This is a genomic window from Leptothoe sp. LEGE 181152, assembly GCF_032906605.1.
GTDB lineage: Bacteria > Cyanobacteriota > Cyanobacteriia > Phormidesmidales > Phormidesmidaceae > Leptothoe > Leptothoe turfae.
This window is the reverse complement of record NZ_JASATU010000058.1, coordinates 1-57,671: the sequence shown is the minus strand read 5'-3', so window position 1 is coordinate 57,671 and position 57,671 is coordinate 1. Positions and strand designations below refer to the sequence as shown.

Annotated in this window: 45 protein-coding genes, 3 tRNA genes and 1 pseudogene; 18 read left to right on the top strand and 31 right to left on the bottom strand. The window is 48.7% G+C overall.

The window, feature by feature from the left end; genetic code table 11:
* Positions 1-316: 316 nt before the first annotated feature.
* The 4 genes from QGP82_RS25965 (at position 317) to QGP82_RS25950 (ending at position 4,592) form a co-directional block, all read left to right on the top strand.
* A complete protein-coding gene (locus QGP82_RS25965; protein ID WP_499061471.1) occupies positions 317-829 on the top strand; it encodes a hypothetical protein in 513 nt (170 codons plus the stop codon).
* Between the two features lie 96 nt (positions 830-925).
* Positions 926-1,717 (top strand): NB-ARC domain-containing protein, encoded by a 792-nt coding sequence (locus QGP82_RS25960; protein ID WP_499061470.1) that lies wholly within the window; start codon positions 926-928, stop codon positions 1,715-1,717.
* Positions 1,718-1,843: 126 nt separating this feature from the next.
* Positions 1,844-2,548 (top strand): tetratricopeptide repeat protein, encoded by a 705-nt coding sequence (locus QGP82_RS25955; RefSeq protein WP_499061469.1) that lies wholly within the window; start codon positions 1,844-1,846, stop codon positions 2,546-2,548.
* 190 nt (positions 2,549-2,738) lie between these two features.
* Positions 2,739-4,592, top strand: a complete 1,854-nt coding sequence (locus tag QGP82_RS25950; protein ID WP_499061468.1) for a serine hydrolase — start codon at positions 2,739-2,741, stop codon at positions 4,590-4,592.
* Between the two features lie 62 nt (positions 4,593-4,654).
* Here QGP82_RS25950 and QGP82_RS25945 read toward each other — a convergent pair whose 3' ends face one another.
* The 4 genes from QGP82_RS25945 to QGP82_RS25930 form a co-directional block, all read right to left on the bottom strand.
* Positions 4,655-5,122, bottom strand: a complete 468-nt coding sequence (locus QGP82_RS25945; protein ID WP_499061467.1) for an ExbD/TolR family protein — start codon at positions 5,120-5,122, stop codon at positions 4,655-4,657.
* A 26-nt stretch (positions 5,123-5,148) separates the two neighbouring features.
* Complete coding sequence (alaS, locus tag QGP82_RS25940) at positions 5,149-7,788, bottom strand: alanine--tRNA ligase (protein WP_499061466.1); 2,640 nt, start codon at positions 7,786-7,788, stop codon at positions 5,149-5,151.
* A gap of 268 nt (positions 7,789-8,056) precedes the next feature.
* Entirely contained in the window at positions 8,057-8,749 is a 693-nt protein-coding gene (locus QGP82_RS25935; RefSeq protein WP_163665911.1) for an ATP-dependent Zn protease, read from the bottom strand.
* A 120-nt stretch (positions 8,750-8,869) separates the two neighbouring features.
* Complete coding sequence (locus QGP82_RS25930; protein WP_163665913.1) at positions 8,870-9,451, bottom strand: pentapeptide repeat-containing protein; 582 nt, start codon at positions 9,449-9,451, stop codon at positions 8,870-8,872.
* Positions 9,452-9,891: 440 nt separating this feature from the next.
* On the opposite strand from QGP82_RS25930, the gene QGP82_RS25925 reads away from it, so the two are divergent.
* The 4 genes from QGP82_RS25925 to QGP82_RS25910 all read left to right on the top strand — a co-directional run bounded on the left by QGP82_RS25925 (position 9,892) and on the right by QGP82_RS25910 (position 16,471).
* On the top strand, positions 9,892-10,548 hold the full coding sequence (locus QGP82_RS25925; protein ID WP_163665915.1) for a rhomboid family intramembrane serine protease: 657 nt from the start codon (positions 9,892-9,894) through the stop codon (positions 10,546-10,548).
* A 324-nt stretch (positions 10,549-10,872) separates the two neighbouring features.
* Entirely contained in the window at positions 10,873-11,442 is a 570-nt protein-coding gene (locus QGP82_RS25920; protein WP_250565008.1) for a hypothetical protein, read from the top strand.
* Between the two features lie 395 nt (positions 11,443-11,837).
* Entirely contained in the window at positions 11,838-14,474 is a 2,637-nt protein-coding gene (locus QGP82_RS25915) for a calcium-translocating P-type ATPase, PMCA-type (protein ID WP_499061465.1), read from the top strand.
* Between the two features lie 281 nt (positions 14,475-14,755).
* Positions 14,756-16,471 carry an LIC_10190 family membrane protein gene (locus QGP82_RS25910; protein ID WP_499061464.1) on the top strand — a complete coding sequence of 572 codons (1,716 nt, stop codon included), beginning with the start codon at positions 14,756-14,758 and terminating at the stop codon, positions 16,469-16,471.
* Positions 16,472-16,479: 8 nt separating this feature from the next.
* On the opposite strand, the gene QGP82_RS25905 is transcribed toward QGP82_RS25910, so the two are convergent.
* The 9 genes from QGP82_RS25905 to QGP82_RS25865 all read right to left on the bottom strand — a co-directional run bounded on the left by QGP82_RS25905 (position 16,480) and on the right by QGP82_RS25865 (position 30,972).
* Complete coding sequence (locus tag QGP82_RS25905) at positions 16,480-17,397, bottom strand: glycosyltransferase family 2 protein (RefSeq protein WP_499061463.1); 918 nt, start codon at positions 17,395-17,397, stop codon at positions 16,480-16,482.
* An 87-nt stretch (positions 17,398-17,484) separates the two neighbouring features.
* Complete coding sequence (locus QGP82_RS25900; RefSeq protein ID WP_499061462.1) at positions 17,485-19,005, bottom strand: GMC oxidoreductase; 1,521 nt, start codon at positions 19,003-19,005, stop codon at positions 17,485-17,487.
* Between the two features lie 36 nt (positions 19,006-19,041).
* Positions 19,042-20,544: a lipopolysaccharide biosynthesis protein gene (locus tag QGP82_RS25895; protein WP_499061461.1), complete on the bottom strand. Its 1,503-nt coding sequence runs from the start codon at positions 20,542-20,544 to the stop codon at positions 19,042-19,044.
* Between the two features lie 4 nt (positions 20,545-20,548).
* Positions 20,549-21,475: a glycosyltransferase family 2 protein gene (locus QGP82_RS25890; protein ID WP_163665929.1), complete on the bottom strand. Its 927-nt coding sequence runs from the start codon at positions 21,473-21,475 to the stop codon at positions 20,549-20,551.
* The gene (locus QGP82_RS25885; RefSeq protein ID WP_163665931.1) at positions 21,472-22,692 is read right to left on the bottom strand and encodes a glycosyltransferase family 4 protein; all 1,221 of its coding nucleotides are present in this window, start codon (positions 22,690-22,692) and stop codon (positions 21,472-21,474) included. Before QGP82_RS25885 ends, QGP82_RS25890 begins: the two co-directional genes overlap by 4 nt.
* Positions 22,670-23,797, bottom strand: coding sequence for a glycosyltransferase family 2 protein (locus tag QGP82_RS25880; RefSeq protein ID WP_163671711.1), 1,128 nt, complete (start codon positions 23,795-23,797; stop codon positions 22,670-22,672). Before QGP82_RS25880 ends, QGP82_RS25885 begins: the two co-directional genes overlap by 23 nt.
* Positions 23,798-23,855: 58 nt before the next feature.
* Positions 23,856-25,367 (bottom strand): NAD(P)/FAD-dependent oxidoreductase, encoded by a 1,512-nt coding sequence (locus tag QGP82_RS25875; protein ID WP_163665934.1) that lies wholly within the window; start codon positions 25,365-25,367, stop codon positions 23,856-23,858.
* Positions 25,368-25,456: 89 nt separating this feature from the next.
* The gene (locus tag QGP82_RS25870) at positions 25,457-26,488 is read right to left on the bottom strand and encodes a glycosyltransferase family 2 protein (RefSeq protein WP_163665936.1); all 1,032 of its coding nucleotides are present in this window, start codon (positions 26,486-26,488) and stop codon (positions 25,457-25,459) included.
* Between the two features lie 935 nt (positions 26,489-27,423).
* A complete protein-coding gene (locus tag QGP82_RS25865; RefSeq protein WP_499061460.1) occupies positions 27,424-30,972 on the bottom strand; it encodes a GAF domain-containing sensor histidine kinase in 3,549 nt (1,182 codons plus the stop codon).
* Positions 30,973-31,281: 309 nt separating this feature from the next.
* On the opposite strand from QGP82_RS25865, the gene QGP82_RS25860 reads away from it, so the two are divergent.
* A complete protein-coding gene (locus tag QGP82_RS25860) occupies positions 31,282-32,109 on the top strand; it encodes an alpha/beta fold hydrolase (RefSeq protein ID WP_163665940.1) in 828 nt (275 codons plus the stop codon).
* 46 nt (positions 32,110-32,155) lie between these two features.
* Here the strand turns inward: QGP82_RS25860 and QGP82_RS25855 are convergent, their stop codons facing one another.
* The gene (locus QGP82_RS25855; RefSeq protein ID WP_163665942.1) at positions 32,156-33,967 is read right to left on the bottom strand and encodes an ABC transporter ATP-binding protein; all 1,812 of its coding nucleotides are present in this window, start codon (positions 33,965-33,967) and stop codon (positions 32,156-32,158) included.
* A gap of 277 nt (positions 33,968-34,244) precedes the next feature.
* Here QGP82_RS25855 and QGP82_RS25850 point away from each other — a divergent pair, with 277 nt between their 5' ends.
* The 3 genes from QGP82_RS25850 to QGP82_RS25840 all read left to right on the top strand — a co-directional run bounded on the left by QGP82_RS25850 (position 34,245) and on the right by QGP82_RS25840 (position 38,175).
* Positions 34,245-35,924 (top strand): ABC transporter substrate-binding protein, encoded by a 1,680-nt coding sequence (locus QGP82_RS25850; protein ID WP_499061459.1) that lies wholly within the window; start codon positions 34,245-34,247, stop codon positions 35,922-35,924.
* A 307-nt stretch (positions 35,925-36,231) separates the two neighbouring features.
* On the top strand, positions 36,232-37,242 hold the full coding sequence (locus QGP82_RS25845; RefSeq protein WP_163665946.1) for an ABC transporter permease: 1,011 nt from the start codon (positions 36,232-36,234) through the stop codon (positions 37,240-37,242).
* Between the two features lie 51 nt (positions 37,243-37,293).
* On the top strand, positions 37,294-38,175 hold the full coding sequence (locus tag QGP82_RS25840) for an ABC transporter permease (RefSeq protein WP_163665948.1): 882 nt from the start codon (positions 37,294-37,296) through the stop codon (positions 38,173-38,175).
* A 118-nt stretch (positions 38,176-38,293) separates the two neighbouring features.
* Here the strand turns inward: QGP82_RS25840 and QGP82_RS25835 are convergent, their stop codons facing one another.
* Together QGP82_RS25835 and QGP82_RS25830 are read right to left on the bottom strand one after the other, a co-directional pair.
* On the bottom strand, positions 38,294-39,193 hold the full coding sequence (locus tag QGP82_RS25835) for a GNAT family N-acetyltransferase (RefSeq protein WP_499061458.1): 900 nt from the start codon (positions 39,191-39,193) through the stop codon (positions 38,294-38,296).
* A gap of 64 nt (positions 39,194-39,257) precedes the next feature.
* Entirely contained in the window at positions 39,258-40,124 is an 867-nt protein-coding gene (locus tag QGP82_RS25830; protein ID WP_499061457.1) for a hypothetical protein, read from the bottom strand.
* Between the two features lie 276 nt (positions 40,125-40,400).
* Here QGP82_RS25830 and QGP82_RS25825 point away from each other — a divergent pair, with 276 nt between their 5' ends.
* Positions 40,401-41,480 carry a class I fructose-bisphosphate aldolase gene (locus tag QGP82_RS25825; protein WP_499061456.1) on the top strand — a complete coding sequence of 360 codons (1,080 nt, stop codon included), beginning with the start codon at positions 40,401-40,403 and terminating at the stop codon, positions 41,478-41,480.
* 520 nt (positions 41,481-42,000) lie between these two features.
* Positions 42,001-44,520: a DAHL domain-containing protein gene (locus QGP82_RS25820; RefSeq protein ID WP_499061455.1), complete on the top strand. Its 2,520-nt coding sequence runs from the start codon at positions 42,001-42,003 to the stop codon at positions 44,518-44,520.
* On the opposite strand, the gene QGP82_RS25815 is transcribed toward QGP82_RS25820, so the two are convergent.
* The 5 genes from QGP82_RS25815 to QGP82_RS25795 form a co-directional block, all read right to left on the bottom strand.
* Positions 44,517-45,440: an alkaline phosphatase family protein gene (locus QGP82_RS25815; RefSeq protein ID WP_163665958.1), complete on the bottom strand. Its 924-nt coding sequence runs from the start codon at positions 45,438-45,440 to the stop codon at positions 44,517-44,519. The genes QGP82_RS25820 and QGP82_RS25815 overlap by 4 nt on opposite strands.
* 30 nt (positions 45,441-45,470) lie before the next feature.
* Positions 45,471-46,862: an FADH(2)-oxidizing methylenetetrahydrofolate--tRNA-(uracil(54)-C(5))-methyltransferase TrmFO gene (gene trmFO / locus QGP82_RS25810; protein WP_163699889.1), complete on the bottom strand. Its 1,392-nt coding sequence runs from the start codon at positions 46,860-46,862 to the stop codon at positions 45,471-45,473.
* 199 nt (positions 46,863-47,061) lie between these two features.
* Entirely contained in the window at positions 47,062-47,730 is a 669-nt protein-coding gene (gene queC, locus QGP82_RS25805; RefSeq protein WP_163699891.1) for a 7-cyano-7-deazaguanine synthase QueC, read from the bottom strand.
* Positions 47,731-47,746: 16 nt separating this feature from the next.
* Entirely contained in the window at positions 47,747-48,385 is a 639-nt protein-coding gene (locus QGP82_RS25800) for a 7-carboxy-7-deazaguanine synthase QueE (RefSeq protein WP_499061599.1), read from the bottom strand.
* Entirely contained in the window at positions 48,385-48,777 is a 393-nt protein-coding gene (locus QGP82_RS25795) for a 6-pyruvoyl trahydropterin synthase family protein (protein WP_163699893.1), read from the bottom strand. The genes QGP82_RS25800 and QGP82_RS25795 overlap by 1 nt, the downstream gene beginning before the upstream one ends.
* A 115-nt stretch (positions 48,778-48,892) precedes the next feature.
* Here QGP82_RS25795 and QGP82_RS25790 point away from each other — a divergent pair, with 115 nt between their 5' ends.
* Positions 48,893-49,102, top strand: coding sequence for a hypothetical protein (locus QGP82_RS25790; protein ID WP_163671163.1), 210 nt, complete (start codon positions 48,893-48,895; stop codon positions 49,100-49,102).
* A 179-nt stretch (positions 49,103-49,281) separates the two neighbouring features.
* Positions 49,282-49,545, top strand: coding sequence for a hypothetical protein (locus QGP82_RS25785; RefSeq protein WP_499061454.1), 264 nt, complete (start codon positions 49,282-49,284; stop codon positions 49,543-49,545).
* Between the two features lie 9 nt (positions 49,546-49,554).
* On the opposite strand, the gene QGP82_RS25780 is transcribed toward QGP82_RS25785, so the two are convergent.
* Positions 49,555-49,779, bottom strand: coding sequence for a hypothetical protein (locus tag QGP82_RS25780; protein ID WP_006518826.1), 225 nt, complete (start codon positions 49,777-49,779; stop codon positions 49,555-49,557).
* 608 nt (positions 49,780-50,387) lie between these two features.
* Here QGP82_RS25780 and trpS point away from each other — a divergent pair.
* A complete protein-coding gene (trpS, locus tag QGP82_RS25775; RefSeq protein ID WP_499061453.1) occupies positions 50,388-51,398 on the top strand; it encodes a tryptophan--tRNA ligase in 1,011 nt (336 codons plus the stop codon).
* A 131-nt stretch (positions 51,399-51,529) separates the two neighbouring features.
* Complete coding sequence (locus QGP82_RS25770) at positions 51,530-52,504, top strand: methylenetetrahydrofolate reductase (RefSeq protein ID WP_499061452.1); 975 nt, start codon at positions 51,530-51,532, stop codon at positions 52,502-52,504.
* A 101-nt stretch (positions 52,505-52,605) separates the two neighbouring features.
* Here the strand turns inward: QGP82_RS25770 and QGP82_RS25765 are convergent, their stop codons facing one another.
* From QGP82_RS25765 to QGP82_RS25725, 9 genes and pseudogenes are all read right to left on the bottom strand, one after another.
* Positions 52,606-53,373: a hypothetical protein gene (locus QGP82_RS25765; protein WP_163671167.1), complete on the bottom strand. Its 768-nt coding sequence runs from the start codon at positions 53,371-53,373 to the stop codon at positions 52,606-52,608.
* Between the two features lie 63 nt (positions 53,374-53,436).
* Positions 53,437-54,087: a hypothetical protein gene (locus QGP82_RS25760; protein WP_163699901.1), complete on the bottom strand. Its 651-nt coding sequence runs from the start codon at positions 54,085-54,087 to the stop codon at positions 53,437-53,439.
* 234 nt (positions 54,088-54,321) lie between these two features.
* Positions 54,322-55,047, bottom strand: a complete 726-nt coding sequence (locus QGP82_RS25755; protein ID WP_163699902.1) for a hypothetical protein — start codon at positions 55,045-55,047, stop codon at positions 54,322-54,324.
* Positions 55,048-55,433: 386 nt separating this feature from the next.
* Positions 55,434-55,510: transfer RNA gene (locus tag QGP82_RS25750), tRNA-His, on the bottom strand.
* A 136-nt stretch (positions 55,511-55,646) separates the two neighbouring features.
* Positions 55,647-55,721 (bottom strand) — tRNA-Arg (locus tag QGP82_RS25745).
* Between the two features lie 3 nt (positions 55,722-55,724).
* Positions 55,725-56,174 carry a riboflavin biosynthesis intermediates N-glycosidase gene (gene ybiA / locus QGP82_RS25740; protein ID WP_163699904.1) on the bottom strand — a complete coding sequence of 150 codons (450 nt, stop codon included), beginning with the start codon at positions 56,172-56,174 and terminating at the stop codon, positions 55,725-55,727.
* A 430-nt stretch (positions 56,175-56,604) separates the two neighbouring features.
* A tRNA-Val gene (locus QGP82_RS25735) sits at positions 56,605-56,677 on the bottom strand.
* A 232-nt stretch (positions 56,678-56,909) separates the two neighbouring features.
* Positions 56,910-57,164 (bottom strand): annotated as a pseudogene (locus QGP82_RS25730) (DIP1984 family protein); the annotation flags it as partial.
* A 152-nt stretch (positions 57,165-57,316) separates the two neighbouring features.
* A partial coding sequence (locus tag QGP82_RS25725) for a transposase (RefSeq protein WP_499061451.1) occupies positions 57,317-57,671 on the bottom strand: 355 nt, incomplete at its 5' end.

The following is a 57,671-nucleotide window of genomic DNA, read 5'->3' as shown; positions in this document are numbered from 1 at the left end:
TTAGCGTTTACGGTTGTATAACCCCCTCTAACTCCCCCTTGGTAAGGGGGAGAACCGGAGTTTCCCCCCTTGGTAAGGGGGGTAATGCAGGATTGTGAACTCCCTTTCGAGATGTGTGTACACGGTAGCTTTGATAAGGGGAACCGTCAGGGAGGGGTGATCGATAACGCTAATGATCGAGACCCCTCCGCCTGCGGCACCTCCCCTTGGTAAGGGGAGGATGGTCAATCACCCCAACAATCCCCCTTGCAGGTACCTGACAAATATCAATCAGAATTGCTAAAACGTAGGTGCCATCACTATCTGTAAATGCCCTATGCTCGAAGCGCTTTCCCTAACCGCTTCCACTGCCTTAGCCAAAATCGTCCTCGATAAGTTCTTTGACGGTGCTGGACAAAAGCTTGAAGAAACCGCTACAAAACTCGGTGGTACCGTGGTTGAAAAGGCTAATGAAAAGATCCTACAGCTGGGTAATTTGGTTTGGCAGCGCTGTTTCAAAGGAAAAGGAATCGATCAACGGTTAGAAGCGGCGGCTGAAGGTTCTGAAACAGATATTAAAGTTCTCAAAGACTACATTGATCAAGAAATAGAAGCTAGTGATGACTTCTCAAGGGAAGTTGAACAAATCGCTGGCGATTTGCATCAGGTCGTTTTCAATATGAATGACATGAATGCTGATTCGGTACAGCAAAATTTTGGTGGCAACAACAATCAGGTTAATGTCAATGCGCCCAACACAACTGTAAACAATGCTAGTGATGGGGCTACTGTAAAAAACTATCAGTTCGGTGATGGAGCAAATATTACATTTAATGAGATACCTGATTAGCTACAGACGTCGGGACGGAAACCGCCAAAGATAACCACCCCAGATTTTGGTCTTGAGAATCTTGTTGCCCGCGAGTTTGTCGGGCGACGTATTGAATTGGAACAACTTGCAGAGAAACTAAAACGCTCTGATCAGGTAGCGATCACTGCTGTGTCTGGCATGGGGGGCATTGGCAAGACGGCCCTGGCGCAGCAATATGTGCGGGAGGCAAAAGATCATTACCCCGGTGGGCGCTGGTACTTTAAGGTGCGAGAACAGAATCTGGTGTCGCAGTTGGTGAGTGCGGCAACAATGTTTGGACAGTTGCCGGATAATTTACCGAACGATAGGGCCAGGGTGAAATGGTGTTATGACCAGTGGTGTGATCATTTTCCAGGGGCACGATTGTTGTTGTTGGATGATGTGCAAACCTATGGCGATGTAAAGCATCTGTTGCCCCAGGAGGATCCTAGCTTTCGGGTGTTGATGACGTCGCGACAGCGGTTTGGTAAGCCGGTGGATCGGTTGGATCTGGGGGTGTTGCCCCTGGATGAGGCGATGGCGTTGCTGACGCGGTTGATAGATGATGGGGACCGGGTCAGGCAACAATTAACCGAGGCGGAGGCGCTGTGTAAGTGGGTGGGGCGGTTGCCGCTGGGGGTGGAGTTAATTGCGCGGTATTTGGCACTGCATCCAAATGTGACATTTGCTAAGTTGCAGGAACGGCTGGAGCGTAAGCGGCTGGCTGCCAAGGCGATGCGGGAGCTGCCGGAGGAGATTGCCTATGAGTATTCTATTGAGGCGGCGTTTGAACTAAGCTGGCAGGATTTGACACCGGAGGCAAAAACGCTGATGGGGCTATTGGCGGTGTTTGCAGCAGCACCGATTCCGAAAGGGTTAATTGAATGAGCGCTGCCGGAATGGGATGAGGAAGATCTTGAGGATCGGCTAGATATAGATCTGGTCAGGCGTAATTTATTACAGAGTGATAGGGATGGAAGCTATCAGCTGCATCAGTTGATCCGTGAATTTACGGTGAGCAAGTTAGAAACTGAACTCAGTGATCAAACGTCTGCATTACAAAAAGGCGTGGCCGACTCGCTAGTTAATTTTGCTAAGCGAATAGAGCAGATTGTTACTGTTAGTGCACAGCAAGTAGTTGGTGAAGCGATTCCCCATATGGAACTAGTTGCACGGGAACTGAGTCATGTTATTGAAGACAGTACAGATAGCTTGTGGCCATTTGCCGGATTAGGGCGATTTTATGAAAGTCAAAGCCTATGGTCAGAAACCGAGCATTGGCGGCAAGCTTGCCTGGAAATGACGGAAGAACGGTTTGGCCCTGATCATCCCGATACCGCTCTGAGTCTGAATAATTTAGCAGAGCTGTACCGCACCATGGGGTGCTACGAAGACGCTGAACCCCTCTACCAGCGATCCTTAGCCATCTATGAAGCCCAGCTCGGCCCTGATCATCCCGATACTGCCGGAAGCTATAACAATATGGCAATGTTTCTCTATGGGTTAGAACGTTATGCAGAGTCAGCTAATTTTGGTGTCAAAGCCTTAGAAATTGTTCTTGCCAAACTCGGGCAGGACCATCCCAATACCCAAACTGTTGGCAACAACTTTATTGCTATCTTGCAAAAAGTGATCGAAACAAACCAAACACAACAACTTGACCATCATCCCCTCACCCAAACCATTCTAAAAAATCTGTTGTCCAACAGTTCCGAATAATTCACCTTTCCCACAACTACGCTACAAGACCCAACCCTACAGGGTCCATATCCCCACAACAATCCGACCCCAGGCTCCAAAAAATAACGCGCCTACAACTACGGATCACCTGATTGGATGACCCAATCGCATGATGTGGAAGCGGTCTTGTTATTGCCAAACTAACAATCACACATGCCGCAAGTTCATTATGTTTATCCCTGAAACACCTCAAACTGTTACACCTCCGGTCGCAGTCGGTGCTGACCTACTCCCCTCAACAGCCCATAACAGCATTGACCTCATCCCGCACCCCTCCATCCCGCTTGCTCTCCATAGCCCCATGGTTGCCCATGACATTAACCCTAGTTTGACGGCGGCCAACCCTAAACAGATGCATCGCATTAAGGGCACCGCTAAAAACGACAACCTGGTAGGCACCGCGAATAATGACATCATTCAGGGTAAAGCCGGTAAGGATCACCTGTTGGGTAACGCCGGTCACGATCGACTGCTGGGGGGCCAGGGGGATGATTATCTCCACGGTGGAGCAGACAATGATCGACTGCTGGGAGAAGCGGGCCATGACCAGCTTATCGGCGGCAGCGGCAACGATGTCTTGCTGGGGGGCCAGGGAAATGATCGCCTATTTGGGCAAGCGGGTCGAGATCGCATACGCGGTGGTGTCGGTGACGATCAGCTCGACGGTGGCACCGGGCAAGACCGCCTGTTTGGCGGAGCCGGTCGCGATCGCTTAATTGATCGCGATGGCGGTGATGTACTCGTAGGCGGGGCCGGAGCCGATGAATTTTGGATCGGCATCGGGACCAACGGCATCACCCGCATCCGAGACTTTCAAAGGGGTCGCGATCGCATTAAATTCACCCAATTAGGGCTTACCTACAACAATCTTAGCTTTGACCGCCAGGGCCACCATACAATTATTTCCCACCAGGACCAGCAACTGGTAAAACTCCACAATATTCACCCCCATCAGCTCAAGGCCAACAACTTTGAATTTGGCGATGCCAGTCTGATTGCCACCCTGCAAGCGGCCCTGGAATCCAGCGAAGCCCCCGGTGCAAACCTGCACATCATCACAGGGGACGGCTCGGTTTGGAATGGCGCAGCTGGTCTTGCCAACCTGGAAAATGGCACCCCGATGCCTGCGGATGCCGCCATGGACATCGGCAGCATTACCAAACCGATGGTGGCCGTTATCACCTTGCAACTGATGCAGGAAGGCAAACTAAACCTGGATGATACCCTCGGCCAGTGGCTGCCCAACACCATCGGCAAAATTGAACACAGTGAAACGATTACCCTGCGCCAGTTGCTTAACCACAGCAGCGGTATTCCAGATTTTTTAGATGATGATTTTGCAGCGGCAATATTGTCAGATCCCCACCGCATTTGGCAACCGGAAGATTTTTTGCAGTTGGCCTATGGAGAACCTGGCAACTTTACACCAGGAGAACGCTACAGCTATAGCAACACAAACTATACGCTGTTGGGACTCATTATTGAGGCGGCTACCGGTGATAGCTTAGGGGGACAATTGCGATCGCGTCTCTTTGAGCCCCTGGGCATGGATGCATCCTCGGTGGTCTATGACAATGAAATGACCGATAACGTGCTGCGCGGGTATGTTGACATCCAAGAAATCGACCCATCGGCAGAATCACAACTTGTTCCCGTCTTTTTTCATCCCACTGCCCAGGGCTTTGGCGAAGGGGGTGTCATTTCATCGGTGGCAGACCTGGCCCGCTTTTCTGAAGCCCTGCACAATGGAGAGCTGTTAACCCCTAACGCCTTTAATCTAATGCAGCAGGAGAGTCTCGTGGTTGAGGAAGGCGATCGCGATCGCTATGGGCTCGGTCTGGAACTACGCGATACCCCTGGCGGTCCCCTGCTGGGTCACAATGGTGGTTTTCCAGGCGCTGGCAGCTTTATGTACTTTCTGCCAGAACAACAGCTAACCATCGTCACCATTGAAAACCAAGAGGAAACCTCAGGACAACCGTTTATCAATCTCTTCAAGGCATTGTTAACAGCAGAAGAATAATAATATCCAGATGGTGGGCATGGCCCACCGTCCAAGTCAAAATGAATCCTTCAAAATCAATATCACGGTTGCTGCGTCGCAATCCCCAACCGTACACCTGCCAAATTCCGAATCCGATCCATCACCGCCACCACCTGACCATGGGGCGTCGCCGCATCGGCCCGGATGGTCACCATGGCAGGCTGCCCCGGTGCAATTAGCGCCTGCACATCAGCCGGCAAGGCCTCTAGCGTCACTGGCTCATCCCCCAAAAACAATGTCCCCTCTGCCGTAATCGTTAGGATCAGCGCGGCCTCATCTTGACTGACCGAAGTGGTTGCTGTGGGTAGCGTCACCGGCAAACCCTCCGCCCGTGTCAGGTACAGCGTAGAGAGAATAAAAAACGCCAGAATCGCAAAGACCACATCGATCATCGGCACGATGTTGATAGTCAGGCGAGACTCTTCATCAGGGGGAAGATGCATAAATCGTAGGATGGGCACGGCCCACCGGAGAATAGGTGGCATTAAATGCAGCAGCAGGGCAACCACAAGGGTATGCCCCTACATTTTGCCCCCTACCCCAAAGCCTCTGCCAACTGATTCTTCGCAGCATCCAATGCCTCGGGCAATTTCGATGCATCGCGACCGCCTGCCTGGGCAAAGTTTGGCCGACCACCACCGCCACCGCCGGTAATCTTGGCAATACCGCCGATAAATTTACCAGCCTTCAAACCTTTATCCATGACAGGCTTACTAAAGGTTGCCACCAGACTCACCTTGCCCTCAGCGGGGATAGACCCCAACACCACAGCACCATCGCCTAGCTTCTGTAACAAACGCTCAGCCGAAGTCTTCAGAGAATCTGCATCCACTTCGCCCATGTTGGCCACCAGCACCTGGAAGTCACCCAGGGTTTCTACCTGGTCTAACAGCTGATCAGACTTCAGTAACGCTAACTCAGACTTAAGGCCATCAACGGTTTTCTGTGTGGCCTTAAGCTCACTCTGTAGGTTAGTAATTCGGTCCACCAGGTCCTCAGGCTTGGCCTTAAACCGATCGCTCAGATCCTTCACAATCTGATCGCGCACGTTTAAGTATTCCAGCACCGCCGGACCAGCCACGGCCTCAATGCGTCGCACGCCAGCGGCAATCCCTGATTCGGCAATAATCTTAAACACACCGATCTCAGCTGTATTGCCCACATGGGTGCCGCCGCACAGCTCCATGGATACACCAGGAAAATCGACAACGCGCACCTCATCGCCATATTTTTCGCCAAACATAGCGGTCGCCCCCTTAGCCTTGGCATCGTCAATGGGCATGACGTCCACCTGGGCACCATGGGCCTCAGCAATCCAGGTGTTCACCTGGGCCTCTACCTGCTGCACCTCAGCAGCCGTCAAAGCACGGGGGCAGTTAAAGTCAAACCGCAAGCGGTCAAAGCTCACCAGTGAACCCGCCTGGGAAATGCTATCGTCCACTAGCTTTTTCAGGGCAGCCTGTAGTAGATGGGTGGCGGTATGGTTGGCCTGGGCACGACGACGGCAGGCGCGATCAATCTGAGCACTAACGCTATCGCCCACCTTCAGGGTGCCACGCTCCACTCGACCTAGATGGATATACAGGGTATTGTCCTTTTGCACATCCTCAATGCGTACCACCAGGGTATCGCCAGCCAGAAAACCGCGATCGCCAATTTGACCACCGGACTCGGCGTAGAAGGGAGTCTGATCCAGCACCAGTTGCACTTCAGTCCCCGCTTCTGAGGTTTCCACCGTTTCACCATTGACTAAAATGGCCCTAACCGTACTTTGGCTAGTGGCATCGGTATAGCCAAGGAAGTCAGTAGAATCGATGCCCAACTCGCTGAGGTTGCCCTGGGCCAGCAGGTCAATGGTTTCATGGGCACTCTTAGAGCGCTCCCGCTGGGCTGCCATTTCTATTTCGAACCCTTTTACATCGACGATTAGGCCATTCTCTTCGGCAATTTCTTGGGTCAATTCCAGGGGGAAGCCAAAGGTGTCAAACAGCTTAAAGGCCTCTGCACCAGAAATCTGCTTGGGCTTACGCTCAAGGATTTCAGCCAGTAGCTTTTCACCCCGCTCCAGGGTTTTGAGGAACTGGTCTTCTTCACGCTGTAGCTCAGCTTTGATGATGTCTTCTCGCTCCCGCAGGTCAGGATAGGCGGACTCACAAAGTGCGATCGCACTCTCCGCCACTTCATTGATAAAGGCACCTTCGATACCCAGCAGGCGACCATGGCGCACCACACGACGGATCAAGCGGCGCAGAATATAGCCCCGACCCACGTTGGATGCGGTAATGCCATCGGAAATCATATGCACCACGGACCGCACATGGTCACCAATCACCTTCAGCGAGACCTTGGCAGACTCATCCTGCTTGAAGTAGTCCACCTTAGCGATGTCTGCAGCCGTCTGAATAATCGGAAAAATTAGATCCGTTTCGTAATTATTGGGCTTCTTCTGAAGGATTTGGGCCATGCGCTCTAGCCCCATGCCGGTGTCGATGTTCTGGGCCTGTAGCGGCGTCAGGTTGCCTTCGGCATCCCGGTTGTACTGCATAAATACCAGGTTGTAGAACTCGATAAACCGGGTATCGTCTTCGAGATCAATGTCATCATCCCCTTTTTCAGGGTGGAAGTCATAGTAAATTTCAGAACAGGGGCCACAGGGACCTGTAGGCCCCGACTTCCAAAAATTATCCTCTTCACCCATGCGGATGATACGTTTTTCAGGCACACCGACCTGGTCGCGCCAGATGGCATAGGCCTCGTCATCTTCGCGAAAGACACTGACCACCAAGTTCTGAGGGGCGAGTTTAAAGACTTCAGTGGAAAGTTCCCAAGCCCAAGCCACGGCCTGCTCTTTAAAATAATCGCCAAAGCTAAAGTTGCCCAGCATTTCAAAGAAGGTGTGGTGGCGGGCGGTGCGGCCTACGTTCTCAATGTCGTTGGTGCGAATACATTTCTGAGACGTGGTAGCTCGGTCTACGGGTGCCTGGCGCTGGCCCAGAAAAATGGGTTTAAAGGGCAGCATACCGGCAATGGTCAACAAAACCGTGGGATCTTCGGGCACCAGTGACGCACTGGGCAGGATCTTATGACCTTTCGCTTCGTAAAACTTGAGAAAGGCCTGGCGAATCCCAGCGCCAGTGGTAACTGATTTTTTTAACCCAGGCTTTGACGTAGACATTTTTTTAACAGGCGCGCTTGGCGGACTTAGGTTTGCGTGGATAAGGGGTTAACAACTTAAAGGTGAAAGATATCCTAAGGAAAGTCGTTAGGAGCCAGTTCACCCTGACTTCTAACTCCTAGATTCTGATTTCTCACCTAATCAGGCTTTTCGGCTCAAGTTGATACCAGGCTTTACTATTCTGACCGATGTTGCATCAAGTTTGATGAAACGGCAATGGTTTTGTAGGTATTCATTAACGAATGGATGTGTTCCGTAGAACGAGGGGCTAGACCTCTGCCGATTGCAGATGCTGCTCAATCAGCTCGCAACACTCGTTTACGGGACGACGCTCGGCCATGGCATCGATCAATGCCCCGTAGGCATCAGATTCTTTTTCAATGAGGTTTTTGGCCTGGAGCATGGACCAGCGCTGCTTTAGGGGCACTTCCGCTAAGGGGCGATTTATTTGCCGCCACAATACATTTAGTTTCAGCCGATCGTCCCGACCACCTTGGGCGGTACCATAGGCGATTTCTTCGGCGGCAATGCCGGCCATCCAAACGGTGCAGTAGCGATCGATTTCTTGCTGGCTGATTTTGCCGTTCTCCACCGCTCGGTCGATGCCGTCGGTTTTGAAAATTACGCCGCCACTGCCATCAACTCCGGAACGCAGGGTTTCCCAGGCTGTCAGGGTGTAGGCATCAATAGGAATGCCCAACAGATAGGCGGTTAAAAAGTGGCCTGCTTCGTGGCGGACAATGCGATCGCAATATTCCGGCGACCGCTGTGACAGCCAATCCACCAGCAGACGACCACCGCGCCCTTGCCAACCCAACTGATCAATGGTGATCAAACCCAATAGAGTCGCCGTAACTGTGGCTAGCCCCTCCGGCGAAATCGCCAGTAATGGACCTAGCAAAATTAACATCGTCACCGAAAAAACCGAGACGGCGATGAGATTTAGGGTGATTTCACTCATAGTTTGACCGATACAACTGGGACAATGCGGGGGTGCAACCAGGGCGTCCTCAGACCTCGACCTGCCGGTTTACCGTAGCGGCAATGCTGGGTGAGGACGAGGACAGGATTTAGACCAGAATTAGCAGTTGCGATCGCCCAAGGTGCCATCGGGTAGCACCGTGTCACAGATAATCGCCTCTGCCCAGGTAGCCCCACGCAGATTTGCGCCCTTGAGATTGGCTCCACGCCAATCAGCATCACCAATGACGGCAGCCGTCAGGTCCGCCTTCTGAAGATTCGCCCCCTGAAAATTCGCCCCTTCAATATTGGCCTGGGTCAGCACAGTCCCCGTCAGATCGGCCCCGCGCAGATCAGCGCCCTGTAAACGGGCACCGTTCATGGAGGCACCCGCAAGATTCGCCTCACGCAGATCAGCGCCCTGTAGTGCCGTCAGCATCAAATTAGCTTCTTGCAAATTGGTCTTGCTTAAATTTGCATCGGAAAGCTCTGCAATTTTGAGGTTGACCCGAGCAAAATCTTCCCCTGACAGATCAGCCTCATTAAGGATGCAGACAGGACAGTCCCTCAGCTCTAACAGCATGTCCACATCATCTTGAATGTACGCCCAGCCAGGAGACGCAAAACTCAATAGCCCCAAAAAAATAATTGATAGTGCCCCAAAGACCGCCCCAAAGCCCGTCGCCAACGATTTTAAGTTCATCCTTTTTCCAAGTGTGAATTCAGACTGGTTCCAGACATCGATGTCACCTACTCCATCCTAAGAGCTGACGGACTTCTCAACCAGCAACCCTATAACAATGGCACCATAACAATGGCACCAGACCCATAGCATTTTCCCATCCATTGGCAGCCGATATGCATGGCCGCCATAGGAAATCTCAGCCATACCCAGTATCTGAAAACACCTACAAAAAGCAGCATTCCGTGCATTGCCAATGTGCTAGCCAAGCCTAGACTCCGATGGGTGTTGAATTTTGTTTACGTTCAAAGTTTTTGTGCATTTTTTACAAAAATCTAAGTAAAGTAAAGTACAACCGTCTATCTACGTAGGTGTATCTCATCCCGTTGAGATACGACCATAGGGTGCTTCTACTCGTTCAGATTCACAAAATCTAATATTTATAACAGCAGGTTTGTGTCATGACCGGGGTTAAGCAACAGCTTGTCCTTATCTACATGATTTTGGGCACAGTTATACTCTCGATGTTTGTTCCCATCGACTGGCAAACCCAAGCTAAAGTCCTGCGGGACTGCATTATCATGGCTTGGGTGGTGGGTGTTGTTAATTTTGCCTACCTAGGAGGTGGCTTAAATCGGTTACTGGGCATTCGTCCCCGTGCACCGTTAGGGCTATTGGGTATTATATTTTCCCCTCTCCTCCATCGCAATGCTGGGCATTTGATTGCCAACACACTGCCCTTTGCCATTTTAGGTTGGCTCGTCCTACTGCAAGGTATCGACAATTTTTATGCCATCAGCCTGGCGATTTTGTTGGTAAGTGGCTTAGGCACCTGGATTTTTGGCCGTTCTGCCATTCACCTGGGAGCCAGCGGTTTAATTTTCGGATATCTGGGCTATTTAATCGCGCGAGGATATCTAGAAGTCACCCTTATGACTATTGGATTAGCATTTGTCGTCATGCTGCTCTATGGTGATCAGTTTTGGACCATGCTACCAGATTCAGAAGAGACCACATTGTCGTGGGAGGCTCATATGTTTGGTTTTTTAGGAGGCGTACTTGCGGCCTATAATCCTATTTTTCTAGAGCAACTTAATAGATTTCTAGCAAGCTTATAAAAGCTTTTTATAAGCTCTTTTGCAACTTTCTATAAACCTGTCAAAAAACGGCTATGACAGCACCTCAACTGTCATAGCCGTTTGTTTAGTTGTAGTTTAGATTGGTTTAATCAATCTGTTCCCAGTATTGACTACATGACTTATTTGACGCCTAAAAATCATTTTTTTGAGTAGGCGCTATTAGCCATGGGTTACATAACAGTTAATGTGTCCCCCTTACCCCTTATCAACCCAGGGATTAAGTAGATGGGTTCCATAACTTGCTCATTTTTGTAGTAAATACTGTGTTAGAAAAGGCCAAGTTAACCAATGGGGGTATCCACCATGAAGGCTGTTGCAATTGCGAGTGCGCTCATTTCTCTCGGTGCCATCATTAGTCCGGCTCTGGCTCAAGAGACTACTGTTGAGCAGACTGAACCTGTTATTGTCGCCCAGACCGAGCAAACCCTGAACACTACCGTTAGTAGCGACGAAACACTTTACCTAAATAAAGATGAAGTCCATGAATACAACCTCGTATTAGAAGACCGCACGTCCATTGGCGATCGCTTCTTGCCAGAAGGCAGCATTATTCGAGGGCAGTTTGAGCCAGTGGACGGCGGACTCCGCTATGTGGCAACGTCTGCCGAGGTAGGAGACCGCATCTTTGACATTGATGCCACATCTGAAACTCTCGCCGATCGCAAAGACCCACGCCAAACTGACGTTGGCGACATTATCGAAGATGCAGCCATCGGTGCAGCAGGGGGATTGATTGTGGGTGAAATCCTTGGGGATATTGACTTCCTAGAGATTTTAGGGGGTGCCGCAGCGGGGGTTGTTGTGGGCAACGTCACAGCACCTAGCGTCGTTGTCATTGAGCCTGATCAATCGATCCTGTTGTATCAAGACTAGGCAGGGTTAATGAAGCTTGCAACTTAGCAGAATGTTATCTTTCGCAAGCATAATTAGTGCTCTAGCATATTTAGATACAGACTATAACTGCGGCAAAAATCTTCTTTTGCCGCAGTTTTTTGCCATTATTGATTTAGACAATAAATCTAGCTACAAGATACCCTAACGGTCTGGCTAACGGTCTGGGTTCAACCGATAAAGTCACCCCAAAAATCAACCAGGCCGTTAATGATTTTCACCTTTAGTATTCTCTGTTAAGAGTATAAAACCTTTATCTGTCAGAGAGCTACACTGGAAGTCTGGCGGGCAAAAATCGTTAAATCGATTTTTATATGGTGAGAGATTGTTGTTTATCCCTCACCACTCACCATTCACCACTCACCACATAGGTAACTGTGAGTCACTGGTATCAACTGGAAGCCGATGTCGTGGCACGGCAGATTAACAGCGATCTAGAGGACGGATTAACCACTGCAACAGCTCAACAGCGGTTGTTGCGAGATGGTCCGAATGAGCTCATGGCGGCCAAGGGTAAATCTCCCTGGCAGGTACTGTGGGGTCAGATCAGTGAACCCCTGGTGGTGATGTTGATTGTGGCAGCAGTTATTTCTGGAATAGTGGGGGATTTACGCGATGCGATCGCAATTCTCGCCATCGTCATTTTTAATGCAACCTTAGGATTTCGCCAAGAACGCAAGGCCGAACGCGCCCTGGCTGCCCTCAAAAAGCTAGCCGTACCAACAGTGCGTGTCAAACGGGATGGTCAGATCCAGGAATGCTCCATGGCCTCTGTTGTACGCGGCGACTTAGTGCTTCTAGAAACTGGCAACGTTGTTCCTGCCGATGGACGCTTAGTGGAAACAGTGAACCTCCAGGTGCAAGAAGCGACCCTGACGGGTGAGAGTGCCCCCGTAGACAAACAGGCATCCGCTGTGTTGACGGAGGAACAACCCCTCGGTGACCGCTGCAACATGGTTTACCACAGTACCACCATCACCCGTGGTCGCGGTACTTTTGTGGTGACCGAAACCGGTATGGAGACTGAGATTGGCCACATTGCCCGGATGCTGCAGTCAGTTGATGTGGAGGCCACACCTCTACAAAAACGTTTGGCCCAGCTTGGCAAGGTTCTCGGTGCAGGAGCCATTGCCATTTCCCTGGTGATTGCCACCATGGGCTTTATCCAGGGAGAACCGCTACGGCAAATGCTGATCACCGCCGTTAGCATTGCCGTAGCCGCTGTGCCCGAAGGACTGCCAGCGGTCGTCACCATTGCCCTGGCCCTAGGGGCAGAGCGTATGCTCAAGCGCCAAGCACTGATTCGCCATTTACCAGCGGTCGAAACGTTGGGTTCGGTAACAACAATTTGTTCTGACAAAACCGGTACCCTCACGGCAAACCGCATGACGGTCACCGTATTGGACATGGCTGGCAAACCAGTGGCACTGGAGGATGCCCTGAATAATCCGTCCCTGAGTCTGTTATTGCTGAGCGGTGCCCTATGTAATGACGCCTCTTTAGATAATGACCAAGCCATTGGCGACCCCACTGAAGCTGCCCTAATCACAGCTGCCGCTCAATTGGGATTACCCAAACGCAAGCTCGATCAGCTGTGGCCCCGCATCGACGAGGTCCCCTTTGACTCAGACCGCAAGCGCATGACCACCTACCACCGCTGTGAACAACCGTTGCCAACCTTCCTACAACAGACATGGCAGCAGGTAGCTCCCAGTCATACCAATACCGTTGTTTTTAGTAAAGGGGCACTCCACAGCCTCATACCCACCCTAGATCGGGTGTGGGTTGATGATCAGGTACAACCCCTCACAGACGATCTGCGCCTGCAAATTTGCAGTGCCCATGATCATCTAGCCAATCAGGGGTTGCGGGTGCTGGGTCTGGCCTTCCGTCCCTTGGCCAGTGCTCCAGAAAAACTGGAGCATCAGCTGGTATTTCTCGGCATGATGGGTCTGATGGATCCTGCCCGTCCAGAGGTTAAGGATGCCATTGGCCTCTGCCAAACCGCTGGTATCCAGGTGGTGATGATTACCGGCGATCACCCCTTAACGGCCAAACACATTGCCCAGGACTTAGGCATTGGCAGCAATCCCCTACTCACAGGCCAGGACCTCAGCAAAATGCCCGTCGATGAATTGGAGACCGTCGTCACCAAGATCGGGGTCTATGCACGGGTCACACCAGAAGACAAGCTGAAAATTGTTCAAGCTCTACAGCGACGCGGTCACATTGTTGCCATGACGGGCGATGGTGTCAACGACGCTCCGGCCCTAAAACAGGCCGACATTGGTGTCGCCATGGGTATCACCGGCACCGACGTCGCTAAAGAAGCCGCAGACATTGTGCTACAAGACGACAACTTTGCCTCCATTGTTGCTGCGGTCAGGGAAGGGCGGGTGATCTATGACAATATTCGCAAGTTTATCAAGTACACGCTGGCAGGGAATGTGGGCCAGTTATGGTTGTTGTTTTTAGCACCATTCTTGGGGATGCCGATTCCGTTGGTGCCCATCCAGATTTTATGGATCAACTTAATTGCCGATGGTTTATTAGCCCTGGCGCTGAGTTTTGAACCAGCGGAACAACGCGTCATGGAAAGACCGCCCTACCATCCCAATGAAAGTATTTTTAGCCGAGGCATGGGAACGGATATCCTATGGATTGGTTTATTCTTGGGTCTGATTTTAATTCTCGTTGCCTATGACTACCAAAGTAGCGGCAACCCTGCCTGGCAAACCATGGTATTTACAACCCTGGCATTTTCTCGCATTGCCCTGTCAGAGGGAGTGCGTTCTTCATCAGAGTCTCTGTTTCGAATTGGTCTACTATCCAATACAAAACTTTTAGGGGCAGTGATTGTCACCTTCTGCCTACAGCTGGTGGTAATTTATGTGCCCGTATGCCAGGTCTTTTTCTCAACCGTAGCTTTGAATGGACAGGAATTTGCGATCGCACTTCTCCTAGGCACAGTCATTTTCTGGGCCGTAGAATTTAAAAAGGCATTATTTCGATAGAATTTTCCCTATAGGTCTTCAGTCCCATTGTCATTTCTTAGAAGACATTATGAGATTTTTTTTAGAATCACAATCATAGCCATCTCTTCTTATATTCGTTCTGAGTTCTTAATTATGCACTTTCGTACATGTTAAGATTAAACATATTTACGCGCTAACATGAGTGGCGTTTCCATAAAGAGAACGAGTATTTTGAAAATCATGCCGTCTGTTTAGCATAATTTAGACAACGCACAAGGTTTTCTGTAGGCAAAAGATTAATAGAGAGGCCAAGTAGAACTGTGATCTACTTTATTGCGGCATGGGGCATTTTATCCGTTATCAGTTGGCTTATTGGCATCGCGATCATTATCGGATTACAAGCAGATTGTTTTGATCGCATCGGTGATCGCATGATGGCAGCCTTTTGGTTAGGGCTTGTTTTATTAGCCAATGGCCTACTTTTAATCTCACTAGCGCTACCACTTTCTCCCATCGCAGGTTTAGCCGTTGCAATGGGAGTGGGTCTACCGCTACTCTGTTGGCCCGCCATCAGGGCCGAAATTTATCACCTCTGGCAAGCCAGATCGCCAGCTATGGTTTCAGCTGTCATGGGCTGGACCGTTCTGATAGCCATCTACATGACAACAAAGGTGACCTGGTTTGATACAGGGCTCTATCATTTTGGAGCGGTTCGCTGGTTATCCAAGTTTGGCACCGTCCCTGGCCTGGCCCTAGTGTTAAACAATCTTGGTTTCACGTCCTCATGGTTTGCCCTAGCTGCCCCCTTAACCCTGGAGTCTGTGGCATCTCGCGTCACCGCTGTGGCTAATGGCTGGGTGTTTTTGATCATTACCTGCCATGGGTTTCTTTCTTTGGGGCGTTGGTTCATGGGCAAGGCAAGAATCACCGACAAGTTTATGGTGATTTTTCTGGGGCTAGTCCTACCAGCCATGATCCTGAGTCCATTTTTAGAAACCATTCTCATCTCCTCTTCACCCGACATTCCGGTCATATTTCTCTCTGGCATTATGGCCTGGAGCATTCTAGCAGTGGTGAACCGACCTCAGCCCTCTGGGAAAATAACAGATGCCAATCCTTGGAATGCCTCTCTCATTCCGTTATTCCTTGCCTTGGGTGCAATAGCCATTAAACTATCGGCACTGCCGCTCTTGCCCGTTGCACTGCTGTTTTATTGGCAGCGGCAATTCCCAAATTTTCGGCGTTTATTGATTGGATGTGTGCTCTCGTTGCTACTTTTAACGCCGCTCATAGTAGTCAGCATTGTGACTTCAGGATGTCCTCTTTACCCGTCTTCTATGCTGTGTGTAAATGTACCCTGGCGGGTACCCACAGAAGTCATCGACAAAGCGGTAGAGGTGATTACCTTTTGGGAGCATAACTTTGGAGATATTCCCCCTGGCCCCAGCCGTTTTCTATGGCAGCTATGGGAGTGGCTACAATTCTCCCACTTTAATATTGTCATGCTGATACTCATGGTACTGTCAGCGGTTCTGGCATTACCCACTTTCGTGTTAGCGCGCAAACAGAAGATTTATGGTACCCCATGGCTGTTGTGCTGCAGCGTCATCGGCATGGTATTCGTCATGGTGCGTGCCCCAATGGTGCGCTTTGGTTTGGGTTATTTTGTAACGATTCCAGCCATTGGCACGGCTGTGCTGAGCACCGCCTATATTGCCAAATCTAAGTGGCAGCTAGATTTCTCAGGGTTTAACATCCGCAAATATTTGCCCCAAGCCTTGTTTGTAGGCTTAGGATTGACTGCAGCTCTAATTCTATTTAAGCCAGCGATCCAAGCTCGTTTGCTACTGCCACCAAAGATGCCGAGTACCGGTTTACAGGCAAGGCAATCCTATGACGTTCAATATGTAAAACCAGCGAATGACAACAGCATTAAATGTTGGGATGCGCCCATCCCTTGCACTTACAATGAGCTTAATATTCGCTTACGCAATCCAGCTCGTGGTCTGCGAGGGGGATTTATACCGGCAGAGTAAGGGTTCTTCTAGGAAGAAGAAGTTGCTGTCACTGTAGAGGTGGTAGACCGCTGTTTATATTTCTCCCAGGCAAAGCCAACCACATTGGCTACTTGAGATATGAAGAATAGTCCTGAGAGACTAAAAGAGCGCAATCCTTGATCCCTGGTGAACGGATAGGTTAGCAGTTGAAAATAAAATGTCAGTGGCTCCACCTGCATCGGTTTGGCCTGACGCTGACTGCGAACTCTGTTAAAATGGAACGCCCCGCGACCATAGTTAAAATGTTGCCGCCAAAAGGACGCTAAGGTGAGATTGTGGGCATGCTTTAGCTGCATTTTAGGGGCATAGTGCATAAAAAAGCCGTGGTGCCGCCAGCGATCGCAAAATTCTCGATCTTCTCCAGCCGCTAACGGAAAGCTGGTGTCAAAGCCCTTGAGCTGTTGATAGATATCCCGGGGCATCGCAAAGTTATTAGATGCAAAAAATGTAGCTTCCCCTTTTCCCGGGTTGTAATAATCGTAAATGTAGTCAATCAGCAACTGACTCGCCGTCGCGCACAGGTTATCGGGTAGAGCATTCAGGGTACGTCCACCAATCAGAGCATTGGGCACCTGTTTACAAGCAACTGCAAGAGCCGTAAGCCAGTCAGGGGCGGGCTGACAATCATCATCCGTGAACACCAGATAATGTCCCTGGGCAGCAGCAGCCCCAGTATTACGGGCAGCGGCAGGACCTGCATTTTGCTGCTGAATCAAGCGCAGTGACAGCAATGACGAGAACTTCTCAGTCACTGAAGTTAAGGGCATGCGACTGCCATCGTCAACCACAACAATCTCAAAACAATCCCTTGGATAGTCCAAGCGAACAAGGCTATGCAGACATTGCTCTAAACAGTCAGGGCGATTATAGGTCGGGATAATAATAGAGAATTCAGGGGAACTCATAACAACAACGATGACGACAACGACGATTACTGTTCTAGAGAGCTATCACTCAAAACTAAACACTCAAAACTCAAACTTGCCCCTAGCTTAATGAGTGCTGCCAACACCGACAGCCGTAGTTTGTAGCAAATGCTGCCCCAAACGGCGAGCCAGGGCCAAGATGGTAAATGTGGGTGAATAGGAGGGGCCAGTGGGAAATACCGCCGAGCTAGCAACATAGAGATTCTCCATCCCGAAGACTCGACAGTTAGGATCAACCACACCTGCCTCAGGGCGACTGGCCATGCGCGTAGTCCCCATCTGGTGGGCGGCATCTGTCATAGTTTCTAAGCTGGGCGGATCATCACCAAAGTCAAACGTCCCTAAACCTACGTCAGCAAAGCGTTTGGTTAAGAGCTGTAGGGTCTCTGCCATAGAACGACGATCGTGATCGGTGAAGCACCAGTCCACCTGTAGCTTACGCTGACCGAGCACATCACAGTCCGTGGCCAATTTCACGCGACTGCCCTGCTGTGGAGCCTGCTCAGTCACGAACTTGACGCGATAATTGGCGACAATGCCATTACCATCTCGACAGATCGGACGCCCCCGCAAGATGCGTCCTAGACGCTCTCTCACCCCTTCATAAATCGGCTGTAGATACAACACATGTTCCAGCAGTTCTTGCTTACGCTGGGTCTCATCATCAAGGGCAAAGCATACACAAAATCTTGGTTTCGGGGCATATTGCAACTCGTGGGCATAGTGTTGGGCTAAGGGACCCGGTCGTAATTTACCAGTATGGTGCTTGGGGTGATCGGTGTAGAAGCGCCCAACAAGGTCATGGGTATTACCAATGCCACCGGGGATTTGCCGGTCAGATGCCAATAACAGGCGCGCTGTTTCAAATGCCCCGGTGGCCAAGACAATGGAATCTCCCTTTACCACCCGTTCTCGGCCTTCGAGGGACCGACAAACCACGGCTGACACCCGCTGGCAAGCGTCATCGAGTTTTAGCTCCGTGGCCGTTGCCCCCAGGACAACTTTTAAATTTTGGGATTGCCGCATCTCACCACCAAACCGGATGGCTGTGCGGGTGGGGGTTTCCTCCCAATAAAAACTGCTCATTTTCAAACCACCCGCCGATAGTTTGGAACGAAAGGCCATAATCTCGGGCCGGATGGCCTCTGCCTCTAAATCACCAAAGCCATAGTCCTGGGCAGCAGAACGGTAGTGTTCTAAGAGATCGTCATAACGAATGGGCCAACCGCTGTTAGCAATCCAGGATCTGCCTTCAAAGTCCCAGGGCTGTAGATATTTCCATTTACCTGTCCACACATTACTGGTGCCACCAAACTGACGTACCCGACTGACGCCGCGAAGCTCAGGCGGCAGATATTGGTGGTAGTAGGTATTGGGGTTTAATTCGCGATGGCGTTTGCCCAGGAAAATAACGTTGTTGAGGGCCTGGATTGAGGGATCAAATTTTTCCCGTCCGCTTTCTAACAGAATCACTTCTTGGCCGTGGCGGGCCAGGTGGGTAGCCACTTCGGAACCGGCTATCCCAGAGCCGACGACAACAACTTGCCCGTGCGTTTGTTCACCCAGTTCGAGAATATCGGTAATCATATAATCTCCGTGTGAAACAATTTGGATAAGGAACGCTTACTGCAGCTTGTTGATCAATGCTGAAATGAAAAATTTGCCTTGGGTATACCCTCCAGGCAATGCCAGCCAAATACAGATGTAGATTAAGAAATAAATCAGACCGGTGACCAGCAGCCTCACAATTAACAGAGCGATGGTCGGCATGGGCAACTGCACCAGATAAAGCAAAGCTGCTGAGAGAAGAGAGGCGATGGCAGGTCGCCACACAGCCCCCATAAAGTCGCCCAGGGTAATGGGGGATTGGTGCACACAGTAAACCACTGCAGGGTAGCTCAACAGGCACATACCGACGGTATACCCAACGGCAACGCCATAGGCTCCCCATTGGACACCGATTGCGATCGCAACAATCATTACCGGCGTGTGGATCAGACTCCAGCAAAACTGTCGTTGGGTTTTGGCAGCCGACACATAAATCCACTTAGTCACACGATAGATGCAGCCCACAAACACCGCCACAATTAGCACGCGAAACATGGGCACAATCTCCAGCCACTGTTCCCCCAGCATCAACAGCGTGACATCGCCAGCGGTCATAAACATGTAAGCCAGCGCCGGCAGACAGACAGCAAAGATCAGCAACAATCCTCGCCGACAGTAGAGGCGATAACGCTCCGGCTCGGATAAACTGCGGCTCAAACTGGACACTGCTACATCAAACAGTGGGTAGTAAATCTGCCAAAACGGGAAATAGGCCCACTTATAGGCCATGGAATAAAATCCCAGGGAGCTGGCCCCGCCCACATAGCCTAACAGTACCCGATCCATCTTCATGCCCACGCGACTGATGCAGCGAAACCCGGTCAGATGTAGCCCATAGGACAGGGTAGAACGCAGATCTTTTTGAAAGTGGGCAGTATTGACCGTGCGCTGGGGACGCCAGTCGCAGTAAAGCCAGTAGGCAATGCCTTTTGTCACCTGCAGGGTGGTCAACTGCAGCACTAAGGCCCAGTAACCCAGTCCTAGCCAGGCGGTTGCGATCGCAACCACTGTACTCACCCCTAACGCCACCAACTCAATGGTGGTCAGCAGTTCAAACTGCATTTGTCGTTTTAACAGCGATAGATGCTGAAACGACAAACACAGACTGGCCACCCCAATGGCCAGACACAACAGGATGTGAGTTATTTCTGGCTGACCATAAAACTGGGCAACAAGGGGGGCCGTCAACACCATGCCACCAATGATTAGGGCATTGATTTTCAAAGAAAGCCAAAAGATGGTACTGGCCTGCTCAGGATTAAACTCCTGTCGCTGAACCGTAGCGGTTTCTAAGCCCATGTTGCTGAGACTATCCACAATACTCAGCAGTGGCTGCACCATCGCCAACAGACCAAAATCAGCTGGTACCAAGAGACGGGCCAGCACCATGGTGCCACCAATGCCGATGCCCAACTTTAGGGGTTGAGCCGCCACGGTCACCAAACCAGATCGCAGTGAGCGCTGATTTAAGTTGGCTTTCAGGTCCGTCGTTTCAAAGTGACGATTGGGTTTGGTCATAGGGCTACGCTCCGGGCATACACAGCCTAAAGCGAGTTTTTAGAAGAGAGAGACACTTCAAAAACTGCCTTTTGTAGGGAGACCCCAACCGCAGGAGGATGTGTATGGGGTGAATCATCAAAGCGCGCCCCAGCGCTTTTGCTGCCAGCCAAGACTGACCGCTTCTTTGCAGCATATCGGCATGGTTAAACACAAAATCAGCGACTGTTTTGCGAGAATGGCTGGTAAACAGGTCATGGTGTTTTGAGAGAAGCCGCTCAAAATTATGCTGTCGACGGCGTGAATTAGACGACACCCGCACCCCAGCATGGGCCGATAGATGATAAGTCACCTCTGGAATACCCCATAGGGAACAGACAGGATTGAGTCGTAAAAACAATTCAGTATGCACCCGTGAGCTAAAACTCGGATCAAAACCGCCCATCCCCAACAGCACCTCCCGCTCTACCACCAGGGTTTGCTTTGAGAAAAAGGACTCTCCCGGTTGAATCTCTTCTAAACAAAAGTGGGACCCTCGGGGCAGCGTTGGCGGTAGGTGAGTTTCGATGCCATTGCCCTGGGTGTTGACAATGGTCAACCCAAATAACAACGCAACCGGCTCAGGCAAAGCTTGGGGTATGTGCTGTGTCGCCGCCATCGCTTTTTCAGCCATATCCGGCAGCAAGACATCATCGTCATCTAAGTAGGTAATCCAGCGCCCCCTTGCTTCCTTAGCACCGTGGTTGCGGGCAGCGGCTCCTCCTTGATTGGGCTGACGCACTACCCTGAGACAATCCTGTGGTGGCAGCACCACCGCTGGTTGAGAGCCATCATCCACAACAATGACTTCCATATCCGTGAGGGTTTGGTTTAAGGCACTATTAACAGCCCTAGATAACAGCTCAGGGCGGTTGTAAGTAGGAATAATGATGCTGAGTAATGGGGCGCTCATGACGACAATACCTCCGGATAAACCATGGCATCATCGGCATATGTGGCCTGTACCTGCTGGTAGAGAGCAATAAACCTTTCGGTGCGCGCATTCTCACTAAAGTGAGCCAGGGCTCGGGTTCTGCCCAAATCCCCCATACGTTCTGCCAAGTCTTGGTTCTGCAATATCTGGGTGAGATAGACAGCCATCGCCTCCACATCCCCAGGCGGGACCGCAAAGCCGGTGACAGAGTGCTCAATGATTTCTGGCTGTGCCCCCACCGCACTAACGATAACGGCGGTCCCCCGCATCATGGCTTCTGTGGTCACATTGCCAAAGGGCTCTGACCAAAGGGACGGCACCACCTGTACCCAGGCCCGATCAAACTGACGCTCCATGTCTGAACGCGACAGGTGACCTAGCCAGGTAATGTTGTCGGCCACCCCCAGCTCCGTAGCCAGGTCTCGCAGCTCAGGTTCTGACTTGCCCTGGCCAGCGATCAGCAGACGGGCATGGGAGACTTGGGTGGTTGCGATCGCAAATGCCCGAATCAAAACCTGAATCCCTTTTTCAGGGACTAGTCGGCCTGCATAGGCCACAGTGGGTGGAGCACTCAGGGGCGGTCGCCGCTCTCTCACTGGGACACCGTTGTGAATCACCTCTGCTGGTAACCCAGCCTGCATAAGCTCTGCTTTCATCGCATAGCTCAGGGCCACAATCCGGTCAATGGCAGATCGCCATCGCTGCCACAGCCGCCACTGCACCATCAACACCAACCACGTTTTCGGCGTTAAACACCCTGATGACAAACACACTCGACCTGGAGAAACCTGACAGGGGTTTCCATCTGGTAACAAGTTAGTCCCCGCCGGGCAAATGGCCTTGTAAACAGCAGTCTGATAGATACAGGGAATCCCCTTAAGCAAGGGCAAAATCAATGGCGATAGCTGCCAGAGAAACATGCGAATATGCACCACATCAGGCTGAAACGATTGCAGCACCTGCCGCAACTGCCAGTAAGCAGATGGATTAGCCGTCTGGGTCAACACTTGAAGTGTAGAATTCGTGCCAAAACAAACATTATCCGCCAATTGAGGATAGCCCTCAACTGGCATGGCATTACTGGCAAACAAACGCACCTGATGTCCGCGCTCAGTTAACCCTTGACGCAGGGACAGCATCTGCAATTCCGCGCCACCCGTTGCGGTGCCATAGTCATGCAGCAGAAGAATTTTCATCAATTTTATTTTGGAGAATTCCTAATGATGGCGTTGTCGCAACATGCAAGCCCTGATCCCCCATGGAAAGATTTAACCATTTGCGAGCATGGCGATCGGTTAAATACTTGTTGAGGACACGATCAATAGGTGTGAATAGGCCATACATAAAGATCTTTTCTAAAAACCGATCCTTCACCAGCCCAAACGTTGCCTTCTCAAAAAATCGATGCTTAAACATCCCCAGCGTCAGACGGTCTAATAACGGTGAGAGAATCATCCGCCGTCGCCGCCAACCCAGGGCTTTATGCTTCTGCGTAAAGTACGCATCTTCAGATAGATTCCACTTCTGCTTCAGATGCTCTAGGCTGATTGTTTCCCAAGTATCACTCCAGCGCAGCATATAGAAGTGCAAGTCCGCCCAGTTCCAGCTAATCCCTGGTACATAGGTAATCACAGAACTGGGCTCAAAATAAATGGATCTGCCTGCCTCTGTCACTGCCATACACAGGTCCACATGTTCCTTGGTGTTGAGAAACCTCTCATCCAGAGGCCCCATTTTTTCAAAGACATCCATGCTAACTAACATGCAGTGAAACTCCACCAGTTCCGCCGTGCTTCGCTGCAGTTTAGACAGAGTGTCAACTACCCGCTGCCCCTGGCGAGTCATCTTCTCGCGCAGTCGCCGTCGCCCTTTCACATCGATAATAATGCGAGCCACACCATTGGCAAAGTGAATGGTTTCATGCACAGGCTCATCCTGGCAGGTGAGGGGGCCCACAATGGCAGCATTGGTTTCTTCAGCGCACTGCACCAAAGCCTCTAGCCACCCTGGAGAGACCACAACATCATTGTCAACAAAGGCTACATAGGGCGTCTTGACCTGGGCTAAACCAATATTCCTCGACTGATTAGGCGTGAGCATATGATCTACACGAATCAACTCAAAGGATTTTTCCTTAGCTTGAATCTCCAGGTACTCTTGGACGGGCTTTGGGGAACCACCATCTACATACACCAGTTCAAACGGCAGCTGAGTGTGCTCATAAATACTTTCTAAAGAGGTTTGAGCATAGCTAAACCGTTCTCGTGGCGAGACCACAATTGTGACATTGGGTTGATTCATAGATTCAATATCTTCCAATTTTTCAGTACTCCGATAAAGTATCTATCGCTTACCCTCCTTAAGCTGCACGGGATAGCGGTTTAAGTTCGGCCACAGGCTGGGTCGATTTTTTCTTGAGCTGTGACCACTCCTGATCGGTAAAGTTCTCATGGTAAGAGCGCTCTACGTTGATATTCCAGATATCATGCTCCTCACCGAGAATATTCCTCGCCGCCAGCAAAGCTGAGAGCATGGAATGATCCTGATTGTTATAGCGGTGCATACCGTTGCGTCCTACGGTTTGCAAATTCTCAAAACCGCGAATATAGTCTTCTAGCACCTTTAAGTGACGGCGATACTCGCCGTCGTACACCGGATATGCCTTATATTGACGAATTACACACCCATCCTCCACATCACGTGCTTTCACTCCCAAATTAAGCTTTGCGATTTCCCGAGAAGCAAACTCAATCATCTGGGAGTCGGTCATCTCCCAAATCTCATCCCCCTGGCTGCAAAAATATTCCATACCTAAACAGGTTTTGCTGGGGTCAGGCACCATCGCCACACTCCAGTTTTTGAAGTTTTGAATACGACCTACCTTAAATTCAGGGCTGTGAATATAAAGCCAGTTGTCTGGAAAAAGCCGAACCCGATCGATGACCAAGGAAACAATCAGAAAGTCACGGTATTTTAGGCCACGCGCTGCCTCTAAAACGTAATTAGGGGGCGGGGGATCCATTCGATGGACCAGTGCCGTAATCGGCATTGAACTCACAAAGTGATCGCCCACTAGCTCAAAGTTGCGATCGCCTTGTTTCGCTAGCACCCTAGTCAAACGATTGCCTTCTCGTTCAACGCGCACTACTTCTGTATTAAGATGCACCGGAATCTCATTATCTTCTAAAATTTCTTGGCACCGCTCCCACATCATGCCAGGCCCCAAACGGGGATAGTCAAATGTTTTAATAAGACTTTTCGAATTCTTACTACCAAACAGTGCGTTAATGACAGCTTCCTTCAAAGACAGATTCTTAATCCGCTGCGCCGCCCAGTCTGCTCGAATTTGGTTACAGGGAATCCCCCACACCTTCTCTGTATAGGTCTTAAAAAAGATTCGATACAGCCTTGCTCCGAAACAGTCCGTCACCCAGTCTTCAAAAGTCTGGGGTTCTCCACTCAACCCTAAATATCTTTTGAGCTTTGCTTTCAAATAGCTCATTACAATTAAAAAACTACGAATGAATCCTAAATTTCTCAGGGTCTTGAAAATGGAAATAGGATAATCATAGAACTTACCATCGTAGTAAATTCGGGATAGCCTCGGCGTTTGAATAAAGTCATCCCCTAAAATCTCTTGCCAGATAGCCTTCACTTCACCCACTTTAGTGAAGAAACGATGCCCACCAATATCAAACCTATATCCTTTATAGCTTTCAGTACGGGAGATACCGCCTACTTTATCAGCCTTTTCAAGCACAATAGACTTAACATTATGCTTCATCAACTCGTAACTAGACGTCAACCCTGCCGGTCCACCACCAATAACGATTACAGGAACGGTACTATCTTCTACAGCTCTGGGCTCCATCGGTTATAAACTCCAAATTAGCCAAATATATGTGTGTTCTTAAATCTGTGTTCAACCGAGCCCCGGTTTTCGCAAATCTCGCACTTGTGCTACCTTGAACGACGAACTCCCGACAACACTAAAGGCTCTGGCAGTCGTAGGAAACGCCCTAAACAATGTTGCAATAGGACAAAGGCAAATGCACCTCCTCCATAGAAGAAGTAAAACCAATGCCACGGGATAACGCGTAAGGCAAATAGCAAACCCCGCTTAGCATAGAAAAATCGATAGACATCAACGTTAATCAGCAGTAATCCCAATGCTGTTGCTGCTGTCAACCACCAAAGCCAGGGAAAGAACAAACCAGCTAGCGACGTGCCTATTAGGCCAAATACACCGATCACACTCAAACGATTGGCATAGCTGAGATTTAAATCAGCATCAAAACGGTTTTCACTCAAAAGCAGAGCTGTCCAAGGAAGCGCTCTGTAAAAAAAATCTGCTTTGAGTAGGGATATGGGCTCCCATCGCTTTAGGTGCTTGACTTGAATATCCTTAAAGAGGCGAATATCATAGCCCATTTGCTTAAGGCGATAGCCTAGCTCGATATCTTCAATACAAGGCTTGACATAGTCCTCATCAAAGCCGCCAACTGCTAGAAACACTGAACGGCGAATAGCACCACAGGCCCCCCAAAATGTTGAAGCAATTTCAGAAGAAACTTGATGGGTATAATGATGAAAGAGATTCTTATATTGAGATAAAAAGTTCTCTGCACCTGGCGAATCATCATAGGAGCCAATCAAGGCTGCTAAATCAGACCGCTCTTGAAACCGCTGCTCCACTAAGCTCAATGTGTCTGGATGCAGGGTTACATCCGCATCCATGAAAAAGATGATATCGCCGTGAGCAGTCTGTGCACCAATATTTCTGGCTCGAGCTGGGCCTCCTGACTGCGGCAATCGCAACACCATCGCGCCAAAGTTTTTAGCCACTTGCCAAGAGCCATCCGTATCTCCATCAGAGACAACAACAATCTCATCTGGAACTCGGAGGCTTTGTTTTATGCTAGCCAAACACTCATAAAATCCTTCTCCACCATTATAGACAGGAATTACAACTGAGATGTTGATTGAAGACATGCTCACCTTGAAGCGTCAAATATCAAAAAAACAAATCCATCATTTAGCAAACAAGCTTATTATTTTCTACAAATGAGCAAGCTGAAATGACACTCCATCAAGGAGAAGACTCTTCCGAACCAGAGCCTTCTCCTTAGCTCAAGAGCAAGCAAAGGGCCAAAACACCTTTTTTTTGCGATTCAAAGATGTGAAATCTTGAAATCAGACACAAACGCCATTCTCATCAGAGTGAATAGCGTTAACTCTAATTCAGAGTTAGAAATTTTCTCCTTACTAATATATCCACTTTTATGGCCTTAAATGGACTGCTTGACCAGAAGAAGACTTTTGACAGCCAACAATCAAAATTTAGAACCTTCCCAAAAAGAGTTCACTTCTAGCTAAAAAGCTAAGAAGAGGCCTAAAGCCAGGTTACCTAGAACAGCAAAGATGCACCCAGACAATTTTCTCCATAGAACTAGTAATTATTAAAATCTACTCCATACAAGTTGTATGGTTAGCAGAAGTATTAAAGAACTAATGAATCAAGTTCTTTCGTTGATAATAGGATGACTGAATCGGACTTTCATGAATTTGAGATGAAAGTTCTCTCATCTCAAATTTACAAGCCTATTGCTCTAAAAAGCCGAAAAACACATATCCATAGATATCTTCAGGCTTCTGGCAGGACATCAATGAACATTCCGATGCTGCTTATATTGACCTATCTGTAATACTTCGAGTATGGGAGTATTACAATGAAAAAGCTATGGCAACCATTATGACATCTGTCGTATTCTTCAACTCGACCTTACCCTCAGCTGAAGATTATTACTGATATCTATAAACTACATAAGCCTATAAAACAGTGGTTTCGGGAAATTTAACTTAGGGATTATCAGGTAAAAAAATTATGAGATTTTTTATATTCACCCTTGGCCCAAATATTTTTTAGACTAACTCCCTATCTTCTCTGCAATAGTTAAGGGAATTTCGATACAGAAGTTTGTGCCCTGGCCTACCGTAGATTGGCAATATAGTTTGCCACCATGCATTTCCGTTACAATTTGGTAGCTAATGGACAATCCTAACCCAGTCCCTTTACCTACAGGTTTTGTTGTGAAAAATGGATTAAAAATACTTGCCAAGACATCCTCAGGAATACCACGACCATTATCTGAGATTTCTACAACTAAAGTATTCTGACTCTCCTGCCAACGGGTAGAGATCTCAATTTCTGGCATCTGACCATGGTAATGCTCCAGATCATCAAAAGCATCAACAGCATTCACTAGAATATTCATAAATACCTGATTGAGATGGCTAGCATAGCAATGAATAGTTGGTAATTCGCCATAGTATTTAACAACATTGATGGTAGGTCGTTGTTTACAAGCCTTTAAACGGTGCTTCAAAATGAGTAACGCACTGTCAATTCCTTGATGGATATCCACATCTTTGATGGCAGCTTCATCCACACGGGAGAAGTTCTGCATACTCTGAACGATATCGACAATGCGGTTGGTGCCCATTTTCATGGACGCCATGATCTTAGGTAAGTCCTCTAGGATAAAATCCACTTCAATATCATCGATTTTGTTTTGAATCAGCTGTTCCGGTTCAGGGTAATGCTGTTGGTACAGCGTTAGTAACTCCAGAAGTCCCGTAATATAGTTTTGCATTGGCTCTAGATTGCTAGAGATAAAGCCCACTGGGTTATTAATTTCATGGGCAATACCCGCTGCTAACTGACCCAAGCCAGCCATCTTCTCACCCTGCACCAATCGAGCTTGAGTGCTTTTTAACGTTTCTAAGGTTTGGTTTAATTTTGCAGTCTGCTGCTGTGTCTTCCTCAACAGCTCTGCCTGCTGTAAGGCTATGCCCAGTTGAGTGCCAACTTGGGCCAGTAAGCCCACCTCATCATCATCCCAATAGCGAGGCTTAGACGTTTGATAGGCCACCAGCAAACCCCAAAGTTTTTCACCTTGGGAAATGGGCACAAAAACCTCATTACGTGGTAGCTGACCGTCTTGATCAGGTCTAGAAAATACATCTTGAATGATGGCCTGATTTGGCACAGCAGGTTGCCAGCCATCCACAATGGAGTCGGCGACAAAGGCCCCGCTCCAGTCAGCATTAAACCGATAGATAGCGACTCGATCTACTTCAAGCAGTTGACGCACCTCTTGGGTCGTTGTCGTGAAAATTATGTCAATGTCTAACGATTGACGAATTTTATCAATGGTCATGGTCAGCGCGCGCTGACGGTCTGTGGCTTTTTGTAAAGCTGCGGCTTGATCACGCACCCGGGCAACGGCCTCTGCTTGATTCAGGGCCACCCCTAACTGAGTACTTACTTGAGCTAAGAAGTCAATTTCATCGGTTTCCCAATGGCGCGGGCGAGAATTTTGACAAGCGGCCAATAACCCCCACAGCCGATTACCTTCCATGATCGGCACAATCATATAGGCACGAGCATCGGAATCAGCCAATAGTCTCATGTGGTGGGCTTTATAGTCAGTCTGATAGATATCATCAACAGCTAATGTTTCTTGGCGCGCATAACGACCTCCCTGGGTCTCCATTAAATAGGGATCTTGATTAATCCCTTGCGACCCGACTAACACAGGCCAGCCATCGGCTACAGATTCCGCCACAAACTGACCACTCCAGTCAGCGTTAAATTGATAAATAACAACTCGGTCAGTTTTAAATAATGATTGGATACTTTTGGTAGTCGTATCAAAGATCTCTTCAATTTGCAGAGAATCACGAATTGCGTTAATCGTCTGGGACAATAGCTGCTGTTGTTCAAGCGCTAGCTCACGCGAAGAAACATGAGCCAACTGAGCTGCTTGCAACCGTAACTGCTCCACCTGACTCCATTGCTCAAGGGCCACACCCAAATGCTTAGCAATCTGATCGATAAATTCAATCTCAGACAACTGCCACTGTCGAGGACCTTGACAATGATGAATACAGAGTAGTCCCCATAATTCATCACCATTCATAATGGGTGAGACCACATTGGCCTTAATACCCAAACGCTCTAATTTTTGAACATCGTCATTCTGGATATCACCCTCAAAGATGTTATGGGAGATGTACATGCGTCCTTCCTGATAAAGTGGAGCATATCTCTCACCAAAATGTCGATCATAGACTTTCTCTTCTAAGATCGATGAAATGCCTTCACCACAGTCTTCAGCAACAAACTGCCCTTCCCAATATTGTTCGTTTTGGAAGAAGAAAATACCCACCTGATCTGCTTTCAGCAGATGCCTAACTTCTTGAGCAGTGGTTTGGAAAATGGTTTCTAAATCCAGGGATTCACGAATACGGGTAATCACACCTGTCAGAGATTTTTGTTGTTCAGTTTGATAGCGTAGCTGCTCTAGCAGCTTAAGCTGTTGCAAGGCAAAGCTTAAATACTCAACAATTTTCTGAACAAATTTAATATCATCTAAACTCCAATGGCGAACATGCTCACACTGATGAACGCACAGTAATCCCCAAAGCTGCTCACCTTGCGAAATAGGAACAGCAAGGCTTGCCCTGACCTCAAATCGTTCTAAAACATTGATATAGTCGCCACTCAGCTGAGTCGTGTAAATATCGGTTATGATCTGAACTTGTCTTTCATCATACTGATCGGCAAATTGTGTCTCAAAGCTATGCTCATATACTCGCTGAGTTAAAACAGAGCGCCAATCCTCTGATACATCTTCAGAGACAAACTCTCCCTCCCAATCTTGATCAGGCGTGAATTGGAATATAGCAACTCGATCGGCTTCTAAAAGCTGTTTAATTTCAGTGGTAACAGATTGAAATAAGACGCCTATATCAAGGGACTGGCGAATCTTGCTAATGGTTTTAGCAATAGCTTTTTCGCGATTAATATTATTGGAAAACACCTTCGTTTGAGAATACGATTGAGAAATATTCTCTGTCTGTTGTACTGAGTCCTTGAGCCGTTCAACAATTTGCTGAACCAAACCAATTTCTTCAGCAGACCACAATCGGGGAGACTGGCAGTGATGCAGACACAATATTCCCCATAAGGACCGATGTTTGAGAATGGGCACCGCCAAACTAGCTCGCACCTGTAGTTGTTCTAGAATATCTACATGCTGAGGGCTTAAATCAGCGGTGTAAATATCTGCTACAGCCTCTACATGCCCCAGATGATACTGAACTTGTCCATCTCCAAAATATTCATAGCATTCTTCTGTGAGCAAGGACCCACACCCTTCAACCACAGCTTCAACAATGAACTCACCGTGCCAGCTTTTATCTGGATAAAACCGAAAAATAGAAACGCGATCTATATTCAGAAGCTGTCTAACTTCTGTTGTCGTATCTTTAAAGATAGTGTCAAGATCTAATGGGTGACCAGAATCACAAAGGTTATCTGCCAAATCCTTTTCTTTCTGGGAGTCCCCAGCGGCAACCGTTTGGTAACTGATGGGTTGTTTTGCGTTGCTAAATCTGGGGATGGATTGCATTTCATCCGAGCCTGTTAATACCTTTTTCCTTAGGGATGTAGATATTCAGAGAATTTACACTATAAAGTGTTAGCCAAAAAAGTGTTAGCAAACTCACTCATTGTAGATTCAAGCATCCCATAACCTGGCAGTGGCACCTTTGGACAGACCGGATCAAAGCGTTGATAGTTCCATAGTTCGTAAGCCTAGACATTCCGGTAACGAGAGGTCAGTGGGAAGATCTAGTGGGCGGCACCTCAGTAAAATACGGCCTCAGTCTGTTAAAACGATGCGATGATGAGGATGACTTGACTATGCAGCCTCATTAGTATGGTTATTCGAAAAACCGTCTCCTTCAACCAGATTGAACTGTCATATCTAGACTGGCAAACTGATGGTGAACCCGTTTTGCTGCTCCATGGGTTAGCGGATCATGCCTTGGGTTGGTCAGCAGTGGGAGAGCACATAGCCCAGCACTATCATCCGGTTGCTGTGGATATGCGAGGACATGGGCAAAGCAGTAAACCCAATGACGGTTATGACTTTGATACGGTGATGGGCGATCTGGTACAGCTGATGGAGCATCTGGGCTGGTCAGCAGCTCACATTGTCGGACATTCCTGGTCAGGGAAGGTGGCCACCTACTGGGCCACCCGGCAACCGGAGCACTTTTTGACGATGGTGTTGGTAGACCCAATTTTTGTATATGGGATGCCGGGCATTTTTCGACTGACATTTCCACTATTTTATGGGATCCTGCCGTTTTTAAAGGGCATGGGACCGTTTGCAGATTGGGATGCTGCTATCCAACAGGGCAAACAAATGAAGCAGTACCGAGATTGGAATAGTTTACAGGAAGCTGTTTTTCGGGAGAGTTTGGCAGAGAACCCAGATGGGACTATGGGTAGTAAGTTCACTAAGGCCGCACGGGATGAGATTTTTGATGCGGTGTTGCGAGTACCGGGACTGACCCAGGAGATTCAGGTGCCCAGTTTGTTTATGCAGCCGCAAGCTGGTGTAAATCGGTTTGACTGGCAGCTAAAGCCTTATCGGAAATATTTAAAGAATTTGAGGGTTGAGACAATTCCTGGAAACCATTGGGCATTTTTGGTTGAACCGGAAAATTTTAGCAAAACATTGATTGATTTCCTAGCGTAAAAGATTTTTTGTAGGGGCGCACAGCTGTGCACCCCTACAATCCTGGTTATGAATGCATGTCAGCTGTGGCTCGTTGACGCTGGCGAATGTCATCAAGTTGGGCATCGGGAATCGCGGCAATCAGTTTCTGGGTATAGGGCTTTTGCGGGGTGTTGTAAATCTCCTCAGCAGGACCAATTTCTTCTACTCGCCCCTGATTCATGACCATGATGCGATCGCTAATAAATTTCACCACACTCAGATCGTGGGAAATAAAGATGTAGGTAAGCTTAAAGTCCTTTTGTAGATCTTTGAGGAGGTTAAGGACCTGGGCCTGTACTGAAACATCCAAGGCGGAAACCGACTCATCACAGATGATAAATTTAGGTTCACAGGCCAGGGTACGGGCAATGCAGATGCGCTGACGCTGACCACCGGAAAACTCATGGGGCATACGACGCAGGGCACTGGCATCCAACCCCACCCGCTCTAACAGATGGATAGCCCGTGCTTGGCGCTCCGCCTTAGTGCCCCCCAAACCGTGAATTTGCATGGGTTCTATGATGGCGGCACCGATCGTCTGGCGGGCGTCTAAAGACCCGTAGGGGTTTTGAAACACAATTTGCATTTCTCGACGGAGACGACGCATAGCCTCAGCATCAAGATCTAGAACAGACTGTTTATCAAATTCAATCAGGCCGGATGTGGGGTCAATAAGACGCAACAAACAACGGCTCAGGGTGGATTTACCACAGCCGGACTCCCCCACTAAACCTAGTGTTTCGCCAGGGTAAACCTCAAAGCTGACAGCATCCACAGCACGAAACTCTTCTCTTTTCCCAAACAACCCTGCCCGCATGGGAAACGCCTTGGTTAAGTTCTGGACCCGTAAAAGAGGCGTTTGCTGCACCAATGTTTGACGATGCTGTTCAATTTCGTGGGGGCTGACCTCAGCGAGTAACTCAGCTTTCTCAGCTTCTGTCCTCACTTTGGCAACAATTTTCCCAGCCTCTGTCCCTGACCCCACTTCCATAAAGTCGCTTACGGTTGGCAATCGACGCAGCTGTTGCTGCGGTCTGGGTCGACAGTTTAATAACCCTTGGGTGTAGGGATGCTGCGGGTTGGCAAACAGATCATAGACTGGGGCAATTTCCACCAGGTCACCTTTATACATGACAGCGACCCGATCGGCAATCTCCGCCACCACCCCCATATCGTGGGTAATAAACACAATTGCCGTTCCCCGCGAGGCTTGTAAATCACGCAGCAGGTCAAGAATGGTGGCCTGAATGGTAACATCCAGAGCTGTGGTGGGTTCATCGGCAATGAGGACAGCCGGATCGCCTGCAAGTGCGATCGCAATCATCACCCGCTGCTGTTGCCCACCCGAAAGCTGATGGGGATAGCGCCCTAATATCTGTTCAGGCTCAGGCAGTTTGACCTCGGCACATAGCTCCAGTGCCCTAACCTTAGCCCCTTGACGATCGAGGTCCTGATGTAATCGTAAGGCCTCAATCAGCTGGTCCCCACAGGTATATACCGGATTGAGGGATGTCAGCGGCTCCTGAAAAATCATGGAAACCAATTTGCCCCGATACTGTCTGCGCTCTTCACGGGAAAGCTTAAGCAGATCCACCGGTTGCGCATCCGACAACGAGGGATCTCGAAACCAGATTTCTCCCGATTGTCTTGTGCCTGATGCCAGCAGCCCAATTAAAGCTAGGGATGTCACCGACTTACCCGACCCCGACTCACCGACAAGACTCAATGTCTCACCTGCGGTTAGGGAAAACGAAATAGACTTAACCGCTGACACGTCACCGGCCTTGGCTGGGAATGTCACAGAGAGATTTCTAACATCAAGAATGGGAAGAGGCATATCGAGTCTGATAAGTAATGGGCAGAGACCAGGGCGACTTTTTCATTACCATTACACAATGTTTAGGGCGTTATTTATGTATTTGTTGTCCCGATTACAGGCTCTTTTTTTACTTTTGTCATAGAAATACGAAAAATTTGACATGTTGTTACGTGTATAAATTTACTCATTCTTTCTGAGATAGTTAATGTAGCGTTTGTTCTCAGGAACCACGTTAAAAGTTTAGGGTTTTTACACACGTCTCCCTAAAACTCTTCTCTGCTACTAGGAGTCATTTATGATTCGTCAACGATTTTTTTTCAGGCGACGCTTCCGCAGAATGCTGGCAATTATCTTTGCCCTCACACTCACGGCTGTGTTAGTCAACTGTGGTGGCACTCCCGATAGTGCCGGTGATACGCCTGGGGGTGACGAAGTAACCGCTACAACAACAGATACAGGCACCCTAGTGTTTGGTTCAGGAGGGCAGCCCGATAACCTCTCTTCCGGCGATGTTACGGATGGGGACTCCTTATATGTGCAGCTACAGATTTACAACCACCTGATGGGTAACGAGCCAGGCTCAACCGAACTTGTTCCTGAGCTAGCCACCGAATGGACCGCGTCTGAAGATGCCTTGACCTGGACCTTTAAGCTACAGGAAGGCATTAAATTCCATGATGGCACTGATTTTAACGCTGAGGCCGTAGTTTTTAACGTCAACCGCTGGTGGGACCCTGATTTTGAGTACGGTTTCCGCGACGAAGGTAAGCTATACGAAATTTGGAGCTACCTCTTTGGCGGGTTTAAGGGCGACGAAGCATCCGTTCTAGCCGACGTCAGCGCCGTGGATGACATGACCGTTGAGTTCAAGCTAGTTGAACCCTTCGCTGCGTTTCCAGCTGCGATCGCATCCGCCTATTTTGGCATTGCCAGCCCCGCCGCAATTCAAGAATCTGGAGCAGACTACGGCACCCCCTCTGGTTTAGCCATAGGTACCGGACCGTTTGTATTTGAAGAATGGTTGAGCGGCGATCGCATTACCCTGACTAAATTTGACGACTATTGGCAAGAAGGACTGCCCAAAGTTGATCAGCTCGTCATTAGCTTTATTGAAGATCCTGCGGCTCGACTGGCACAGCTGCGAGCCGGAGCCCTTGACTTTACCGTTGACCTCACCCCCGACCAGCTGGCAGAAATCGAAGCAGATGCCAATGTGGAAGCGGTGTTCCGTCCCTCCTTTAACGTAGGTTTTCTAGCGCTGAATCCCAGCTACGAACCGCTATCAACACCAGAGGTGAGACAAGCCATTGCCCAGGCCATCAACAAGCCTGCCATTGTTGAAGCATTTTGGGGAGAGTTGGGTGTGACTGACGCCCATTTTATCCCCCCTTCCATGGAAGCCTTTACCAGCGATAGCGTGGGAGATTATGAGTACGATCCGGAGGCAGCTAAGGCTGCACTCGCAGCAGCAGGCTATCCCAATGGCTTTGACCTGGAACTGTGGTATATGCCAGTCAGTCGGCCCTATTTCCCTAATCCGAAACCGATCGCCGAAGCCTTTGCCGCAGAACTCAGCCAAATCGGTATCACAGTGAATTTGCAAACCAAGGACTGGGCAGCCTATTTAGAAGATCGCAACACACCACCTGGGTATCAATCCTTTATGCTAGGTTGGACCGGTGACTACGGTGACCCTGACAACTTTCTGTACTCTCACTTTGGCCCTGGCGCAACGCAAGATTTAGGTAACTACGAGAGTCCTGAAATGTTTGAGTTGCTTAACAAGGCCCGGGCTGAAACGGAACCAACAGAGCGCGAAAAACTGTACCAAGATGTGGATACGATGTTGTTTGATAAGGCATTGCGGATTCCCATCGTGCACTCTCAGCCGCTACTGGCTCAGCGCGTGGGTCTAGAAGGCTGGAGTCCCAGTCCACTGGGGAATGAACCTTTTCCTGCGGTGGAGAAGCCTTAGGGCAGTCTTTAAAGACAATGACCCGAAAGGTGGTCTTGATCTTAAATTAGCCCACTCTACGAGAAGCCGCTTTGGCGTTTACATCCTAAGTCCTTCTCCCTGGGGGAGAAGGACTTTGAGAGTGATCTGAAAAAGCTTTTCCCTCAGATAGCAAAAATTAAGTCATCTCCCCTTCTCCCTGGGGGATAAGGGGCAGGGGGATAAGGGCTTATCCAAGGTAGACATACCTTTCAAAACATTACCTGCTTCAAAAGTAAGACCAGCCCCATCCACTTTACTCACCCCACGTACCCTCAACAGAATCTCCATGGGTAGATATATTCTCAAACGCTTACTCCATCTAGTCCCAGTACTGCTGGGCATTTCACTCCTAGTCTTTGCTTTTTTACATCTGATTCCCGGCGATCCGGCCTTAGTTTTATTGGGTGACCGTGCTAACCCTGACCAGGTAGCCGCTCTGCGAGAGCGCATGGGCCTCAATGAACCGCTACCGCTACAATATCTATCCTTCCTGGGCAGCTTGTTAAAGTTTGATCTAGGCGAGAGTATTTTTACCGGCATCCCCATTTGGGATGAGATTAAGCTACGATGGCCTGCCACATTTGAGCTGTCCGTCTCAGCCATGCTCATTGCTCTTGTATTGGGTATTCCTGCTGGAGTAATCGCCGCTGTTCGCAAAAACAGCTGGATCGACAATCTCACCATGAGTGGCTCGCTGCTAGGAGTCTCGATGCCAGTGTACTGGCTGGGATTATTGCTGGTCTATCTCTTTGCCGTCAATTTGCAATGGCTGCCACCCAGCGGTCGTATTGGCATTGAGACAGGTTTAGCCTTTGAACCGATCACCGGCTTTTTTATCTTTGATGCCCTGGTTCAGGGTGACTTTGCCGCATTAAAAAACATTTTGTCTCATCTAGTGCTGCCTGCTATTACCCTCAGCACCATCCCCCTTGCTATTTTGGCACGGATTACCCGCAGCGCTATGTTAGAAGTTCTCTCTCAGGACTATATCCGTACAGCTAGGGCTAAGGGGTTGGTAGAACTGTTTGTCATTGGTAAACACGCCCTAAAAAATGCCATGCTGCCTGTGGTTACAATTGTGGGTTTGGAGTTTGGCACCCTTTTAGGGGGAGCAATTTTAACAGAAACAATTTTCTCTTGGCCCGGTATTGGCAAATGGATTTATGAGGGCATTTTGCAGCGCGACTACCCAGTAGTCCAAGGTGGTGTTATATTTGTGGCCTTTGTTTTTGTCTTGGTGAACTTGATTGTGGATATTTCCTACGCCTTCCTAGACCCCAGAATTCAATACAAGTAGAGACATTTCCATCAGTTTTTTTGTACCAACCCCCTGTTTTATCCCACCATCATGACGCCCGTTACCGCCACTAGACGCATTCCCAAATTCCTCAAAAATCGTGCCGTGCAGCGATTCTTGGAATCAACCTCTGGACTCATTGGTCTAGGCATCACAATTTTTATTGTGCTGGCTGCCCTATTAGCTCCGGTGCTCAATCCCTACGATCCGGCCTCCGATCGCAACTATGCCATTCGGTTACAGGGGCCTAGCTTAGAGCACTGGTTTGGAGCGGATGGTCTGGGACGGGACATTCTCACCCTAGTCTGGTACGGTCTCAGGACATCGCTGGTGATTGGCCTGGTGTCGGTTCTGATTGGTTTATTGATCGGGGTGACGCTAGGGTTATCAGCCGGTTACTTTCGGGGGTGGGTCGAAACGGTGATTGGCTGGATCACGGATGTACTGCTAGCGTTTCCGTCAATTTTGCTTGCGATCGCAGTCGTCACCGTCACTGGCCCTAGTGTCCTCAGCGTCATGTTTGCCGTTGGCGTTGTTCAGGTACCCAAGTTTATACGCCTGACCCGTAGCATGGTGCTCTCACTACGGGAACAAGAATTTATCCAAACTGTTCGGGCATTTGGCGCTAAGTCACCCCGAATTGTTTTCTTGCACATATTGCCCGCCAGCTTAGCCCCCCTCGTAGTACAGGCAACATTGGCCATTGGCACCTCTACTTTAGAAGCTGCCGGTTTAGGGTTTTTAGGGTTAGGCGCTCAGCCCCCTACACCAGAACTGGGCACAATGTTATCTGATGCGTTTAAGGGTGGCTATTCCCTCTCAGCTCCCTGGACCATTGTTTTTCCAGGGTTGTTTATTACCCTGACTGTTTTGGCCTTTAACCTACTGGGCGATGGGCTGCGAGATGCGCTAGATCCTAAAGGTAGTCGTTAGGCTGTGATCAGGCTCTGAGGCATTTTGTGCACCAAAAGCATCCACCATCTGTTGATGGGTAAACGATGGCTCACCATGTGCAAGCGTATAACAGCACACTTCGTGGTAGGCGTTTTCATCAAAGACGATGTGAGTCGTCAGGCTGATTTTTTAGTTTCAGCACCATAGGGATGAAGCCAATACCGTTTTTGACTTGTCTCTCCCCGGCTGCACGAAAGCCCAACTTCTCGTAAATCGGCACCGCATACGACGACGAATTTACGCTGATTTCTGAAAGCCTTGACCGATTGGCTCGGCAAATCTGCAAAGCCTGGCGCAGAAGTTCTTTAGCAATTCCCCGATACTGAAATTCTGGCGTGACGAAAAGCAAGGAAATATGATGATGGTCTCGCATTTCAATCACCCCCACAATCTTGTCTTGATCCAAAGTGATGAGGCTGAAATGATTGGTTTGAGCACGTGTTCGAAAGGCATTCGACTGAATATAGCGGTGAAACTCTTGAACCCCTTCAGATGAACATTCCGGGGCAACAAACTCATTGAAACCACGAGCCACCAATTCACTGACTTCACGTGTATCTGTTACGTTCAAAGGTCGGTAAGTAAGCGCCTTATCCATCGCTGGTGAGAAAAGCCTTCCATTTGGTATGCTCAGGCTCTTATACGGCAAACATTTGCCATTAATGCATACAGCTGAATCAACTTTTTTACCGTCAATAGTTTTGAGACTGACCATGCAGGCAGTTGGCCATGGGTCTAACTCAAATGTAAAGAGTGCGATCGCAACCTCCAGCTCATCGACGTTCCCCCCTTCAGAGCTGAGAATCTTCCCAAACTTCTGCCTCAACGCATCACTGGCAAGAGTAATTGGATCCATCGCCTGTGAATTCTGCTGTTCAGGGTGACTAATTAGATCAATCTTTGCAACTTGAACCCCTTGTCTTTTACAGTCTTCTCCTAAATGAGGATGCAAATAGCATAGACCGCTAACACCATGGTGAGCAGTACTTTGAGCCACACTACGAAGCCGTTTTACACTAATCACGACATGAAATAACCTATGAAGTACAGACGTTCGACAGCTAACCTCCGACCGAGTACTTTCTCGCAACTGGACGAGCAATCTCGCCTTCTTGGGCTAGTGAGGAGAGAAAGAGTGTAAGGTCAGAAACGTTATAATGGCGAGACGTATCTAACAAAAAATCAAGTTTGCCATCGCGATCTAAATCTCCAGCCCAAAGCAAACTAGGTCCGGTCCAATCACAACAGTTGTCCAACCTATATTCCTGCTTCTTGCCCTCCCCATCCTCAGAAAACGTCAAAATAGTCTGTAGCGTGTCTGCTGAATCAACCTCAGTCAATTGAAATCGATAGTGAATGGGTATTTTTGATGCTTCATCGGCATTTAGAACAACGCTTAACGAAGACAGACGATCTTGCTGTGGTAAATGTCTAGGAACCGTTACGGACCCGGCAAAAACTGTTTTAACCATGCCAGAGGTTAAAAAGTCTGGGCCTTTGACCAGAAACATTGACATCGCATCGTTATCGATGACAATCTCCTTACCTGTAAACTCATCTCCTTCCATATCCAGAATGCCATCTCGGATCGTATTGACAGTAATGGTTGTCGGCAACAACTCAAACCCATCATCGGTGACAAATAGGCTCCACCACTGCCCCCCAGATGCTGCGACAACTTCATCACCATGGTATTTACGCACTTGCAGTAGCTCATAGGGCAGCGTTTCATCATTGAGACTGGGCAAGGATGCAGTAGCGATCGCACCATCAATATTCGCCGGGAAACCTGCTTCTGCCAGGGAAGTATCCAGAGATAAACGCGTTATCGCTGACATCGGAGTGCTGGAAGTGATTTCTTGGGCTGAGACATGGCTACAGGCCGCTAGCCCCAGACACCCCAGGCTAGCTAGTAATTGACGATACATTTATCTACCTCATTAGAGCACTCTTAATTGGGTACCGATGCAGCCTGATAAATTATCACCTAATTAGCTGGTTGAGCGGAGTCGAAACCAGCGGTGTTAGGGACGTTTACTTTCGGCTATCTACTTATTTTCAAATGTAACTTTTTAATCAACAGCCAGCTCAGCACAATAGTAAACAACCTTTAAGACAATTCTAATCTGGCCTATATCTCAAATCTAGAGGGTCACGTTAACGTGGGACATAACTGATTTGGTATCGTACGCGGTGAAATAACCATGGTTGTAACCTCGTCATCCCCGTCCATTGCTGAGTGGCTGGGTCCAGAAGCTGATGATCTACTGGGCTACACAGCTAAAATTCCTAAAAGTCAACTACATCTGCCTGGAGCTGACTGGGTAGATCGCATTTTTACCCAGACCGATCGCAACCCACAGGTATTGCGGAGCTTACAGCAGCTATATAGTACTGGACGCCTTGCAAATACAGGCTACCTGTCAATTTTGCCTGTAGATCAAGGCATCGAGCATTCAGGAGCGGCCTCGTTTGCGCCCAATCCCATTTATTTTGACCCACAAAATATTATTGAGCTTGCGATCGCAGGCAGCTGCAACGCCGTTGCCACTACCCTGGGTGTCCTGGGCATGACATCCCGCAAATATGCCCACAAGATTCCCTTTATCGTCAAGCTTAACCACAACGAACTACTCACCTACCCTAACCAGTTTGACCAGCTGATGTTTGCCTCTGTGGAACAAGCCTGGAATCTGGGAGCCGTTGCCGTTGGCGCAACCATCTATTTTGGCTCACCTGGGGCGGCAAAACAGATTCAAGACGTTAGCAAGGCCTTTGCCCGCGCCCATGAGCTAGGTTTAGCAACAATCTTATGGTGCTACCTGCGTAGCAGCGTCTTTAAACAAGATCAAGACTATCACCTCTCCGCTGACCTGACTGGGCAGGCAAACCACCTGGGCGTCACCATTGAAGCCGATATTATCAAGCAGAAGCTACCGCTCAACAACGGTGGCTATAAAGCAGTTACCCAGGCAACCGGCGAAAAATATGGCAAAACCCACGATTTAGTCTATTCAGAACTGACTACGGAGCACCCCATCGACTTAACTCGCTACCAAGTACTCAACTGCTATGCCGGTCGTGCTGGGTTAATTAACTCAGGCGGTGCATCAGGGGAAAATGACTTTGCTGAGGCCGTGCGGACTGCAGTCATTAATAAACGAGCCGGTGGTTGCGGACTTATTTCTGGACGTAAGACATTTCAGAGAGATTTCAAAGAAGGAATCAAACTGTTTCACTTAATTCAAGATGTCTATCTAGACAATGACATCACCATCGCATAACAACATCAGATAGGTGCAATGGCATTGGCCGATGAGTTTCTGATCAACCAATGCCTCTCATCTTGTAAGTGTCCCCTGAGCGGAGTCGAAGGGGACTTTTTCGTGGGGGTTGGCTTCGACTTCGCTCAGCCAACATTCAGCCAACATATTTTCTGGGACGGTTACTTAATATTTATATTTGTTCCCCAGATCTACAAAAAATCTTAGACTCTTCACAATCTTAAGCAAGCGGCACATTTTCTCAAATAAAAGGGTAAATATAGGGTTTTATCTATGTATTCTTGATTCTTTCCAGATATTTATCAGGGTCGTATGTATTTATATTTGTATTTACCACAATCACCACTAATTAAAGTAATTCCCATCAAGTCCGATCCTCACAGTAGGCGCTTGCCAGTTCATGCTTAAGCAGCCAAAATCATGTTCCAGTGTCCATTTGTCCATATTCTGAAACAAAAGGAATTGATTAGGACTCTGTACCCCCATGCTCGCTGCTCATTAGTCTCCTAGGGAATGGAGTATGAAATACAAACCAATCATACTGTCAGCTGCAATTGGCGCACTGCTAGTTTGGATAGGGTTGCTAGTAAAAGGGCGTTCAGTTAATGGTGCCCCCCATGTGCTCTATCAAGGGCATCTATCGGAGCAACTTCAACAGGATTTAAGTGTCAACGAAACTGTTCTTAAAAACCGACAATCGCTACAACCGTCTTCTAAGGAACTCGCCCAAGAATTAAAGCAGATAGATCAACTGCACGGTGAGCTTCAAAATATTCCTAACTTTCTGAGCAATCGGAGCAGTCAGCAACTGCAAGGAATTTTGGATGACTATGGCGACAGTGTCACTGCAAAAGCTAAACTTGCAGAACAGTTTCAAGCACAGAACTTAGTTATAAAAGATACGCTATCGGCCCTACTCACCTTAAATAAAGACATTAAGACAGCAGGTTCTGAAAAGGTGGGAAAACAGGCTTATCCCGCTGTCACAGACCTGCTCGAACAGATCGTAATCTATACTTTTGCGCCAAGCGAGGTATCACTCACTGAACTTCAGGGCCAAATTGACCAGTTGCAGGCGTTGGTGGATGCTGGCAATGTTCGCGATCGCGACACCGCCGAGAGGGTGCTCAATTACTCCCGCATTATCTTAGAACAGAAACCTCAGATCGATCAGCTTAGCCAATCGCTATTAGCATTACCCACCACACAACAGTTACAGAATCTATCTAATACCTATGAAGACGCTTACTCTAAAGCCCATACCAGGGCTAAACTGTTTCAACTAGCCGCTCTGCTATGGAGCATCGGCATGGTGGGGGTTCCCATCTATTTCAAGCTGAAAAAGCAACAATCCCATAAAGCTGAAAAAATCACCAATTTTCTATCCGAGAGCCTGGATGATGCCTTTATCGATGTCGATAATCAGTGGGTCATAACCTATGCTAATGCCCATGCCGCAAAAGATTTAGACAAGTCACCAGACGAACTCATCGGCCAAACACTCTGGAGTGCATTACCGCCAGAGCTTGGCAAAGACCAGAAACATTATTACAAGGCAGCGTTTAATCAACAGTCTACGGTGACATTTGAGGCTCGCCTCACCTCGAAGGCCCGCTGGCTTGAGTTCCGCCTTAGCCCCAGCATGGATGGGCTTTCGATATTTTGGAAAGATATCAGCACCCATAAGAAGGCCGAGTTTCAACTGGCCCTGAGCCTTGAAGCCAATGATGAAGCCCTAAGAAAAGCTCACGAAGCCCAGAAAAAAGCAGAAGCAGAGCGTCTAAAAGCAGAAGTAGAGCGTCTAAAAGCGGAAGAAGCCAGCCAGGCCAAAAGTGAATTTCTTGCCAATATGAGCCATGAGCTACGCACACCGCTCAACGCTATTATCGGTTATAGCGAAATGCTTGAGGAAGATGCAGAGGATTTGGGTCAAGATGGCTTTATCCCTGAACTACAAAAGATTCATGGTGCTGGCAAACATCTCTTGGGCCTGATCAACGATGTTCTAGATCTCTCTAAAGTGGAAGCTGGTCGCATGGAGATGTATTTAGAAACATTTAACATCAAACCTTTGGTGCAGGATGTAGCCGCAACAATGCAGCCGATGATCGCAAAGAATAACAATACTTTAAAGATTCAATATTCAGATGATATTGACAAGATGCATGCAGACCCGGTTAAGGTCCGACAAAGTCTCTTTAACCTGTTGAGTAATGCCAGTAAATTCACTCAAAATGGCACCATTACCGTCAATGTGACTTCAACCCAGACTGACAATAACAGCTACATAGACTTTTGCATTCAAGATACGGGTATTGGCATGATGCCAGAGCAGTTACAAAAAGTCTTTAATGCTTTTTCTCAAGCAGATTCTTCAACCACCCGAAAATATGGTGGCACCGGACTTGGGCTCACGATCACTAAACGATTTGTCCAGATGATGGGAGGTAACGTCAATGTCCAAAGTGAAGTTGGCAAAGGCACAACATTCACGATACAAATCCCGAAAACTATTCAGGAAATAACCCGCCCCTTATCGGACAAAATTATAACTGAGCCAACCATAGAATCCACCAGTCCCACACCACATACCAATGGACATAGCCCAGAATCGACCGCTGACATTCTCAATTTCTCTTTAATAAAAGCACCCTGTTCGGGATGTGTATTGGTTATCGATGAGGATACAACAACCTGTGAGTTGATTTGGAAAACCCTGGTTAGTCAAGGTTTTTTTGTTGTTTTAACCCACAATAGTCGCAAGGGGGCAAAAATGGCCGATCAGCTCTTACCTGACCTGATCATCCTGGATCCAATGATATTGGATATGAATGGTTGGCGAATGATTGAGGCCATCAGACAAAATTCTAACCCCAGGAAGACGCCTATCATTTTACAGACTTCAAAAGCAGCGCAGAATCATGGTGTTTCTCCAGATGCTGCGGATTATTTATCTAAACCCATCAATCCTGAAATACTATTAACGGTCGTTAACAAGTACCTACAGGAAAGCGACCCAACCATTCCTGCATTAATTTAATTCTCTCTCACTGCAATCGCATGACTCAGACAATCCAAAATAGTGGGTGTAATATCTGTGAGATCATCCACATGACTAAATTTGTTAGCCGCAGGGCCAACCACCCATAACGGTACGGCATTGAGGGTATGGCATTTTGTAGATAAGTCTTCTACATTGCCATGGTCACTGACCACAATGAGTGTTGCATCTGCGGCTAAGGCTGCAATGACGGCAGCCAGGAACCGATCAATCCGCTGCAATACGGTTACGGCTCGGTCATAGTGTTGGGCATGGCCTGCATAGTCGCTGAGATAGCACTCAAACAAGGTGACGCTATGGCTGTTGCCCAGTGCTGCTAGATAGTTACCCGCCACCTCAGGGGTAATGGGTGGTGTAGCCACACCCCGAGAGCTGGCGATTTCTCCCGTAATATCCCAAAAAATTGCTTCTCCTGCTTCATATTCGTACTGCATACGAAACGGCAGCCCTGCGGTCATATTCAACAGCGTACAGACGGAATAGCGCCATCGCCGCTGAGCAATGGCTTCAAAGTAAGCCGGGGAATAGAGGTTCGCTAGGGTGGCTGTTTCTCCCAGGGCGAGTACCTGTTTGAACAACCCATAGGGTTCAATCAGCTGACGCAGGGAGCCATTGGCAAAACCGGTCTGGTGCTTCCCGCGAAACCTGGCAGCATTGTGGCCTGTGTAAATGGTGGTTTGCCCGGTGGCGCTCTGGGGAAGTCCTGGCACCCCCAGGGTGGCGTCTATGGGTTTGAGCAATAGGTTAGGGTGTTGGGCATAGGCCCCAGCCAGCAAGGGTTGGCTGCACAGGGATTGCCAGTGGGGCATCGCGGCAGGATTACTCACAGGGTTATGGGGTCCAGGGGTGCCTAAACCTAGACCATCTAAAAACAACAGAATGAATTGGGGTTTGCCCATTGTCTGGTGTTGGGTGAGCCTATCCCCCTCCTATGCTGTTGCCAGTATCGGTTTCTTTAAGTGAATTTGATTAGCCTCGGCCCAGGTGTGGAGATCGGAGAAGCTGCGATCGCGATATTTCCCATACCGTTCTCGCTTATTACGAATCCGCTGGGGTAATGCTGGAAAAATACCAAAGTTTGGCGGCATCGGCTGAAAATGCTTAGGTTCTGCAGAGCTAATAAAGTCAAACAGCGCCCCCATCATTGTCGTCACCGGCAGCGACACCAGGGGCAGCCCCAACACAGACCGAGCGGCATTGGTGCCCGCTAACCAGCCCCCTGCACAGGCGGCTGTGTACCCTTCAGTTCCCACCAGCTGACCGGCTGCAAACAAGTTGGCCCGCTGATGAAACTGCAGCGCACTGCTCAACAGTTCCGGTGAATTGATAAAGGTGTTGCGATGCATCACCCCCATGCGGACAAATTCAGCATTCTCCAGACCTGGAATCATTCGAAATACTCGCTTTTGTTCGCCCCAGCGCAGATTTGTCTGAAACCCAACCATATTCCACAGCTGACCACCTTTATCTTCCTGGCGCAGCTGCACCACCGCATAGGGTTTTTTGGTTTTATTTTCCGGTGCATCAAACGCACCATAACGCTGAGTATCAAACAAACCGACAGGCTTTAGAGGCCCATAGCGCATGGTGTCTTCACCGCGACGTCCCATTTCCTCAATGGGCAAACAGCCCTCGAAAAACTTTGCCGTTTCCTGCTCAAAGTCCTTTAGTTCTGCCTGTTCTGCCGCACATAAGGCTGTCCAAAACGCCAGGTACTCCTCCTTATTCATGGGGCAGTTGAGATAAGCCGCCTCACCACGGTCATAGCGGGAAGCCATAAACGCAACATCGCGATTGATGGACTCGCCTACCACAATTGGGCTGGCCGCATCAAAAAAGCTCATGTAGTCCTGGCCTGTAAACTGGCGCAGGTCCGCCGCCAGGGCGTCGCTGGTCAGTGGCCCTGTGGTCAGCACCACCGGGCCATCGGTCGGAATAGCTGTGACCTCATGACGACGCAACTCAATTAATGGATGCTGCTCTAATGTTTCTGTCAAGTCGCGACTAAAGACGCCCCGATCCACCGCCAGGGCACCGCCGGCAGGGACCGCATGTTCATCAGCCCGGGCAATCACCACTGAGCCGAGCTGTCGTAGCTCCTCATGCAGCAATCCTGACGCGCGATCGGTGGCCTTGGCCCCAAAGGAGTTACTGCACACCAGCTCTGCCACATGCTCTGAGTGGTGGGCCGGACTGAGCTTGACCGGACGCATTTCGTGGAGCACCACGGGAATTCCTGCCTGGGCAATTTGCCAGGTGGCCTCAGTACCGGCAAGGCCACCGCCAATAACGTGGATAGGTTTTGTAGGGTGATCCGTCATAGCGCAAGTAGTGCAGGATTCATCATTGTAGGTTGGGTTGAGCCCGCGAAACCCAACAAATCGACATTGTGATATTTCGTTGGCCTTGTTGGGTTTTGCGTTGATTGGGCTTGGTCAGAGGCGAGGGATATCGCTTGTTGGGTTTCCCATGATAGGTTCGGGCAGAGGCGAGGGGAATTGTGGGGGAGCTCAACCCAACCTACGAGGGGCTGGTCCACTGGGGATAGCCTGCTTCAATCAGGGCCTGATCGCGAATGCGGCAGGAATCACATTTTCCGCAGGGGGTATCTCCACCGGCATAACAAGACCAGGTTTGGGGAATTGGCACCTTTAGCGCCACCGCCCGCTTCACAATATCAACTTTAGAATCCATCACTAAAGGTGCCTTCAGCGTAATCGGGGTTCCCTCTACACCCACCTTTGACGACAAATTTGCCAGGGTTTGAAATGCTTCTAGATACTCAGGTCGACAGTCTGGATATCCTGAATAGTCCACCGCGTTGATCCCTAGATAAATCGCTTCAGCCCCTTGAGCTTCAGCCAGCGATAGGGCCAGGGAAATAAACACCGTATTGCGCCCTGGCACATAGGTAGATGGAATCACATCCGGTGCCACCCCATCTTGAGGCAACGTTTGCTGAGTATCCGTAAGGGAAGAGCCCCCCCACTGGGATAGATTCACATCCACAATGAAATGCTGGTTAATCCCTAGATGACTGGCAATTACCTTAGCCGCCACTAACTCGCGACTGTGGCGCTGACCATAGCGAAACGATAGGGCAATGACGCCATAGCCATCTGCGATCGCTTGGGCAGCGACAGTGGCAGAATCTAACCCACCGGAGAGTAAAACAACGGCCTTTTTCATCTCATCTCCCCTACTCCTACCTAACTCCCAAGAATTTGTGGGTTTGCAAGCTCATACGCCAGCCAGAATGCCGTTTGACATAGTCAAATACCAGCCGCTGACTATGGTCACTGGTCCATTCCGGCTGCAGTAGCTTAATGGTGGTCACCGGCACCTGGGCCGCTTGCTCTTGAGCCCAAATCAGATCGTCTTCGGTGCTAATCACCACTTTCAGTTCATCTGCCTGGGCATAGATACTGGACTGGGGTGGCTTAAAGCGTTTCGGAGACAATGAGACCCAGTCAAACTCACCGCTAAAGGGATGGGCCCCTGAGGTTTCTAGATGAATGCGTAACCCTGCCTGTCGCAGTGCCTGGGTGAGGGGGGCCAGATCGTGCATCAGGGGTTCGCCCCCAGTAATGACCACCATGAAGGGCTGGGCTGTGTGCGCCTGTTTGACCAACTCACCCATGGTCTGCTGCGGATGGGGCTTGGCACTCCAGGAAATTTTGGTATCACACCAGGGGCAGCCCACATCACACCCAGCCAAACGAATAAAAAATGCGCTGGCCCCGCACCAGGTTCCTTCGCCTTGCACAGAGTGAAAGGTTTCAACTATCGGGTAAGTAGTTTCGGCAATATCTGCCGTAGGAGACAAGGTTAGTTCGCTCAGCATCATGCACCCTCATCGTATTCAACCCAAGAATCGGGAGTTTCGGACACCGCCACCTTTAAAGTGACCCCGACAGGTAGCGACTTACAGGTCTTGTCGTAGATGTATTTGGCAATCATCTCAGCGGTCGTTTCATACCCCTCCGGCAGCACCTCATTGAGTAGGCAATGATCCAGCCCCCCTTTTTCCACATCGCGTTTAGCCCAACGCAGGGTCCGAAAATCTGTCACCATCACCTCATGGGGACAATATTCAGAGCTGTGGAGCTTAGCGGCAGCCGCTTCCATACGAACTCGATAGGTGTGGCCATGCATACGTCCGCAGGGGCCGTCATAGTCTTTGATGAAGTGCGCAGCATCAAAGGTAAATTCTGTTTTGAGAGTCCACTTGGCCATGGGTGCTGGAAAACTGATAGGCAGTTTCCCATGATAATTCAGAAATCACTACAACCTGAGTTGTAAGGAAAATATCAGACGCTGAAAATCCAAGAAATCTAAAGTATCCACGAGCATGGTAAATCAAGAACCTAAAAACCTGGCAGAACAGCAGTTAATCCAATCGTTAGATTCGCAACAGTTAGCCCTGGTAGCAACCTGGCTATTATCCGAATTAGAGCATCGGTTTGAAGAAGGCTATAGGCATCCTGATATGGTCTGGTCACTAGCCTGGATGAGTCACAAGCTTTGGATCTTGTCATCTAACAAACAAAATCCCCAATAGCTATATGCGGTCAGCTATCGGGGATTTATTGTTGGCAAATGCAAAGATTAGCAACATCCTAAGTACATAATTTGCGTAGTTTTACTGTACTTTTTACGTACATTCTTCCTATTTTTCCAAACATAACGACTCAAAAAACTAGACTTAATCTTAATCCCCCGTTAATTTCCCCTTGAACTATGCGTACAGAGCCCCCTCTTCATTCCAGCGAGCAGGTACTGCTCAACTCGCTGACGCCAGAACAAATGATGGCGGTCGCCGAATGGATGGGTATAGAAACAAAACTGAGAGCCAAAGAAGGCTACAGCCAGCAAGTAAAAGACACCTTAGAATCCATGGCTGAGCGGCTACGAGATCTAGCTCTACAAAGTAAGTTTTTTACCAAACCCAGTCACAAAAAGGAACCTAAAGGATACGTCGTCAGTTACCTGGAATTCTTGTAGAACCTAAGATTAAGGCGCTTGCCCCCCTTCAACCACGGGAACCTCAATCGACTCCTGAACTTCTGGCCTCGCCTTACTGATCCTGGCCAACATCGCCAGCAAAAACCCTTGGGGAGGGAGATGGCTTGGGCGCTTGGCATTCATAGCCATTGCTTTAATAATGGCTTCTTCTATATCGCCACCGTCTAGAATCGTGGTGATTATCCACATGCGTGCGTATTTTTTAGGCAACATTGTTCACATAATCTTTGCAAAGTAACTAAAAAGCATCAGCAAATTTAACTAGATACTTATCAGGAATTTTTACCAGGTATTCGCAAATACGTACTCTTGTGTTGGTAAGTGCATGGGTGATATAGGGGTCATTAGCGTCTTATAAATTGAACAGTTACAGCGAAAACAATTGATACATAGAGCTTGCAGCAACTATACATTCAGCATGAGCCAATGCTCAGCCGTACTCACCAGAAAAAGTAAAAAATCCGTCAACTGCCAAGGGCAAACGATAAACTACATAAAATTTTTACATTTGTTTGACTAGGTAACGGAGTGTTGACTAAGCGATGTGGCTGAACGTTTGCCTACATTCCACATCAAGATCTTAGCGTCGAGCTAGACACCAACATTTGAGCAACCAAAGCTTCCCTCAGACCCAAAGCTGAATTTCTATGACTGAAAGCCTCGGTGGTCTTATAGAATCTTTCAGAAGTGCTTGATGCTAGGTCAAGCTGACGACATTCTAATGTTGGGTACCCCCTTTATCTTGGGCGTAGACATTTAAGTCTTGTCCTGCCAAAGACTATCCACGGATCAGAACCGCAATTTTCTCCATCCCCTCATCCATGACTAAAAAGCGTATCCTTTCAGGCATTCAAACCACTGGCAACTTGCACTTGGGGAACTATCTCGGCGCAATTCGTAACTGGGTAGAGATGCAGGATGAGTATGATTGCTTCTTATTTTTGGCCGACCTGCATGCCATCACCGTTCCCCACGATCCAAAACTGCTGGCAGAAAATACCTATAAAGTCGCGGCGGCTTACTTGGCCTGCGGCATTGATCCAGAGCGCTCAACGGTCTTTGTGCAATCCCACATCAGTGCCCATAGTGAACTGGCTTGGCTGTTCAACTGCATCACCCCCCTAAACTGGTTGGAACGGATGATTCAGTTTAAGGAAAAGGCTGTCAAGCAAGGAGAAAACGTTAGCGTCGGATTGCTGGATTATCCGGTACTACAGTCTGCAGACATTTTGTTGTATGAACCCGACCTGGTGCCCGTTGGTGAAGACCAAAAGCAGCATATTGAGCTCACCCGCGATATCGCGGTCAGACTAAACCATCAGTTTGGCAAGAAAAAAGAACCGGTACTCAAAGTGCCCGATGCCTTGATTCGTACTGATGGAGCACGGGTCATGAGTTTAACCGATGGCACTAAGAAAATGTCCAAGTCAGACTCATCTGAACTCAGCCGCATTGAAATTGGCGATACCCCTGATTTGATTAAGAAGAAGATCAAAAAATGTAAGACTGACCCCATGCGTGGGTTGGAGTTTGGTAACCCAGAGCGTCCCGAATGCAATAATTTACTGACGCTGTATATGCTGCTATCGGGTCAAGAAAAAGCAGCCGTAGCAGAGGAATGCGCCGATATGGGTTGGGGTCAGTTTAAGCCGTTATTAACGGAAACTGCGATCGCAGCCCTACAGCCAATTCAAGAAAAGTACCAGGCCCTGATGGATGATCGTAGCTATCTTGAATCGGTGCTCAAAAAGGGTAATGAGAAGGCTACAGTTATTGCCAATAGCACCTTAGCTAAGGTTAAGGACGCGTTAGGCTATTCAAAACCGCTATAAAGATTACTGTCCCACTGTCCCGTACCATGGAGGATATCCACTGGACATCTGTTGACTATTCCCCAGGTGAAGCATTTCCCAGGGGAGCGATGTTCTATCTCTCTACAATCTTGCTTAAATAATTTTTTTCGATGAGCACATCTAACGGCTTCCATTCAGCCCCTTCGCTGTTGCGGTCTGCGATCGCAAACCATAAATTTATCATTACCGCCGAGGTGATGCCCCCCAAGGGCGGAAACCCCAGCCACATGATCAAAATGGCGCAGCTGCTAAAAGGACGGGTGCACGGTGTCAATATCACCGATGGCAGCCGGGCCGTGTTGCGGATGTCCTCGCTAGCCTCGGCAGTATTGCTTAAGCAAGCGGATGTTGAACCCATTTGTCAGATGGCCTGTCGAGATCGCAACCGCATTGCCCTCCAGGCTGATCTGATGGGAGCCCATGCCCTGGGCATTCACAATGTTTTAGCCTTAACCGGTGACCCCGTTAAAGCGGGCGACCACCCTAAAGCGCGAAGCGTTTTTGATCTCGAATCTGTGCGGCTGTTGCGAACCATTGGCCAGCTCAACCGGGGGATTGACCTCAACGAGAAAAAATTACCCGACGGTCCCCTGAACATTTTTGCCGGAGCCGCCATTGATCCCCAGAGCCCCAGCTGGTCTGGCTTACAAAAGCGCTTTGAGCGTAAGGTCGAAGCTGGTGCCCAATTTTTCCAAAGCCAGCTAATCTCTGACTTTGAGCGTCTAGAAAAGTTTATGACCCAGATTGCAGCCCAGGCCCAAAAGCCCATTTTGGCTGGCATCTTCCTGCTCAAGTCGGCTAAGAATGCAGCTTTTCTAAATCGCAATGTGCCTGGCGTTCACATTCCAGATGACATTATCAACCGTCTGGCCACAGCGAAAGAACCCTTGCAAGAAGGAATTGCGATCGCGGCTGAGCAAATCAAACTGGCTCAAAGTCTGTGCCAGGGTGTGCATATTATGGCCATTCGTCGCGAAGATCTGATTCCAGAAATTTTGGACCGGGCAGGCATTGGCCCGATTGACAAACCGAAAACATCGATGGAAACGCCTCAGCCATTAGAATTTCCAGTGTTGCAAAACTAAACTTGATCTATGAATCTACAGCCTCAGCCCATGGCAGATCGTGGGAGCGGTTAGGCCTGACCATTGTCCCAAAAGCATCATGCCCTGCTTACGCCACACCCCTAGGTCTGCGCAGAAATCCCCACCAAGGATTGCAAGTCATAGTCGCGATCGCAATCCCTCAGGCAAATTCCCGCACTAATCACCGCTAGATCATCCTTAGCAAGGGTACTCGTATGAGACTCACCATCCGCCGTAGTCCAATGAGCTGACCAAAAGTCTCCTTGCTCCTGACAATGTTGCAAATTACCATCGCCAGTTTTAATCGCTAAGCTATAGGCCGTAAGAGCCTCTGGGGTTAAGCCTGCCATATGCAGCTCATCGGGCGCAGTACCCTCAGCAAGCGATTGACAAAGGTAGGGTGAGATTGCATGCTCTGCTGACCGCTCTCCCTGCTCAAACCAGAAAGCATTGCCATCCCAGCGAGCAATCACCTGATCAAAGGCAAACGCATCAGTCACCAAATGCACCACCACAGGCCTCACTTCCCCTAGCTGCCGGTGCACATCAGCTTCATTAATTGGATAAGCTAACCAGCTACGATGATATAACCGATGCACTAAATAAAATCGAAACGGCTGCAATCGCCGTAAATATTGCGCTATCTCAGGTACTCCTGCTTCCTTAACCAAGGTAACAGTCTCATAGGTCGTCGGGCGAAACAGTCCCCAACCTTCAAAAGGCCATCCCTTTAATGTAAATGTATACACCAATCCGTTCACACGGGTACGCAAATAGCCCTGGCGTACACAGGGGGCTAAAAAGTCTGATTGACTAACAGTCTGTTCAGTCTCGATTAAGTGATTCAGTAGCTGATGGATACTTACCATGGGGTCACCTCCTGAATATCTTTAACAGTGACCCCGGTGTGAATTCCTAACGGATATCCCAAGCTATACGGGATCTTGCTTAATTGCCTGGACAAATTCCACAATTTTCTGCGGAACGTCCGGAAAAAGGCTACCGAGTTTTTTAATAACGTTATGGATGCCCTCACTGCCTCCAGCAATTAAACCGGCTGTTAATATGACATCCAACACTCGAAACAAATAGAAGCGAAAGATCTCCAACACAGACTCTGGTACTGGAAAGTTGAATGCATTTTCTAGAGATCGCACACCCACTAAACTAATCAGCGCTCCAAAAATAATAGCCACTCGCAAAAGATTCTGGCGCATGTAGGTTCTATAAACCCGAAGCTTTTCCTCTGCATTAAATAAACGCAGCTGAGTTGCTTCAATAACTACGCTCTTCGAACTCGCCTCAGCCTGAGCGAATAGCCCCTGAAGCTCCAGCTGCATCTGCTCTACCTGAACAGCTAATCGCTCTTTCTCCGGTGATAAATATGAAAGCTTGTATACCTCTAGGGCACGCTCTAAAAAAAGAGCTATAACTATTAATAGTGTCAGCTGCTGGATAACAATCTTAAGAATAGAACCCTGCAGTGCAGGGGGATCCATCGGAATCAGGATATACAATAAACCACATACTAAAACCGTATAGAACGCATAACGAGGAAATTTTAGTAGGGATTCACGGTCCATAGAATTGCTTCCAGATAGCTCTCTGTTTGAGCATTTCATTATCTATGGCTGCTTGTCTACAGTTTCTATAGATTCTTCACTGCCCCAAAATAACGTGGTCGCCAATAAAAGCATGGGCTAGAAGTTATTAGTTATTGGGTATTAGGTGTGCGGTTAAGGTGCATGGCATAAAGCTAAATGTAAGACCCACAATGCTAAATCCAAAACTCATAACTAAGCCCTCAGGTTCTCCATCTAAGAGAGTAAGTCACGAACTTTTTTCAGGTCTCGCTTACTACACTGACGTTTCTTTGCAGCGTAGATCCTTCGACCATATGTTCGCAAAGCTTTTTTGGCATCAATTGTCTCTTTGAGTAACATATCCCAGACAAAGGAAGATGATAGTACCTCAAAGGTAATGCGATACCAGATATTCTTTATTTGACGATACTGTTCATAAGCACTGATTTCAATCTCACGTTTAGGGGGGGTAGGTTCCAATCTACGGCACGTCAGGGGAGCCACACACAGCAATCCCGTTTCAGGGTGCACATAGAATTTTGTTCCATAGCTGTCTGCTAAAGAAGGCCGTTCGCCACGCCAGGACCAACGATTATTGTTGGCATACGGTAGACCATCAATAATTTCCACATGCTGTTCTACAAAATCCCAAAGGTGATCAATCACATGCTGACCAGCCATGGTACGAGGATTAAGATCACGACAGAGACGACTATACACCTGGTCCCAGGGTTGACCCACTTGCGATTGCAACAACTTACGCAACGGTCCTAGATGATCCGATAACCACTTCGATTTCCGTCGTGGCTTAATCAGATATGGGCTCAGCAACCCATCTTCGGTTGCTACCCGCGTAATCTGCTCCAGCTCTTTGCGATATCCTTTGAGTTTTTTAGAACTAATACGCATCCCACCTCGGGGACGCTCAATCACAATTTCACTCAGTCGATGTTCGCTCATAATGCAAACTCAATAACAATCTTATGTAAGGCTTTTCCTTCTGGGCATTTTTTATTACACCCATGCCAGGTAAGACTTTCAACCGAATATGGGCCATTTCGGCCTCCAACGATAACAACTAATGGAGAGGACGGGACTCGAACCCGCATCGACCAACGATAACTTTCAGGAAACGCGCTTCCTTACTACCCGCAGGCAGATGGGAACTTCCCCCATCTCGGACAATGAATTCCTTTCAGTGCTTCTGCAACCTGTTATCCGTTTACGGTTTTCGGGAAACGTCGCGATGCAACTATGAACCCTACTTTGGTAAACCTGGTCGTCCTGATGGGAACCGTCTTCCAACGTTTTTACGGCTGCCTTGTCCAATTTAGGCTACCTCCCCTTGGGTTGACCGACGGGGCTTGAACCCGTTAACACTGGTTTCACAGACCAGCTCCTCGTCCACTTCGGATTCGGCCAACATAATAAATTCGAAGAGATTATTGGGTGGACACTGGTCGGAATTGTAGGCGTAAGCCTTCTCGCTAGAGTACCGACATCTTTCTGCTTGCAAGGCAGATGCTTTTCCAGTTAAGCTACAGGCCCATTGTTTGCAGTGGCAGGAGTGGTAGGATTTGAACCTACACAGATCGAGTTAGAAGATCGATGCCCATCCTCTAGGCGACACTCCCTTGCTAAGCTGTTGCTCGAATTGTTGACCTCACAACTTCTAAAATTTGACCTAATTTGTTCAGACCGCTGCCATCTTTTCCACACCCCCAATAGTAATCTCCAGGAGCATTTTCAACCAATGTCTCATTGTCAGTCCCTAGCAAAATAGCTTGGATATCCGCATGTGTGCGAAATTTAGTGAGCACGGCTCGATGCATAATGTCATCTTTGACCTGTTCCCAATCAGGACGAAGGGGATGGCTTCGGTTTCGACCCATCACAGCCGCATCCTTGGGTGCTTTCGCATTGCCAATTTTGTCGGCCCAGCTTGGATCGGTTTCTATGAATTTCTGAGCCTGGAAGTAATGTTCTGTTGTCGGCCACCATCGACCATCTAACAACACACCATGTCTCGAAAAATTTGAGAAACACCCGTAAGGTTCTTCGCGATTGCTATAAAAATAAATCGTCATAAAAACCTCCACCTTCATTCAGGAAATCCTTGTAGGGGCAACGCCTTGTGCCTGCCCTGTTGCAGAATCTTGTGATGAGTTTTTACACACTCCTTAGAGGATGGCTACTTTAAAGCCGACCTTTCAGATTCTTCGCGATCCCTGTTTGCAAACGCACATCGTTTTGGTATTACCGTTCCTCTCGTCCTTAAAGTATGTAGGCTCTAACCGTGAGGGCACGCATTATGATCCTGGCCTCCTGAAGAGACGTTCTATGGAACGTCTCTTCAGGGTAATTTCTAAATAACATAAACTTCAATAAAAACAACCTCCTTACTGGTTAATAACAAGCACCTCTACTAGCCTTTGTAGGCTTTACCTTCTCGAAAAGTACCTAGGACCATCGCCTTCGAAGGGCGCTGCTCTGAATCCGCTGGGCTATGGAAGCAAGTGGTAGTCCCGATAGGAATCGAACCCGTAACCTTCTGTGGGTAAAACAGCTGCTCTGCCAATTGAGCTACACCAGCAATAGTCCCCGAACCCACCCTCACTAAATTCAACCGATCAACACAAGGTAGTAAGCAGTCACAATAGGATGTGCACTTGTCACAATGCTGGGCGTAATTTATAAACGGGAATCGAACCCATTTGCACTGCCCCAGCGCATCCAAGGGTCGTTTGGTATACGACGTTTCCAACTTGCCCAGTTGGCGGGTTGTGTTCGCTTCTGTTGAATTTAGCTACCGACTATTTGTTTTAACCACCTAACAGGTCAATCTGCCAGTTCAGCGATTGAATCTGGGCATCTAGCAAACGATAATCCCGTGAGATACCGTCTAACTGACGCTGTAGACTGCCAATATCTACTGTACTCACAAATCTCACTTCTGAACGGCTGTACCGATCATGGGTAATGGAGGCGGCTTGGATTAGGTTTTCCAAAACACTTCGCTTAGTGAATAGAGTATCCCGCTGAGCCAGGGCATCTGACAGAGAACCCTCAGCAAATGCTGTATTAGCATTAGGGCACCTCTATTTATTAGGCTTCTGAAAAATCGAGTCTCATCTGAGACTGTTATCCTCCCCTTTTTTTAGATGTTGAAGGGTTCCAAACGGACAAAATCTGTTCATGGGGGCTGTTTTAGAGCTGGCTATCCTGTCGCTTAGGCCGTGGCTTCAGCCATGTCTTGCTTTAGCCAGAAGACATAGCGCTTGAAATTATAGGTCAAGTTTTTGAGACCGAGCATGATTTCGGCTCTCGCTAACCCAATGGTTCGAATGACTTTACCTCCCATCTCATTGACCATTGAACCAAACACGTGTTCAACCTTGGCCCGCGTTTTTGAGCGCTCACGATTATCCGCTATCTGCTGTTCGCTCAGGGGGCGATAGCGATAGGCCCGTTCGTTGATATGACTCTCAAAGCCCATCATCTCTAACACCGTGACAATCGCTATCGAGAGATAGGCACTATCGGCCCACAACTCATCATCAGTATTGTCTGCATCCAGCAGCTGA

Excerpts from the sequence above, each read along its gene's own strand:
- QGP82_RS25965 (WP_499061471.1), top strand. The coding sequence starts at position 317 with ATGCTCGAAGCGCTTTCCCTAACCGCTTCCACTGCCTTAGCCAAAATC.
- QGP82_RS25950 (WP_499061468.1), top strand. The coding sequence starts at position 2,739 with ATGTTTATCCCTGAAACACCTCAAACTGTTACACCTCCGGTCGCAGTC.
- alaS (WP_499061466.1), bottom strand. The coding sequence starts at position 7,788 with ATGTCTACGTCAAAGCCTGGGTTAAAAAAATCAGTTACCACTGGCGCT.
- QGP82_RS25935 (WP_163665911.1), bottom strand. The coding sequence starts at position 8,749 with ATGAGTGAAATCACCCTAAATCTCATCGCCGTCTCGGTTTTTTCGGTG.
- QGP82_RS25930 (WP_163665913.1), bottom strand. The coding sequence starts at position 9,451 with ATGAACTTAAAATCGTTGGCGACGGGCTTTGGGGCGGTCTTTGGGGCA.
- QGP82_RS25925 (WP_163665915.1), top strand. The coding sequence starts at position 9,892 with ATGACCGGGGTTAAGCAACAGCTTGTCCTTATCTACATGATTTTGGGC.
- QGP82_RS25920 (WP_250565008.1), top strand. The coding sequence starts at position 10,873 with ATGAAGGCTGTTGCAATTGCGAGTGCGCTCATTTCTCTCGGTGCCATC.
- QGP82_RS25905 (WP_499061463.1), bottom strand. The coding sequence starts at position 17,397 with ATGAGTTCCCCTGAATTCTCTATTATTATCCCGACCTATAATCGCCCT.
- QGP82_RS25900 (WP_499061462.1), bottom strand. The coding sequence starts at position 19,005 with ATGATTACCGATATTCTCGAACTGGGTGAACAAACGCACGGGCAAGTT.
- QGP82_RS25895 (WP_499061461.1), bottom strand. The coding sequence starts at position 20,544 with ATGACCAAACCCAATCGTCACTTTGAAACGACGGACCTGAAAGCCAAC.
- QGP82_RS25890 (WP_163665929.1), bottom strand. The coding sequence starts at position 21,475 with ATGAGCGCCCCATTACTCAGCATCATTATTCCTACTTACAACCGCCCT.
- QGP82_RS25885 (WP_163665931.1), bottom strand. The coding sequence starts at position 22,692 with ATGAAAATTCTTCTGCTGCATGACTATGGCACCGCAACGGGTGGCGCG.
- QGP82_RS25880 (WP_163671711.1), bottom strand. The coding sequence starts at position 23,797 with ATGAATCAACCCAATGTCACAATTGTGGTCTCGCCACGAGAACGGTTT.
- QGP82_RS25875 (WP_163665934.1), bottom strand. The coding sequence starts at position 25,367 with ATGGAGCCCAGAGCTGTAGAAGATAGTACCGTTCCTGTAATCGTTATT.
- QGP82_RS25870 (WP_163665936.1), bottom strand. The coding sequence starts at position 26,488 with ATGTCTTCAATCAACATCTCAGTTGTAATTCCTGTCTATAATGGTGGA.
- QGP82_RS25865 (WP_499061460.1), bottom strand. The coding sequence starts at position 30,972 with ATGCAATCCATCCCCAGATTTAGCAACGCAAAACAACCCATCAGTTAC.
- QGP82_RS25860 (WP_163665940.1), top strand. The coding sequence starts at position 31,282 with ATGGTTATTCGAAAAACCGTCTCCTTCAACCAGATTGAACTGTCATAT.
- QGP82_RS25855 (WP_163665942.1), bottom strand. The coding sequence starts at position 33,967 with ATGCCTCTTCCCATTCTTGATGTTAGAAATCTCTCTGTGACATTCCCA.
- QGP82_RS25850 (WP_499061459.1), top strand. The coding sequence starts at position 34,245 with ATGATTCGTCAACGATTTTTTTTCAGGCGACGCTTCCGCAGAATGCTG.
- QGP82_RS25845 (WP_163665946.1), top strand. The coding sequence starts at position 36,232 with ATGGGTAGATATATTCTCAAACGCTTACTCCATCTAGTCCCAGTACTG.
- QGP82_RS25840 (WP_163665948.1), top strand. The coding sequence starts at position 37,294 with ATGACGCCCGTTACCGCCACTAGACGCATTCCCAAATTCCTCAAAAAT.
- QGP82_RS25830 (WP_499061457.1), bottom strand. The coding sequence starts at position 40,124 with ATGTATCGTCAATTACTAGCTAGCCTGGGGTGTCTGGGGCTAGCGGCC.
- QGP82_RS25825 (WP_499061456.1), top strand. The coding sequence starts at position 40,401 with ATGGTTGTAACCTCGTCATCCCCGTCCATTGCTGAGTGGCTGGGTCCA.
- QGP82_RS25820 (WP_499061455.1), top strand. The coding sequence starts at position 42,001 with ATGAAATACAAACCAATCATACTGTCAGCTGCAATTGGCGCACTGCTA.
- QGP82_RS25815 (WP_163665958.1), bottom strand. The coding sequence starts at position 45,440 with ATGGGCAAACCCCAATTCATTCTGTTGTTTTTAGATGGTCTAGGTTTA.
- trmFO (WP_163699889.1), bottom strand. The coding sequence starts at position 46,862 with ATGACGGATCACCCTACAAAACCTATCCACGTTATTGGCGGTGGCCTT.
- queC (WP_163699891.1), bottom strand. The coding sequence starts at position 47,730 with ATGAAAAAGGCCGTTGTTTTACTCTCCGGTGGGTTAGATTCTGCCACT.
- QGP82_RS25800 (WP_499061599.1), bottom strand. The coding sequence starts at position 48,385 with ATGCTGAGCGAACTAACCTTGTCTCCTACGGCAGATATTGCCGAAACT.
- QGP82_RS25795 (WP_163699893.1), bottom strand. The coding sequence starts at position 48,777 with ATGGCCAAGTGGACTCTCAAAACAGAATTTACCTTTGATGCTGCGCAC.
- QGP82_RS25790 (WP_163671163.1), top strand. The coding sequence starts at position 48,893 with ATGGTAAATCAAGAACCTAAAAACCTGGCAGAACAGCAGTTAATCCAA.
- QGP82_RS25785 (WP_499061454.1), top strand. The coding sequence starts at position 49,282 with ATGCGTACAGAGCCCCCTCTTCATTCCAGCGAGCAGGTACTGCTCAAC.
- QGP82_RS25780 (WP_006518826.1), bottom strand. The coding sequence starts at position 49,779 with ATGTTGCCTAAAAAATACGCACGCATGTGGATAATCACCACGATTCTA.
- trpS (WP_499061453.1), top strand. The coding sequence starts at position 50,388 with ATGACTAAAAAGCGTATCCTTTCAGGCATTCAAACCACTGGCAACTTG.
- QGP82_RS25770 (WP_499061452.1), top strand. The coding sequence starts at position 51,530 with ATGAGCACATCTAACGGCTTCCATTCAGCCCCTTCGCTGTTGCGGTCT.
- QGP82_RS25765 (WP_163671167.1), bottom strand. The coding sequence starts at position 53,373 with ATGGTAAGTATCCATCAGCTACTGAATCACTTAATCGAGACTGAACAG.
- QGP82_RS25760 (WP_163699901.1), bottom strand. The coding sequence starts at position 54,087 with ATGGACCGTGAATCCCTACTAAAATTTCCTCGTTATGCGTTCTATACG.
- QGP82_RS25755 (WP_163699902.1), bottom strand. The coding sequence starts at position 55,047 with ATGAGCGAACATCGACTGAGTGAAATTGTGATTGAGCGTCCCCGAGGT.
- ybiA (WP_163699904.1), bottom strand. The coding sequence starts at position 56,174 with ATGACGATTTATTTTTATAGCAATCGCGAAGAACCTTACGGGTGTTTC.